Below are 46,384 nucleotides of genomic sequence, written 5' to 3'. Positions count from 1 at the left end.
AAAAGGCTATAAAACCTGTACAAATCTTCATTGGGATTATTAAGCAAGTGCAGGAATTCCTTTCGGATATCCACCGGCATTTCATGATATAGAACCCAGGTGCTATAAATGGCATAGCGCAACCACATACAGAGTGCAATAATAACAACCACACCGACAGATTGAGAAATTACCCTCACGCAAATCCACTTCCAAAGCGAAACTCTTTTGCTTTTATTATTCATTTATTCCAATACCTGTAGCCCATCGCTCTAACGGTCAGCAGTACATCCTCCACCCCTACCGAATTGAGTTTTTTGCGCAAGTTATAAATATGCGTATCGACAACCCGCTCAAATGCATCACTTTCCGGCAAACACATATTTAACAATGTTTGGCGGGAAAACGCTCTTTTTGGCGCACGCATTAGCACAGATAACAGTAAGAACTCAGTCGGTGTAAGATCCACTGCAATTTTAACGTTTTCGGCGTGGCAAACGTGAACCAGCATCGCCTCTTCATCAAGTTGTACCGGGCCACAAATAATAAGTTCGGATTTTATATTTAATGCAGTCGCTCTTCTCAGCACGGCATGAACCCGAGCAACGACCTCACCCGGGTTGTAGGGTTTCACGATGTAATCATCAACGCCGTGCCTCAACGAGGAGATCTTATCCTGAATCTCGCCGATTGCCGTCACCATGATGACCGGCACATCGCTCTTTCTACGCACACGTGCCAATATTTCATTGCCATTTATTCCCGGCAGCATGACGTCTAATAAAACCAAGTCAGGTTGCCAGGAAAAAACCATCTCTAGCCCTTTAACACCATCGCCGACTTTGGCAACGGCAAAGCACTCTCTTTTTAGATAAGCTTCCAGGACTTCTGCAGCATGCATATCGTCCTCGATGATTAAAATTCTTTTTTCTGCCATATATTAACCTGCTATTCAGTCACGCTAACCAAGTGAAAAATATAATAAGCTTAGCACTTTTTTATTTAAAGAATAAACAAAAAACGAAGATAGTACATATCAGGCGGTTAAAAATAAAGTCAGCACGACTTCATTCAAAATCAGCCCGACAAAGAAGGCAACACAATAACATTAAAATTCAAATAGTTACAAACGAAACATCATAAACCCCAAAATAAAAAGAACAGAAATTGACAACATCTTGACAAAGTTAAGCAATAATCGAGATTTCAATAGCGCCAACAGGTGAAGATATAGGGAGTCGATGCAATGGAAATGAGCAAAGTTGAACAATCAAGAATATTTATTAATAGCGTTATCAATCTGTTAGAAATGCATCTCAGGCAACCGGTAAACATCATCAACCTGATTGATAAAACTGGATATTCCAGATGGTATGTTCAACGTAAGTTCTGCGCTTTGGCCGGTATATCGATGAAGTCTTACATCAGATCAAGGAAAATGACAGAGGCGGCGAAAATGATTTTATCTACAGACAGGAAGATCATAGATATTGCACTTGAATATGGTTATCTGGAACAGCAGGCTTTCTGTCGCATCTTTAAAAACCACTATGGCGTTTCCCCTACGATGTTTCGCAAAATGAATAAGCCACGTGAGGATATTTGGATATCGGCGAAAACGGTGCTTGTAAAGTTCACAAACAATGGGAAATAAAACCGCGGGTGTAACGAAGTTACAACATGTTGTCAGCGATGAAGAGCAACAGGATATGATTCATCAGCGCATGTTTATAATAAAAGGCCAAACACCCCATTATTTTTATTTAAAAAATCTTTTTCCGAACTACAATCAACGACATTTTCTGTCGCCAGCCAAACACAATCTTATTCGCTTAGTCCCAACCCGTTAGAATTCTTTTGCTTTCTCGAATGTCTGGGATATTGAGATGGTGCCGATAATAGGAGTCGAACCTACGACCTTCGCATTACGAATGCGCTGCTCTACCAACTGAGCTATATCGGCATCGAGCCGGGCCTGCAGGGCAAGCCGGAAGTGCGTTGAACAAGGTAGACCCGTGCACGAAATGAGTCAATAGCCGCCGGGGCGTTTGGTTGTTTTGCAAGCAGCCACACTGCCGCGCGTTGTCCCTTCCAAAACAATCAGGGCGCAGCACGCTGCACCCTGAGGTCTTTACTACCGCAATCCGGCCTTAGCTGCGCACCAGATCGTCGCCGTAGCCGATCCACTTGTAGGTGGTCAGCGCGTCCAGGCCCATCGGGCCGCGGGCGTGCAGTTTCTGGGTGCTTACCGCCACTTCCGCGCCCAGGCCGAACTGGCCGCCGTCGGTGAAGCGGGTGCTGGCGTTGACGTACACCGCCGAGGAGTCCACCGCGCGCACGAAGTGCTCGGCGCTGCTCAGCGAGCGGGTGAGGATCGCGTCGGAGTGGTTGGTGCCGTGGGTGCGGATGTGGTCGATGGCCTGATTGATATCGTCCACCAGCAACACGTTCAGATCCAGCGACAGCCATTCATCGTCGTAATCTTCCGCGTTCACCGGCACCACCGTCGCCGGGCCGCCCTGCAGCAGCGGCAGCGCGTTTTCCGCCGCGTGCAGCGTCACGCCCGCCGCCGCCATTTTGGCGCTCAGCGCCGGCAGGAACTCGGCAGCGATGCTGCGGTTCACCAGCAGCGTCTCCAGCGAGTTACAGGCGCTCGGGCGCTGAATCTTGGCGTTCTCAATGACCGTCAGCGCCTTGTCGAAATCGACGTCGGCATCCACGTAGGTGTGGCACACGCCGATGCCGCCGGTGATCACCGGGATAGTCGATTGCTCGCGGCACAGCTTGTGCAGGCCGGCGCCGCCGCGCGGGATCAGCATGTCGACATAGCGATCCAGGCGCAGCAGTTCGTTCACCAGCGCGCGATCCGGGCTGTCGATCGCCTGCACCGCCGCCGCCGGCAGGCCGCACTGTTCCAGCGCCTGCTGGATCACTTTCACCGTCGCCTGGTTGGTGTTGTGCGTCTCTTTACCACCGCGCAGGATCACTGCGTTGCCGGTTTTCAGGCACAGGCTGGCGACGTCGATGGTGACGTTCGGCCGCGCCTCGTAAATCACGCCAATCACGCCGAGCGGCACCCGGCGGCGCTCCAGCTTCAGCCCGCTGTCCAGCAGGTTGCCGTCCAGCACGTGGCCGACCGGATCGTTCAGGCGGCACACCTGACGCACGTCGTTGGCGATCGCCGCCAGCCGCGCCGGGGTCAGCAGCAGGCGATCGAGCAGCGCTTCGCTCATGCCGGTGGCGCGCGCCTGCGCCATGTCTTGTTCGTTCGCCAGCAGGATCGCTTCGCTGTTGGCTTCCAGCCTGTCGGCCATCACCGACAGCACCTGATTCTTCTTCGCCGTGCTCAGCACCGCCAGCTGCCAGGAGGCCTGCTTGGCGGCCTTCCCCATCTGATCCAGCATGCTCACTCCTTAACTGACAATCATATCGTCGCGGTGCACTGCCACCGGACCGTATTCATAACCGAGGATTTCGCTGATTTCCTGCGAGTGGTGCCCGGCGATCATGCGCATCGCATCGCTGTTGTAGCGGCTGACGCCGTGCGCCAGATCGCGCCCCGCCAGGTTACGGATGCGGATCACTTCGCCGCGCGAGAAGTCGCCCTTCACTTCGCGAATGCCCTTCGGCAACAGCGAGCTGCCGCGCGCCATCATTGCTTCCACCGCGCCATCGTCGACGGTGATCTCACCGGCCGGCGGCGCGCCGAAGATCCAGCGTTTGCGGTTTTCCAGCGGGGTTTCCAGCGCGTGGAAACGGGTGCCCACCGGTTTGCCTTCGATCACGTCCGCCACCACGCCCGGCTTGCTGCCGGCGGCGATCACCACGTCGATGCCGGCGCGGCAGGCCACGTCGGCCGCCTGCAGCTTGGTGCCCATGCCGCCGGTGCCCAGGCCGGAGACGCTGTCGCCGGCGATGGCGCGCAGCGCGTCGTCGATGCCGTGCACTTCACGGATCAGTTCGGCCTGCGGGTTGTTGCGCGGATCGGCGGTATAGAGGCCCTGCTGATCGGTCAGCAGCAGCAGTTTATCGGCCCCGGCCAGAATGGCCGCCAGCGCCGACAGGTTATCGTTGTCGCCCACCTTGATTTCGGCGGTGGCGACGGCGTCGTTCTCATTGATTACCGGCACGATGCGGTTGTCCAGCAGCGCCGTCATGGTGTCGCGCGCGTTGAGGAAGCGCTCGCGGTCTTCCAGATCGGCGCGCGTCAGCAGCATCTGCCCGACGTGGATGCCGTAAATGGAGAACAGCTGTTCCCACAGCTGGATCAGCCGGCTCTGCCCCACCGCCGCCAGCAGTTGCTTGGAAGCGATAGTGGCGGGCAGCTCGGGGTAGCCCAGGTGTTCGCGCCCGGCGGCGATGGCGCCGGAGGTGACGATGACGATGCGGTGGCCCGCAGCGTGTTGCTGCGCGCACTGGCGCACCAATTCGACAATATGGGCGCGGTTCAGACGCAGCGATCCGCCGGTCAACACGCTGGTGCCCAATTTCACAACCAATGTCTGGCTGCCGTTCATAGTATTTCTGCCGTGTGTAATGATGAGAAAAAGAGTGCAAAGGTCTTTGTAACAGGAGAGACGCGTTATGCCAACAGGCACAACGCGAAATCAGCACAATACGTGGTCAAACGGGGTCAGGCGGAGAGTTTGATCAGTTTTTCTTTGAAATCATCGGCGGGTTCCAGCCCCAGTTCCATGGTCGCCAGCAGTTCGCCCAGGCGGCGATGGAAGTCGCGCAGGGTGTCTTCCAGCTTGGCGTTCACTTCATCATCCTTAATGTTTTGCGTCGTCCAGTTGCCTTCCTTGTCGAACAGGCCGAATTGGTACGAATAGGTGAAGCGCGCCTCTTCCGCCTGCAGCTCCATCCACCAGCCCCAGAACTCACGCTTCTCCGGAGCGGGCTTCACATTGACGCAGACGGCCAAACAATCAAAGAAAAACCGGTCGTTCTCACATTGCCCTTCACGCAGGTACGGCCCCAAGCTGGCAAAACGTTTCATTAGTCGGCTTTTAGGGTGACCACTCGGTAACGTCATTCTCTAACCTCCTCAATGTAGACCACTCTTTTTAACAAATTGTTAAAATTTAGCAACTAATTAACGCATTTTATCCTTCAGCCAACCGGACATCTGCAGCAACGCCCGATGGAAGCTGTCGTAAACCGGGGTGCGCGGGATGGCGACCAGCTTGCCGCTCACCGAAGAGGTGACGATCAGCTGCGACTCCTCTTTCGGGCTGAGCGTATCGCGCTCCCAGTAGCCGGAGATCATCGGCGTCGGGCAACGGCGCCCCAGCAACCCCTGCATTTTCAGCGAGTAGCTGTTCAACTCCACTTTCAGCACATTGTCTGAAGCATTGGCCATGCCCATGCGGCTGGCCAGCACGTCCATATACATGTCCGGCACGTTCAACTGGGTGCTGCTGTCACACAGCAGGCGATGCACTACCGGCCCCAGGCAGGCCACACCGCGCAGCCGCTGCGGCTCCAGGTAGGCCAATCGCACCGCCACGTTGGCGCCGAAGCGGAAGCCAAAGGCGCTCACCCGCTGATGGTCCACCCACGGCACCGAGGCCAGCTGGATCAGCACCTGTTGGTGCAGGTAGCTGGAGTCCTGCGTCAGCTTCCATTTGCAGGAGGAACCGATCGACGGCATGTCGAGCGTCAGCATGGCGATGCCTTGCGGCGCCAGGTAGTCGCGGAACAGGCGGTGGTAGTCGGTCTGCAGCGTGTCGAGGCTGCCGCACATCAGCACCGTCGGGAATGGCGCTTCGCCCTTCTCCGGCATGTGCAGGAAACCGGTGACGCTGCCGCCGCCTTCGATGCGAAACTCCAGCTCTTTCAGCTGATACGGCAGCAGCAGCGCCGCCTCTTCGTAAGCGCGATTGGCGAGCATCTCCGCCTGTTCGGCCAGCTCGTCGCCCTTCAGGTGCGGGTAACCGGCGATGCTGTACAGGCTCGCGGCTTTCAGCCAGTATTCGCCGCCGAGCAGCGGATCCTGCTGCTCCGTCGCCCGCTGCTGCCACTGCATGCCCTGATGGATCCATTCGTAGATCCAGTTGCCGTTGCGGTAGCCCACCACGGTATCCAGCCGCTGCGGATTGCTGCGCTCGGCGTCCGAGGCGGCGATGCGCGCCAGCACTTCGTGGATTTCGATCGGGCTGACGCCGCGCCAGGCCCACAGCAGCGGATTCAGTATGCGGTACCAGCTGCCGGTGGTGTCGCCTTCCAGCGCGGAATGCATGGCGGCGCTCACTTTGTTGCGCGCGCGCAGCACCAGCGTCGAGGTTTCAGGGTGTTTGAATTTAGGCTTGAAAAGAATTTCAGAAAGGTTGGCCTGTGCCATGGTAACAACAGCCTCCGTAAATCTGGCGATAGGCCGCAAAAGGCCTACTTAACTGGAGGTAGTGTACCTAACTCTGGCGGGATAAACCAAGATAACGCAAACGCCCGGCATAACCGGGCGTTTGGCTGGAACTGGCTGGGCTTAGCGGCCGCCGATAGGGGGAACGAAGCTGACGCCCATATCCCACGGCTGTTCGATCCAGGTGTCCTGCGGGATGTCGACCACATAGTCGTCCACCAGCGGGCGGCCCGCCGGTTTGGCGAAGATGGTGACGAAATGCGCTTTCGGGTACATGTCGCGGATCGCTTTCGCGGTGCCGCCGGTATCCACCAGATCGTCCACGACGATGAAGCCTTCACCGTCGCCTTCGGCGCGCTTGAGCACTTTCATTTCGCGTTGGTTGTCATGGTCATAGCTGGAAATGCAGACGGTATCCACATAGCGGATGCCGAGTTCGCGCGCCAGCAGGCCCGCCGGTACCAGACCGCCGCGGCTTACGGCAATGATGCCTGTCCATTTGTCGGCAGGCAGCAGGCGGTGCGCCAGCTTGCGTGCGTGTATTTGCAGCATATCCCAGGTAACAACGTATTTTTCGCTCATAGAATCGTGTCCCAGCCGGTGGTGAAGCGGCTTACTTTATAGTTCAGGGGAAAAAAGGTTGCGCGAGATTATAGAGACTGGCCGCGTTGAATTCCAGCTGTACCGAGGAAAACCTCGCGATTTCCGCCGCGCGGCTTTCCGGTGATTGATGCTGAAAAAACGAACGTTCCCGCAGCGAAGCTGTGTGATCAAGCGCTTAAACCGCACAATACGGGGCGCGCACCGCCGGAAATAAAGTGATATTCTCTGACGATCGTGCCACGACGCACAGATGCCCACTCACCTTAACCGCACGGCACGCCCGTCCTGTCGGAGCCTGCCGTCACAGGAGACTTATAGTGTCTGAATTGTCTCAGCTTTCGCCACAGCCGCTGTGGGATATTTTCGCCAAGATCTGTTCTATCCCACACCCTTCTTATCATGAAGAAGCGCTGGCGCAGCACATCCTCACCTGGGCCAAAGAAAAGAACCTGCACGCCGAGCGCGATCGGGTCGGCAATATCCTGCTGCGCAAGCCGGCCACCAAAGGCATGGAAAACCGCAAGCCTGTCGCGCTGCAGGCGCACCTGGACATGGTGCCGCAAAAGAATAACGACACCGTGCACGACTTCGCCAAGGATCCGATCCAGCCTTATATCGCCGGCGAGTGGGTGAAAGCGCGCGGCACCACGCTGGGTGCCGACAACGGCATCGGCATGGCCTCCGCCCTGGCGGTGCTGGCCGACGACAGCGTTGAGCACGGCCCGCTGGAAGTGCTGCTGACCATGACCGAAGAGGCCGGCATGGACGGCGCCTTCGGGCTGCAGCCGAACTGGCTGCAGGCGGACATCCTGATCAATACCGATTCCGAAGAGGAAGGTGAAATCTACATGGGTTGCGCCGGCGGTATCGACTTCATCACCACCCTGCCGCTGCAGCGCGAAGCGGTGCCGGCCGGTTACCAAACCCTGAAGCTGACGCTCAAGGGCTTGAAAGGCGGCCACTCCGGCGCCGAGATCCACGTCGGGCTGGGCAACGCCAACAAGCTGCTGGCGCGCTTCCTGTTCGCCCATGCGGCGGCGCTGAACCTGCGCGTGCTGGATCTGAACGGCGGCACCCTGCGCAACGCCATCCCGCGTGAAGCCTCCGCGGTGGTTGCGGTGCCGGCGGACAAGGCCGACGCGCTGAAAGCCCTGAGCCAGGAGTTCCTGGCGGTGCTGCAGAACGAACTCTCCGCCAAAGAGAAGAACATCACCGTGCTGCTGGAGCCGACCACCAGCGCTTCGCAGGCGCTGAGCGCCGACAGCCAGCAACGTTTCCTGGCGCTGCTGAACGGCACGCCGAACGGCGTGATCCGCATGAGCGACGCGGTAAAAGGCGTGGTGGAAACCTCGCTGAACGTCGGCGTGGTCACCACCAGCGAAAACGAAGCGGAAATCATCTGCCTGATCCGCTCCCTGATCGACAGCGGCAAAGACTACGTGGTCGAGATGCTGACCGCGCTGGGCCAGCTGGCCGGCGCCAAGGGGGCGCCGAAGGGCGGCTACCCGGGCTGGCAGCCGGACGCCGACTCGCCGGTGATGCACCTGGTGCGCGAGCTGTATCAGGAGCTGTTCGACAAGACGCCGAACATCATGGTGATCCACGCCGGTCTGGAATGCGGTCTGTTCAAAAAGCCGTATCCAAACATGGACATGGTATCGATCGGGCCAACCATCACCGGCCCGCACTCGCCGGATGAGCAGGTGCATATCGAAAGCGTCGGTCTGTACTGGAAGCTGCTGACCTCGCTGCTGAAAGCAATCCCTGAGCGCGCGTAAGCTGCGCGCTTAACGCAAAAAGCCGGCGACTTGCCGGCTTTTTTATTCCCAAGGCAGCGCCAGCTGCCGCTCCAGCTGCGGATCGAGCAGCGTCACATGCAGCCCCACCAGCCGCACGCCGCGCCCTTCGCGCCGCTCGCGCCACGCCTGCCGCGCCACCTCCAGCAAATCCTGCCGGTTCAGCACCGGGAACACGTGCTCCTGGGTGGTTTGCTGAAAATCCTGAAACTTCAGCTTCACGCCCTGCCGGGCGATGTGCAGATCCGGCTTCACCTTGCGCAGCCGCATCTCCAGCTCGGGATAGAGTTTGTCGATAATCAGCGTTTCGCAGTCTTCCCAGTCGTGAATGTCTTCCGCCAGCGTGCGCTCCACCCCCACCGATTTGCGCAGCCGCTCCGACGAGATTTCGCGCCGATCGATGCCCTGGCACCGCTCCCACAGCACCCGGCCGAACTTGCCGAAGCGCTTGAGGAGCTGCGCCAAATCGTATTGCTGCACGTCGGCGCAGGTGATAAGCCCCACCTCTTCCAGCCGCTTGGCGGTCACCTTGCCGACGCCGGGGATCTTGCTGAGCGGCAGCTGCTGCAAAAACGCCGGTACCTGCGCCGGCGTGATCACATATTGCCCGTTCGGCTTGTTAATCTCGGAGGCGATTTTGGCGAGAAACTTGATTGGCGCGATACCGGCCGAGGCGGTGAGGTTCAGTTCGTCGGCGATCGCCTGGCGGATCTCCTGGGCGATCAGCGTCGCCGAGCCATTGCATTGCGGGCTGTCGGTCACGTCGAGATAGGCTTCATCGAGCGACAGCGGCTCGATCAGCGGGGTGTAGCGGGCGAAGATTTCGCGGATGTGCAGCGAGGCCTCTTTGTAGGCCGCCATGCGCCCCGGCAACAGGGTGAGATGCGGGCACAGCTTGAGCGCCATCGCCGTGGACATGGCGCTGTGCACGCCGTAGCGCCGCGCCGGGTAGTTGGCGGTGCTGATCACCCCGCGCCGATCGGCGCTGCCGCCAATCGCCAGCGGGATATCGCGCAGGCTGGGATCGTCGCGCATTTCCACCGCCGCGAAGAAGCAGTCCATATCGACATGAATGATTTTACGCATCGCACCCTCCAGTGACACTGTATAAGTATACAGTCAGATACCGAAAGCTCAAGGCCGCAGGATTCGACGAAAGCACCGTTTCCGCCAGATATTTCCGCGTTGTTAAAAAAGCTTAATTTTTCAATAGTATGATTTCCGCCATCCCGTGCGGCTCACCACAACGATAACGACAAGGTACCCTACATGATCAGATTTTCTTATTTGCTGCTGGCTTCCGCGCTGTCGCTGAGCGCGCTGGCGGCCAGCGCTGTCGGTCACGCGCCGGCGATCGTCGCCCACCGCGGCGGCACCGCCGATGCACCGGAGAACACCCGCATCGCCATCGAAACCGCGCTGAAAAACGGCGCCGACGCCATCTGGATCACCCTGCAAGAATCCAAAGACGGCGTCATCGTGCTGTATCGCCCTTCAGATCTGAAAGCGTTGACCAACCGGCAGGGCCCGGTCTCCGCCTATACCACCGCGCAGCTGGCCGAGACCGACGCCGGCTGGGCCTTCGCCAGAGGGGATACGCACCCGTTCCGCGGCCAGGGCATCGACATTCCGCGGTTGGACGACGTGCTTAAAGCGTTTCCGCACGTCACCTTCTATCTGGACATCAAATCCCCAGACGCCGATCCGGCGCAGTTTGGCCAGGCGCTGCTGGCGACGCTGGAAAGCACCGACAGCCTGAACCGCATCCGCGTCTACTCCACCGACGCCAAATACCTGCAGGCGCTGCCGACGGCCATCCCGCGCTTCGAAAGCCGCGACGAGACCCGCACGCTGCTGGCCAATATCACCATGGCGCACCAGTGTGACGTCAAACCGGATAACCGGCAGCCGCGCTGGTACGGGCTGGAGCTGAAGCGCGAGGTGGAAGTGGTGAAGAAATATACCCTCGGCGAAGGGCGTTCGAAGGCGTTTCTGACCTGGGATAAAGAGTCGATGGACTGCTTCCGCTCGCAGGGCCCGGCGCATATCATCCTGTTCGGCGTCAACTCGCCGCAGGAGTATCAGCAGGCGCTGGCGCTGGGCGCCGACGGCGTGATGGTCAACTCACCGGCCGAGGCGAAAAGCTTCCACAAGGCGAAATAAATCATCGGCCACGGGCATAAGGCGGTTCGACAAACCCACCTTATGCCCCCCGGCTTTAAACATCCGTTAGTGAGCAGGAACCACCTGGATGGTGCCATTTTCATTGCGTACGCTAAACCCTGCCCCAAATAACCGGGCGGCAGGCTCAATACCTTTACTTCGTTTATCCGGCGACAACAGCGTTACCGAAACCCCGTAAGACCTCCCGCCCTCGAATTTATAGTTATCGTCAGAAATGCACGTAGCCGCAGTGACCGCAGGCATCTCGTTATCCGCGAAGTTCTTGCCGAAGATAGCGTTGGCGTTGCCGATTTCCTCGATAATGACGCCGGCCAACCGCTCGTCCCCTTCCGGTTGAACCCGCACGCAAACGTGGTTATCAACCACAGTGACGCTGGCCGCGTAGTTCTTTGGCCTCGGATCGTTCATGTGCATACAGCCGGCGAGCAGCAAAGTCAGCGTTCCAGCCAAAATAATGCGGTTCATCCTGTTACCTCTGCTTAAAAAACTGAGAAAGCGCATATTCGTATTTTCTGGCGATCGTTTTATCCGTTACACCCTGAAAATTCACGCCATTGTTAATCGCACCAGCCAGACTTTCATACGCCTTTCGGCAAGGCCCAAATAAAAAACCCGGCCAAAGCCGGGTTTTCGCTATAGCTACAGAATGCGGTGCTTGTCCAGCTGCTCGCGCCGCTGTGCCGCTTTGGCTTCGCGCTTTTTGCGCGCATCGCAAGGTTCCGGGCAGTCGCAGACTTTCTCCATCCCCAATGCGGTGATGCCGCCGCAGCTGCCCTGCAGGCTTTTGCGTTTGAACACGTAGCCCAGCGACATCCCGCCGACGATCAGCAGGAACAACACGAAGGTGGCGGCGAATACCGTCAGCATAGCAACCTCACGAACTCTTTTTCAGGTAGGGTTTGAACGCGTCCGAATAACGCTCCTCAAACCCGTCGGCGGTTTTCACGATCATGAACACCGGGATACCGAGCAGGTTGGCCAGCGCCAGGCCGCGCTCCGGCCCCATCACGTTCAGGCCGGTGGACAGGCCGTCGGCGGTCATACAGGTCGGGCTCAGCACGGTGATCGACACCAGGCGGTGGTTGATCGGCCGGCCGGTGATCGGATCGATGGTGTGCGAATAGCGCACCCCGTCCTGCTCGAAGTAGTTGCGATAGTCACCCGAGGTGGCGATCGACATCTCCCCCGGCTGGATCACCAACTGCGCCTGCTGCTGCGCACCGGCGGTCGGGCGCTCGATGGCGATGCGCCACGGCTTTTGCTCGCCGTTGCGCCCGCGAGTGCGGACTTCACCGCCGATATCCACCATGTAGTTTTGCACGTGTTGCGATTGCAGGTACTCCGCCACCACGTCCACGCCGTATCCTTTGGCGATCGACGACAGGTCGACATACAGCTCGGGGATGCTTTTCACCAGCGCGCTGCCCTGCACCGCCAGTTTATCGGCACCGGTCCAGGCGCGACGGTGCGCCAGCTCCGCCTCGCTCGGCACTTTATCCGGCCGCCCTTCCGGGCCGAAGCCCCACAGGTTGACCAGCGGCCCGACGGTCACGTCCAGCGCGCCATCGGTCACGCGGTTGATGCGCAGCGCTTCGCGCACCACCTCGGCGGTCGCCGGCGAAACCGGGAACGGCCGGTCGATGTCGCGGCTGGCGTTGAAGCGGCTCAGCTCGGAGTCCGGTCGATAGGTGGACATCTGGTCGTTCACCTGCTCCAGCCGTTTATCGATCTCCGCCTGCATCTCGCGCGCCGACGGCGTATCGTCGCCGGTCACATAACGGATCGAATACGAGGTGCCCATGGTTTTACCCGTCAGGTCCACCTGTTCCGGCCCGCAGCCGGTCAGCAGCAGGGTGGCGCTCAGCGCCACGCCCGTCAGCCAGTTCTTCATCGCCAATGCGCGCATTTAGCCACCAAAGTCATCCAGCATGATGTTTTCGTCTTCGACACCCAGATCTTTCAGCATCTTGATCACCGCAGCGTTCATCATCGGCGGCCCGCACATGTAAAACTCGCAGTCCTCCGGCGCCGGGTGATTCTTCAGGTAGTTCTCCAGCAGAACATTATGGATAAAGCCGGTGTAGCCGGTCCAGTTATCTTCCGGCTGCGGATCCGACAGCGCCACGTGCCAGGTGAAGTTGTCATTCTCCGCCTGCAGCTGGTTGAAGTCGTCTTCATAGAACATCTCGCGCAGCGAACGCGCGCCGTACCAGAAGGTGATCTTGCGCTTCGAGTTCAGGCGCTTGAGCTGATCGAAGATGTGCGAGCGCATCGGCGCCATGCCCGCGCCGCCGCCGATGAAGATCATTTCGGCGTCGGTGTCCTTGGCGAAGAACTCGCCGAACGGCCCGGAGATGGTCACCTTGTCACCGGCTTTCAGCGACCAGATATAGGAAGACATGATGCCCGGCGGCACGTCCGGGTTGTTCGGCGGCGGCGTGGCGATACGCACGTTGAGCATGATGATGCCCTTCTCTTCCGGATAGTTGGCCATCGAGTAGGCGCGCACCGTGGTGTCGTTCACCGTCGAGCGGTAGCGGAACAGGTTGAACTTGTCCCAGTCGCCGCGATACTCCTGCGGCACGTCGAAGTCGGCGTAGCTGATGTCGTGCGCCGGGGCTTCGATCTGGATGAAACCGCCCGCGCGGAACGGCACGTCTTCGCCATCGGGGATCTTCAGCTTCAGCTCTTTGATAAAGGTGGCTTTGTTATCGTTGGAGATAACCTCGCACTCCCATTTCTTCACGCCGAAGATCTCTTCCGGCAACTCGATCTTCAGGTTCTGCTTCACGTTCACCTGGCACGCCAGGCGGCAACCCTCTTTCGCTTCGCGCTTGTTGATGTGCGAGAGCTCGGTCGGCAGGATATCGCCACCGCCCTCTTTGATCACCACCCGGCACTGGCCGCAGGAACCGCCGCCACCGCAGGCCGAGGAGACGAAAATCCCCTGGCTGGAGAGCACGTTGAGCAGCTTGTCGCCCGCCGGCGCATGGAAGCTCTTATCCAAATCGCCGTTGATCTCCACCGCGATGTCGCCGGTGTTCACCAGCTTCGATTTGGCGAACAGGATCAGCAATACCAGCACCATCACGATGGTGGTGAACATTGCTACGCCTAAAATAATTTCCATAAATTCTTCCCGCCTTTACAACTGAACACCGGAGAAGGACATGAAGCCCAGCGCCATCAGTCCGGTGGTGATAAAGGTAATGCCCAGGCCGCGCAGTCCCGCCGGCACGTTGGCATACTTGAGTTTTTCGCGGATCCCCGCCATGGCGACGATCGCCAGCATCCAGCCGGTGCCGGAGCCGATGCCGTACACCACCGATTCGGCGAAGTTGTAGTCGCGCTGCACCATGAAGGACACGCCGCCGAAGATGGCGCAGTTCACGGTGATGAGCGGCAGGAAGATGCCGAGCGCGTTATACAGCGACGGGAAGAAGCGATCGAGGATCATCTCCAAAATCTGCACCAGCGCCGCGATCACGCCGATGAAGGTGATGAAGTTGAGGAAGCTCAGATCGACGCCTTCCACCAGCGCGCCGTCGCGCAGGATCAGGTTGTAGACCAGGTTGTTCACCGGCACCGAAATGCCGAGCACGATGGTCACCGCGATGCCCAGGCCAAAGGCGGTCGACACCTTCTTCGAGACCGCCAGGAAGGTACACATCCCGAGGAAGAACGCCAGCGCCATGTTCTCGACGAACACCGCGCGCACAAACAGGCTGATATAGTGTTCCATCGGCCTTTACTCCTTTTCGATCTGCGCCGGCTTCAGGGTGCGCAGCACCCAGATCAGCAGGCCGATGATGAAGAACGCGCTCGGCGCCAGCAGGAACAGGCCGTTCGGCTGATACCAGCCGCCGTTCTGCACCGTTTCCAGCACCGGGACGCCGAACAGCTTGCCGGAGCCAATCAGCTCGCGCAGGAAACCGACCAGCACCAGGATCACCCCGTAGCCCAGCCCGTTGCCGATACCGTCCATAAAGCTCTCGATCGGCGGCGACTTCATGGCGTAAGCCTCGGCGCGCCCCATCACGATACAGTTGGTGATGATAAGGCCGACGAACACCGACAGCTGCTTGGAGATCTCGAACGCGTAGGCGCGCAACAGCTGATCGACCACGATCACCAGCGAGGCGATGATCGCCATCTGCACGATGATGCGCACACTATTGGGAATATGGTGACGGATCAGCGAGATGAAGAAGCTGGAGAACGCCGTCACCAGCGTCACCGCAATGGTCATCACCACCGCCGTCTCCAGCTTGGTGGTCACTGCCAACGCAGAACAGACGCCCAGCACCTGCAGGGCGATCGGGTTATTGTCAAACAGCGGCCCCAGCAGAACCCGCTTTATCTCTTTGGAATCAGCCATTTTTCAGCGCTCCTTCACGAACTTTTTTCAGGAACGGGCCGAAGCCGTGCTCGCCCAACCAGAAATCAAACGTATGCTGCACGCCGTTGGAGGTCAGCGTGGCACCGGACAGGCCGTCCACCCCGTGCACATCCCCCTGACGCGCACCGCCTTTCACCACGCGGATCGCCGGCTGGCCGTTGTCGTCGAACAGCTGTTTGCCGACCCACTGCTGACGCCAGGACGGGTTCTCGACCTCCCCGCCCAGCCCCGGGGTTTCCCCCTGGTCGTAGTAGGTGATGCCCTTGACCGTGTTGCCGTCGTTATCCAGCGCCACGAAGGCGTACATCATCGACCACAGGCCGGTGCCGTATACCGGCAGCACAATCTTGTTCACCTGGCCGCTTTCATCGCGCACCAGGTAGATTTCCGCCTGGTTGCTGCGGCGCTTGATGCCGGCCGGATCGTCGCCCGCCGCCAGCGCCACGCTTTTGGCGTCGTCGCGCAGCGCGGCGCCCAGATCGAACGCCGCCGCCTTGCCGGCGACAAACTCGCCGCTGTTCAGATCCACCAGGCGCGGTTCGATGCGCTCGCTGTACAGGCGCTTGACCTGCTCGCTCTCCATTTTCGGCTGCAACAGGCCGGCTACGTCGAGAATATTGCGCTGCTTATCGAGCAGCTTTTGCTCCTGCTGTTTGGACTTCAGGCCGACGGCGGAGCCCGCCACCACCACTGAACACACCAGACACAGCAGCAGCACTACCAGCAGCGTTTTACCGATGCCGTCGTTTTTCGCTTCATTCGCCACGGGCTTTTCTCCGCTTGATGTTGGCCTGCACCACCAGATAATCGAACAGCGGTGCGAACAGGTTGGCGAACAGGATCGCCAGCATCATGCCTTCCGGATAGGCGGGGTTGACCACCCGGATAAGCACGCACATCACGCCGATTAGAATGCCGTACCACCATTTCCCCTTGTTGGTGAAGGAAGCGGAAACCGGGTCGGTCGCCATAAAGATCATGCCGAAGGCGAAACCGCCCAGCACCAGATGCCAGTACCACGGCATGGCGAACATCGGGTTGGTATCGGAACCGATGGCGTTGAACAACAGGGCGGAAGCCACCATGCCGAGCATTACGCCGGCGACGATGCGCCAGGAGGCCACGCGGCCGAACAGGATAATCGCCCCGCCGATCAGGATCATCAGCGTGGAGACTTCACCGATGGAGCCGGGAATGTTGCCGAGGAAGGCGTCCATCCAGCTGATGGACTGGCCGGTGGCCACGTTGCTCAGGCTGTGCGCCCCGCCTGCGCTCCACTGCGCCAGCGGCGTCGCGCCGGAGAAACCGTCCGCAGAGGTCCACACCAGATCGCCGGAGATCTGCGCCGGATAGGCGAAGAACAGGAAGGCACGGCCGGCCAACGCCGGGTTGAGGAAGTTGCGCCCGGTGCCGCCGAAGATCTCTTTGGCCACCACCACGCCGAAGGTGATGCCCAGCGCGGCCTGCCACAGCGGCAGGGTCGGCGGCACGATCAGCGCGAACAGGATAGAGGTGACGAAGAAGCCTTCGTTGACCTCATGCTTGCGGATAATGGCGAACAGCACTTCCCAGAAGCCGCCGACGACAAACACCACGGCGTAGATCGGCAGGAAGTAACAGGCGCCCAGCACCATCTTGCTGACCCAGCCGGCGTCGGCCGCCAGCGAGGCGCCGAGCCACTGCGCCAGGCGATAATGCCAGTCGCCCGCCAGCACCTGTTGCAGCTCGTCGCCGCTGTACAGATGGTGCAGCGCCGGGATTGCCTGCTGGCCGACGTTGTACATGCCCCAGAACATCGCCGGGAATACCGCCAGCCACACCAGGATCATCATACGTTTCAAATCGATGGCGTCGCGCACGTGCGAAGCGCCGCGCGTCACCGTGCCGGGGGTATAAAACACCGTGGTGGTCGCTTCATACAGCGGGTACCACTTTTCCAGTTTGCCGCCCGGCGTGAAGTGGTGCTCTATCTTCTCAAAATAATTCTTCAGGCCCATCGGTTATCCTTCCTGCTCAATCTTGGTCAGCACCTCGCGCAGCACCGGCGCGTACTCATACTTGCCGGGGCAAACGAAGGTGCACAGCGCCAGATCTTCCTCGTCCAGCTCCAGACAGCCCAGCGCCTGCGCGCTGTCGCTGTCGCCCGCCAGCAGATCGCGCAGCAGCAGCGTCGGCAAAATGTCCAGCGGCATCACCCGCTCGTAGTTGCCGATCGGCACCATGGCGCGCTCGCCGCCGTGGGGGCTGGTCGAGAAGGCGAACAGTTTGTTCTTCAGGAAGTGCCCCAGCGTGGTGCGGGTAATGGAGAACTTGTTCGGCGAAGGCGCGATCCAACCGAACAGCTCTTTGTCGCGCCCTTCTTCCAGCACCGACACCTGCGAGTGGAAACGGCCGAGCCAGGCATTCGGGCCGGCGGCGTGCATGCCGTTCAGCACCGAACCGGAGATCACCCGGTTCTCGCCGTCTTTCAGGCGGCCGGCGGTCAGCTCCTCGAGGCTGGCCCCCAGGCGAGTGCGCAGCAGCGCCGGCTGCGCCACCTGCGGCCCGGCCAGCGCCACGACCCGACGGGTATCGAGCTTACCGGTGGTGAACAGCGTGCCGATGGCGATGACGTCCTGGTAGCCGATGTGCCAAACGGTTTTCTTCAGGCTGACCGGTTCCAGGAAGTGAATGTGAGTGCCCACCAGCCCGGCGGGGTGCGGGCCGGCAAATTCGCTGTAGGCGATCTGCGGGCTGCTCTGCTGGCCAACGGAGGCACCGGCGGCGTGGCATACGTGTACCTTGCCCGTCGTCAGGCGCGCCAACACCAGCAGCCCGGCGTTGAACGCCGCCTGCTGTTCGGCGATGATCACCTGCGGATCGGCGGCCAACGGCTGGGTATCCATCGCGGTGACGAAAATGGCGCGCGCTTCGCTGCCGGGGCTCGGCGTTTTGCTGAACGGACGGGTGCGCAGCGCGGTCCACAGGCCGCTGGCGATCAGTTCACTCTCGACCTGTTCGCGCGGCAGCTGGGCCAACTCCCCCAGCGGGTAATGCGCAAACTCGAGCTGATCGTCACCGCCGTTTTCCAGCGCAATCACCACCGATTGCAATACGCGCCGTTCGCCGCGGTTAATCGCGGCGATGCGGCCGCTGGCGGGAGCCGTGAAGAAAACCCCGGGGTTTTTCTTATCTTCGAACAACGCCTGGCCTTTCTTAACGGTATCGCCTTCCTGCACCAGCATGGAGGGACGCATTCCGACATACTCTTCCCCAAGCAGGGCGACATGCTGAATGTTCGGGCCGTCTTGGATCGCCTGAACCGGAGCCCCGGCTATCGGCAGATCTAACCCTTTTCTGATCTTAATCATAGGATTTATACGATGTAGTTTGGTTTACACGTCTGCCCGGCCCCAGAGGCGGGTGCTGACGATGCCAGGATTGCCGGGCAGTGCGCATGGCGTCACGCCCAACATGAACTTTCTCGCAGTGAAAAATCGGGGTAACGCGCATTCCCTTGATTCCCCCTTTCCGTTGTTTGCTCGACAGTCGATGTGTTAACGGCCTGTAGCCAAATAACCATCAAAACGGCCGGGTTATATGCCATACCCCCTGCCGCTTCAATCGCCACAGCGCGTTAAATTGAAGAGGGAATATTAACATTGTTCGCAACATTGTTCTGCGTTCCGTCGTGACTTGGGTCAAGCAAACGCAATTAAATTTCGCCTGTTTTTCACTACTTATCGTTAAAATCTGCCGGTCATTTCACTTTTATCGAGCTTTGTCGTTTTTTTATACATATCACGTATTGCTAAAAATAAACGCGCTGGTAATCTGGCGGTGTTTTGCGGCAGTAAAAACAATAATCAGTGGCATGCCGACCAAGGTCATTGCGCCGGCAGATAAATATAAGCAGGAATAATAATGAGCAAAATCGCGCTGTTGTTTGCGATGCTTGTTTCTATGCCGATGATCACGGCCTGCAGCGCCAGCGAGCAGGTACCCGAAGCACCGGTAGTTAAACAGCAATTATTGGGTTCGCCGGTCTATATTCAGATCTTCAAAGAGGAACGCAAGCTGGAATTGTATGCCAAAATGGGCAATGAATTCCGCCTGGTCAACACGTTCCCGATCTGTAATTTCTCCGGCGGGCTGGGTCCTAAACGTCGTGAAGGCGATTTTAAAAGTCCGGAAGGCTTTTATAGCGTTGACGCGCACCATCTGAAACCCGACAGCAAGTATTATCGGGCGATCAATATCGGTTTCCCTAATGATTACGATAAATCGCAGGGCTATTCCGGCGCTTATCTGATGATCCACGGCGAATGTAAATCGATCGGCTGTTACGCGATGACCAACACCTATATGGATGAGATCTATCGCTATGTCGAAGCCGCCTTCGCCTATGGCCAAAGCCGCGTCGACATCAGCATCTACCCGTTCCGCATGACCGAGCAAAACCTCAAGCGCCATGCGTCATCCAGCTATATCGCCTTCTGGCGCCAGCTGAAGCCGGGCTACGATTACTTCGCGAAGAACCACCAGCCGCCGATGATGACCGTGGACAACGGCCAGTATGTGCTGGGTCAACCGTTGATGAGCAGCGGCCAGATGACGCAGTACGCGTCAGCCAGCCCGACGCCCAACACCAACCCCTTCGCTCAGAACAAGCCGCTCACCGAAGTGAAATAACGCGAACTCGCCTGGCTCAATCTTGTGCCAGGTTTCGTTAGCGGTCAGCGGTTGGGTGGCGATCACCGTGACCACATCGTTCGGTGTGGTCTGCTGCTGAAAATCGATTTCCACATCCTGATCGAGCAGCGTCGCCTTGCCGAACGGCGCACGGCGCGTGATCCAATACAGGTTGGTGGAGCAATAGGCCATCACGAAGCGCCCGTCCGACAACAGCATGTTGAATACCCCTTTCTTGCGCAGCTGGCTCGCCAACAGGCCGATGTAGCGGAAAACCGCCGGCCACTGGCTCGGGGTACGCGGGTATTTCAGCGCCAGCTGATGCAGCAGCCAGCAGAACGCGTATTCGCTGTCGGTCTGGCCGACCGGGCGAAACGTGCCGGTATCCAGCTGACGGTAGCCTTTCAATTGGCCGTTGTGCGCGTAGGTCCAGTTGCGGCCCCACAGTTCGCGGGTGAACGGGTGGGTGTTTTCCAGCGCCACTTCGCCGCGGTTGGCCTGGCGAATATGGGACACCACCGCACAGGACTTGATCGGGTAGTCCTGCACCAGGCGGGCGATCGGCGAGTTGAAGCTCGGCTGCGGATCCTTGAATGTGCGGCAGCCGTTCCCTTCATAGAAGGTAATGCCCCAGCCATCCTTATGCGGCCCGGTGCGGCCGCCGCGCTGTACCAGGCCGGTAAAGCTGAAGCAGATATCGGTCGGTACGTTTGCGCTCATCCCGAGCAGTTCACACATCGCCAGCACTCCTTAACCACACTGACACAGGCTGTGCGGGCGCGCCATGCGGCGCCCGCAGTCTTATTCATGGGGAGCCACAGCTCCCCGCAGGCTATCAAGCCTTAACCATCTCTTTTTCGATCAGCTGAATCAAGATGTGAATCGCTTTGATGTGGATTTCCTGAATGCGGTCGGCGTAGCCGAAGTGCGGCACGCGAATTTCCACATCGGCGGAACCCGCCATCTTGCCGCCGTCCTTGCCGGTCAGGGTGATCACTTTCATCCCCTTGGCGCGCGCCGCGTCGATGGCCTTGATGATGTTGCCGGAGTTGCCGGAGGTGGAAATGCCCAGCAGCACATCGCCTTCGCGGCCTACCGCTTCCACATAGCGAGAGAAGACGTACTCATAGCCGAAGTCGTTGCTGACGCAGGACAGGTGGCTCACGTCCGAGATGGCAATCGCCGGGTAGCCCGGGCGGTTTTCACGGTAGCGGCCGGTCAGCTCTTCGGCGAAGTGCATCGCGTCGCAATGGGAACCGCCGTTGCCGCAGGAAATCACTTTACCGCCGGCTTTGAAGGAATCCGCCAGCAGCACCGCCGCACGTTGGATGGCGTCGATGTTGGCGTCGTCATTGATAAATTTCGCCAGGGTATCAGCCGCTTCGTTCAGTTCACTGCGAATAAGGTCGTGGTACATGAGGAACCTCTTGTTATCGTCAAATCTTCCGCTCCGCAGTGTACCGGATCGCGGAAACAGCGAGAAGCATTCTCAGCCAAACAGCGCGCCGGTTAAGGAAGCGGAGAGGTTTTTGATGATTGGTGCTGTCAGTTTGTGACCTGAGTTGTAATTAAACTGTAAACGCATTGATAAAAATTCTGCCTTGTACTAAAACCTATTACATACACACAACAGGTCAGACCTCTTACTACTTCGGAGCTTCTTATGATGGTTCTTAGTATTGTCGTTTTACTGGCTCTCCTCGGCGTGGTGTTCTACCACCGAGTGAACCTTACCCTCAGCAGCCTGATCCTGGTGGCGTACACCGCCGCCATGGGCGCGATTGGCCTGTGGAGCTTCTGGCTGTTGCTGCCGCTGGCGATCGTGCTGCTGCCGCTGAACCTTTCCTCCCTGCGCCGTTCCCTGCTCTCCGCACCGGCGTTGCGCGCCTTCCGCAAGGTGATGCCGCCGATGTCCACCACCGAGAAGGAGGCGATCGACGCCGGCACCACCTGGTGGGAAGGCGATCTGTTCCGCGGCGCGCCGGACTGGAACAAGCTGCACAGCTACCCGAAACCGCGCCTGACGGAAGAAGAGCAGGCGTTTATCGACGGCCCGGTGGAAGAAGCCTGCCGCATGGCCAACGACTTCCAGATCACCCACGAACTGGCCGATCTACCGCCTGAACTCTGGGCATACCTGAAAGAACACCGTTTCTTCGCGATGATCATCAAGAAAGAGTACGGCGGTCTGGAATTCTCTCCTTATGCTCAGGCGATGGTGCTGCAAAAACTGGCCGGCGTTTCCGGCATCCTGGCGATCACCGTCGGCGTGCCGAACTCCCTCGGCCCGGGCGAACTGCTGCAGCACTACGGCACCGAAGAACAGAAAAACCACTACCTGCCGGGCCTGGCGCGCGGCGACGAGATCCCTTGCTTCGCGCTGACCAGCCCGGAAGCGGGCTCCGATGCCGGTGCCATTCCGGACGTCGGCACCGTGTGCATGGGCGACTGGCAGGGCAAGCAGGTGCTGGGCATGCGCCTGACCTGGAACAAGCGCTACATCACGCTGGCGCCGGTCGCCACCGTACTGGGCCTGGCGTTCAAACTGCATGACCCGAACCGCCTGCTGAGCGACAACGAATCCCCGGGCATCACCTGTGCGCTGATCCCGACCAGCACGCCGGGCGTGGAAATCGGCAACCGCCACTTCCCACTGAACGTGCCGTTCCAAAACGGCCCGACCCGCGGCACCGACGTATTCGTCCCGATCGATTACATCATCGGCGGCCCGAAAATGGCCGGCCAGGGCTGGCGCATGCTGGTTGAGTGTCTGGCGGTCGGTCGCGGCATCACCCTGCCGTCCAACTCTACCGGCAGCCTGAAATCCATCGCCCTGGCGACCGGTGCCTACGCGCACATTCGCCGTCAATTCAAGATCTCCATCGGCAAGATGGAAGGGATCGAAGAGCCGTTGGCGCGCATCGCCGGCAACACCTATGTGATGGACGCCGCCGCTTCGCTGATCACCTATGCGCTGGTGCAGGGCGAGAAGCCGGCCGTGCTGTCGGCCATCGTCAAATACCACTGTACGCACCGCGGCCAGCAGTCGATCGTTGACGCCATGGACATCGCCGGCGGTAAAGGCATCATGCTCGGCGAATCCAACTTCCTGGCTCGCGCCTATCAGGGCGCACCGATCGCCATCACGGTGGAAGGCGCGAACATCCTGACCCGCACCATGATGATCTTCGGTCAAGGCGCGATCCGCTGCCATCCTTATGTGCTGGATGAAATGGCGGCGGCGCAGAGCAACGATCTGAACGCCTTCGATAAATCGCTGTTCGGCCATCTGGGCCACGTCGGCAGCAACAAGGTACGCAGCTTCTGGCTGGGCCTGACCAACGGCCGCACCAGCGCCACGCCGACCAAGGACGCGACCCGTCGTTACTATCAGCAATTGAACCGCCTGAGCGCCAACCTGGCGTTGCTGTCGGACGTTTCCATGGGCGTGCTGGGCGGTAGCCTGAAGCGCCGCGAGCGCATCTCCGCTCGCCTGGGGGACATCCTCAGCCAGATGTATTTGGCTTCCGCCGTGCTGAAACGCTTTGACGACGAAGGCCGTCAGAAAGAAGATCTGCCGCTGGTGCATTGGGGCGTGCAAGACAGCCTGCATAAAGCCGAACAGGCGCTGGATGACCTGCTGCGCAACTTCCCGAACCGCTTTATCGCCGGCGCGATGCGCTTCGTGGTCTTCCCGCTCGGCCGTGTGCATACCGCACCGTCCGATCGTCTGGATCACCAGTTGGCCAAGATCCTGCAGGTGCCTTCCGCCACCCGCAGCCGTCTGGGGCGCGGCCAGTACCTGACGCCGAGCGAACATAACCCAATCGGCCTGCTGGAAGCGGCGCTGGCCGACGTGATGGCCGCCGAGCCGATTCACGAACGTCTGTGCAAGGCGGTCGGCAAAAACCTGCCGTTCACCCGTCTGGATCGTTTGGCGGAACGCGCGCTGGAAGAAGGCAAGATCAGCGCCGACGAAGCGAAAATTCTGGTGAAAGCCGAAGAGAGCCGTCTGCGTTCCATCAACGTGGACGACTTTGCGCCGGATGCGCTGGCGGCCGCCAAACCGGAAAAGCCGGCGGCGCAGTCTAAGCGCCAACAGCAGACCGAAGCGGCTTAACGCTAATTCCCACTCCACGCATCCAAGGGGCGATCATCATCGCCCCTTTTTCTTTATTCCATCACAAACTGCGCACCGCGCCGCAGGTTGGCGCAACGGCGGATTTCACGGGAAGGAAGTTCGAGTAGACTGCGCGGCGGGTGCTCTGGATCTTTCTGTCCGGAGCCTTGGCAAAGGAGAGAAAGAGAAAGGCCCCGAGTCGATATTATCAACCCGAGGCCACTCTGATGCCTAGCAACATCAGGTTAGCCTCTTACCCGCCGCAAGGCAAGGATAGGGAGGTCAAAAATGCAGCAAGAACGGGTCATGCTTAAGCTGGTGATCCTCTGTATGACGCTGATCGCGTTCATCTGGCTAACCCGCGGTTCGCTGTGCATTGCGCATCAGGCTGGGAGACTCGGAGGTTGCGGCCATTTTGGCTTACGAATCCGAACGGTAAGGCAACCCAACGGCGGGGTTCGCCCCGCCCGTTGGCCGATGGTGTCAGGCAGGATCCACGAGCACCCGTCTTTTCAACCTTGCTGGCGAATACGCGCCAACAGCGCGTCGATATGCGCGATCTGCGGCGCATTGACGATCAGCGTGCGCCCCAGTCCCAGCGCATGACGCTGGCAGTCGAGGCGCATGTCGGCGTCGGCGATGCTGTCCAGATCGGCGACGTGCGCCAGGCCGATGGTGCGCCGAATCAGTTCGGTACCACAGTACCCGACCGCATCGGCCCAGACCTGTTGCAGGAACTGCTCGGCGTAACCCGGCGTCGCCAGTGCCGCATCCCGGCTTTGCTGATGGCACAGCGCCAGGAAGCGATCGGCAAAGATCAGCCACAGCTCGCGCACATCCTGCAAGCGCTGCTCGCGCCCGGCGGCGGCGTCGCGCGGCCCGAACAGCCCCGGCAACCCGCAATAGTTGAGCAGCAGATTGCCCAATGCGGTGCCGATATCGAAACCGATCGGGCCGTAGAAACCGAATTCGGCGTCGATCGCTTTCAACCGTCCTTCCGCCACGAAGATCGAACCGCTGTGAATATCGCCGTGCAGCAGCGCCTCCGCCTTGCTGAGAAAGCGATGTTTCAGGCCAGCGACGGCCAGCTTCAGCGGCGTATCCTCACGCAGCGCCTGCACCTGCGGCAACAGCGCCGCCTCAAAGCGATTGCGCTCATGATCGATATAAGGATCGGTAAAGAACAGATCTTCGGTGATCTGGCACAGCTCGGGGTTGGTGAAACGGCTGACTTCCGCCTTCTTCTGCTGCGCCGACTGATAAAAATCGGAGGTGTGGAACAGCGTCTGCGCCAGGTATTCCGCCAGCTGCCCGGCCGCCAGCGGGTGATAGTTGCCCTGCACCAGCTCGCTGCGCCAGATGCGATGGTCGGAAAGGTCTTCCTGCACCATCACCGCCAATTCGGGATCGTGATGCAAGACTTTTACCGTATGCCGCGGACAGAAGCCGCCGTGTACCAGCAACGTTTCCGCTTCGATGCGCGCCCGATCCAGCGTCAACGGCCAGGATTCGCCCACACAACGCACATAGGGCAGCGCCTGTTTGACGATCACCCGGCTCACGCCTTCGCGATCGCGGATCTTGAACACCAGGTTCAGGTTGCCGTCACCGATCTCGTCGGCGCTGACCAGTGCCTGCGGTTCAGACACCCGACCGTATTGGCGGGCGTATTCAACGGCATCGGCAGCCGTAAACGTACGATAAAGCGACATTCCCCAACCCCTCTGTTCTCTCTTACTAACCCCAACGATTCTGTTTATTTAGACGTAAAAGCATTTGGACGTCTATACATCTGGAAGTCATGTTGGCAGAATAGCGCTTCAGATGCAATAACCACGCAACAAGGAATTAACCGCCGATGCAAGCGCTTAACACCACCAGTTTGACCCTGCAGGACAACCGCCTTTGGATCCTCGATCAGCAAGCCCTGCCGCAGGAAAAGCGGTGGCGCGCCTGCGACAGCGTGGAGGAATTGGTCGCACACATTCACAGCCTGCGGGTGCGCGGCGCGCCGCTGATTGGGCTGTCCGCCAGCCTGCTGTTGGCGCTGCTCGCGGAACGCGGTCTGCCGCGTGACGAGCTTGAACAGGCGCTGCACACGCTGCACGCCGCCCGCCCGACGGCGGTCAACCTGATGAACAATCTGGATCGCATGAAGCTGGCGCTGGCGGAGCCTGATTGGGTGCCGGCGATGGTGAACGAAGCGCTGCGGTTGGTGGAAGAAGATCGCCGGCTGTGCGATCGCATTGCCGATCACGGCGCTGGGCTGGTCAAGCCCGGCAGCCGCCTGCTGACCCACTGCAATACCGGCGGGTTGGCCACCGCCGGCGTCGGCACCGCCATCGGCGTGCTGCTGCACGCTCACCGGCAAGGCAAGGTGCAACAGGTGTGGGTCGATGAAACCCGGCCGCTGCTGCAGGGCGGCCGCCTGACCGCCTGGGAACTGGGCGAGTTGGGCATTCCCTATCGCCTGATCTGCGATGCGATGGCCGCCAGCCTGATGGCACAGGGCCTGGTCGATGCGGTATGGGTCGGCGCGGATCGCATCGCCGCCAACGGCGACGTCGCCAACAAGATCGGCACTTACAGCCTAGCGGTGCTGGCGCACTACCACGGCATCCCGTTCTACGTGGCCGCCCCGCATACCACCCACGATCCGCACTGCCCGGACGGCGCCGCCATTCCGATCGAGCAGCGCGCGGCGGCCGAAGTCACCGGCGTTTCAGGCAGCTTCGGCGCCTGCCAGTGGGCGCCGAACGAGGCACCGGTCTACAATCCGGCGTTCGACGTTACGCCGGCCAAGCTCATCAGCGGATGGGTATTCGACAGCGGCGTGATTACGCCGCAGCAGGTGGAGGCCGGGATTTTCCGGCGGGCGTTGGGCTAACGCCCGCATTCGCACTCAGTCCAGACGCGGGTAGCTATCGGCGATCTTGTCGCCGGTAAAATGCGCTACCCAGCCTTCTGGATTGTCGAACACCCGGATCGCGGTGAAATGAGGCGCCGATCCCATATCGAACCAGTGCCGGGTGTTGGCCGGCACCGAGATCAGATCGTTCTTTTCACACAGGATCTGGAAGATCTTGCCGTCCAGATGCAGGCAAAACAGCCCTGCGCCTTCGACGAAAAAGCGCACTTCATCTTCACCGTGCGTATGTTCGGACAGGAATTTTTCACGCAGCGCCTGGCGCTGCTCGTGGTCCGGCCGCATGCTGATCACGTCCCAGCTCTGGTAGCCCTTTCCCGCCACCAGCCGGTCTATCTCATGCTGGTAGGCGGCGATCACCGCCTCCGGCTGCGGGTTGTTTCCCAGCTCGCGATCCGCTTGCCAGCGCTCAAAGCGCACGCCGATCTGCGCCAACTGGCGCTGGATCTCCTGCGCATCGCGGCTCTGCCACAGCGGTTGCTGCGGCGCTGTATCGCTGAAAATGGTCAATCCACTCATGAGACGAACTCCCCTAAATCGATACGATCAAAACGGTTAACCTGCGGATGCCGGCTCTGGTCGTCCGCCTCATCGCGGATCAGCTGGCAGGTATGCCAGCCGGCGGCCTGCGCCGCATCCAGCTCCTGGTGGATGTCGGACAAAAACAGCAGCTCGTCGGGCGCGATGCCGATAGCCTGCGCAATGTTGCGGTACGACGCGGTTTCCCGCTTGGCGCCAACGTGCGTATCGAAATAGCCGCTGAACAGCGGCTGCAGATCGCCCGCGTCGCTGTGGCCGAACAGCAGCTTCTGCGCCTCCACCGAACCGGAGGAATAGACGTAGAGCTTCACTCCCTGCCGCTGCCAGGCGGCCAACTGCCCCGCGACTTCCGGGTAAAGATGCCCGCGGAAATCCCCTTCGCGGTAGCCGCTGCGCCAGATGATGCCCTGCAGCGCTTTGAGCGCGGTGGATTTGCGATCTTCATCCATAAAGCGGTACAGCACGGCGATCAGCGCGTCGAGATCCGCCTGTGGCTGGCCAATTTCAGCGCGCAGCGCCGCCAGCGGTGCGGCGACTTCGCTCTCAGTGGCATGGCGGCGCACAAAATCCGCCAGCCGTTCGCGGGCGTAAGGAAACAGTACCTGATGCACAAAGCGAATATCGCTGGTGGTGCCTTCAATGTCGGTCACGATAGCGCGGATCATTTCGCCTCCAGTAAGCGGCGTTGCAGTTCACACTGGAACAAGAATTCCAGCCCTTCGAGATGGCGGCGGGCTTCCGCCACCTGGCTCCCCCAGCAATACAGGCCGTGGCCGCGTACCAGAAAGCCGTATTGCAGCGGCGTGGCCTCGGCATAGGCCGCCACGCGCGCCGCCAGCCGGGGGATGTCCTGATCGTTATCGAAAATGGGGATCGCCACGCTGTCCAGGTGGCTGCGCTGGCCGGCCAGCGACTTCTGCATTTCGTACCCCTGCAGCACCAGCGCATCGCCGCGCTCCACCCGCGACAGTACGGTAGCGTTGACGGAATGGGTATGCAGCACCGCGCCGATGTGCGCAGACAGGCGGTAGAGCAGCGTATGCAGCCCAGTCTCCGCCGATGGCGTGCGGCCGCTCGGCACATGATTGTCGGCGATATCCACCCGCAGAAAATCGGTGGCGCTGAGGCTACCCTTGTCTTTGCCGGACTCGGTGACCAGGCACTGACGTTCGTCCAGGCGCAGCGACATGTTGCCGCCGGTCGCCGGGCACCAGCCTTTGTCGCCAATCCAGTGGCAGGCCGCCAGCAATGCGGTAAGTTGCGGATTCTCCGTCATTATTATCGTTTCCCGTTCGGTAAGGCGGCCGGCAGATGAGGCTTGGCGTGCCGCGTGGCGGGCTAAGCACTTTTTCGCATTTAGCCATCTAAGCGTCTTGATTGCCAAATACTAGCATCGTGTTATATTGACGGCAATATAAGCGCCTGGAGTATTCACCTGCTATGAGCACTTCCGCATTGGTTCCCGAAAGTAAACTGCCCTCACTGGGCACCACCATCTTTACCCAGATGAGCGCGCTGGCGCAGCAGCACCAGGCGATCAACCTGTCGCAGGGCTTCCCCGATTTCGACGGCCCGGACTACCTGAAAGAACGTCTGGCCTGGCACGTCGCCCAGGGCGCCAACCAGTATGCGCCAATGACCGGCGTGGCGCCGCTGCGCGAAGCCATCGCCGACAAAACCGCCGAGCTGTATGGCTGGCAACCGGACGCCACCGCCGAAGTGACCGTCACCTCCGGCGCCACCGAAGCGCTGTTCGCCGCCATCAGCGCGCTGGTGCGCCCCGGCGACGAAGTGGTCTGCTTCGATCCCAGCTATGACAGCTATGCGCCGGCGGTCACGTTGGCCGGCGGCATACTCAAACGCATCGCCCTGCAGCCGCCCGCGTTTGCCGTGGATTGGCCAGGGTTCGCCGCCGCGCTGTCGCCGCGCACCCGCCTGGTGATCGTCAACACGCCGCACAACCCGTCCGCCACCGCCTGGCAGGCGGAAGACATGCAGCAGCTGTGGCACGCTATCGCCGAACGCGAAATCTACGTGCTCAGCGACGAGGTTTACGAACACATCTGCTTCGCCAAAGGCGGGCACGCCAGCGTGCTGGCCCACCCGCAGCTGCGCCAACGCGCGATCGCGGTGTCCTCTTTCGGCAAAACCTTCCACATGACCGGCTGGAAAGTGGGCTATTGCGTGGCACCCGCCGCGCTGAGCGCCGAGGTGCGCAAGGTGCATCAATACCTGACCTTTTCGGTCAATACCCCGGCCCAGCTGGCGCTGGCGGATAGCCTGCGCGCCGAGCCGGAGCACTGGCGACAGCTGCCGGCGTTCTATCGCGCCAAACGCGACCGCTTTGTACAGGCGCTGACGAGCAGCCGACTGGAAATTTTACCCTGTGCGGGTACATACTTCTTGCTGGCGGACTACAGCGTCATCTCCGATCTGGACGATGTCGCATTCTGCCATTGGTTAACCGAGCACGTGGGCGTGGCGGCCATTCCGCTGTCGGTCTTCTGTGCCGATCCTTTCCCCCATAAATTGATCCGGCTGTGCTTCGCTAAACAGGACGCCACGCTGGATGCAGCTGCGGAGCGGTTATGTCGACTTTAAAAATTACCCTGTTGCAGCAACCGCTGGTCTGGCGCGACGGCCCCGCCAACCTGGCGGCTTTCGATGCGTTGCTGGCGCCGATCGTCGGCCGGGATCTCATCGTCTTACCGGAGATGTTCACCACCGGTTTCGCCATGGATGCCGGCGAGAGCGCCCTGCCCGAACAGCAGGTGATCGACTGGCTGCACGGTTGGGCAGTGAAAAGCCACGCGTTAATCGGCGGCAGCGTGGCGCTGAAAACTGACGAAGGTGCGGTTAACCGCTTCCTGCTGGTCGAGCCGGGCGGCCAGGTGCACGCCTATGACAAACGCCACCTGTTCCGCATGGCCGGCGAACATCTGCACTACCAGGCCGGCAACCGGCGTGAAATCTTCGAGTGGCGCGGCTGGCGCATCCTGCCGCAGATCTGCTACGACCTGCGTTTCCCGGTTTGGGCGCGCTATCAGCAGGATTACGATCTGGCGCTGTACGTCGCCAACTGGCCGGCGCCGCGCAGCAGCCATTGGCAAACGCTGCTGGCGGCGCGGGCGATTGAAAACCAGGTGTACGTGGCGGGCTGCAACCGGGTGGGCGACGATCCCAACGGCCTGAGCTACAGCGGGGATAGTTTAATCATCAGCCCTCAAGGCGAGATCCTGGCGAATGCGGAGCCCGGCGCGGCCACGCGGCTGGACGCCGAGCTGTCGCTGGAAACCCTGCAGAGTTACCGCAGCGCCTTCCCGGCCTGGCGCGACGCCGACAGCTTTCTGCGTTTAGATTGAATGCCCGGCTCCCCTGGCCTATAACGCAAGGAGAAGTGATATGGATATGACGACGCTCTTGCTCTATACCGTGGCCGTCGCGGCGGTCACCATCATACCGGGCCCAACCATGCTGTTGGCGCTCAATAACGGCGCCACCAAAGGCAAACGCGTCGCCGCCTTCGGCATTGCGGGCGCGGCGCTGTCCGACCTGCTGTTGATTGGCGCCGTCGGCTGCGGCCTGGGGGCTATATTGCAAGCTTCCGAACAGCTTTTCACGCTGGTCAAATGGGCCGGCGCAGCTTATTTGTTCTATCTCGCCTACCAACTGTGGCGCGCGCCGCTTGGTGCCCCGCAGGCGGCGCAGGACACCATGCCCGGCGCCCGCAACGGCCGCGCTGCGTTTATGCGCTCGCTGCTGGTCGCACTCTCCAATCCCAAGGGGCTGCTGTTCTTTTCCGCCTTTCTGCCACAGTTCATTCGGCCAGAGGGCGACGTGGCGCTGCAATACGTCATTCTCGCTCTGGTGACGGCCCTGATCGATATCGCCCTGATGAGCCTCTACGCGCTTGGCGGCCACCATGCCATGCGTATCTTGTCCGGCCGCGCTCTGCGCTGGCTGAACCGTACCTGCGCCGGGCTGCTGGCCGGATTGGCCGTCGCCCTGAGCCTCTATCGCCGCAACGCCTCGTCTTAGGGATGCCGTCCTGCCAGCAGGCTACTCCCAGCCGGCGATCATCAGGCAATAGGCCTGGATCGCCAGCGCCACGTCCGCCTGCCGCACCGCTTCGTCCGGATGATGGCTGACGCCGCCGGCGCAACGCACGAACAGCATGCCGACCGGCCATTGCGCCGCCACGGCGATGGCGTCGTGCCCGGCGCCGCTCGGCAACGCCAGACTACGGCCCTGCACTTGTGCAACAGCCGCCTGCCAGCGGCGCTGCAGGTCCACGTCGCAGGCGGTGGCATCGATGCAATAAAACGCCTCGCTGGCGAAGCGCATTCCACGCCGCGCGCAGATCGCCTGCGCCTGCGCCAGCAACGCCGTCAATAGCGCCGCCAGCGGCGCATCCTGCGGGCCGCGCACATCGAGCGTCAATTTCACCTCACCGGGGATCACATTGACCGCGCCCGGCAGACTCTCGATGCAGCCGACGGTGGCCACCAGTGGCGAATCGGCGGCGCAGGTCAGCGTTTCGACCGCCGTGATCCATTCTGCTGCGGCCGCCAGCGCATCTTTGCGCTGCCCCATCGGCACCGTGCCAGCGTGGCCCGCCTCGCCGCTGAAAGTGCAGTTAAGCCGGCGCGCGCCATTGATCGCCGTCACCACGCCCAGCGCCAAATCGGCCGCCTCCAGACATGGGCCCTGTTCGATATGTAATTCGAGATAGGCGCGAATTTCGTTTGGTGCGCGATGCGCCTGCGCGATCGCCGCCGGATCCAGCCCAAAGTCGCGCATCGCCTGCGCTATGCTCACGCCGTCGGCGTCGGTGCGCGCCAGCCACTCTGCGGGCCACTGGCCGGTCAGGCCGCGGCTGCCGAGCAGCGTGACGCCAAAGCGCGCGCCCTCCTCGTCGGCAAAGCCGATCACCTCCAGCGCCAGCGGTAATCGATGCCCCTGGCGGTGATAGTGCGCCACCGTTTCCAGCGCCGTGAGCACGCCGAGCATGCCGTCATAGCGCCCGGCATTACGCACCGTGTCCAGATGCGAACCGAGCAGCAGCGCGGGGGCACCGGGCGTGTGCCCTTCATAACGGCCGCAGATATTGCCGACGCTGTCCTGCCAAACCTGCATGCCGCTCTCACGCATCCACACCCCGACCCGGTGATTGGCGCGCCGATGTTCGGCGGAGAGATAAAGACGCGTCAGCCGATCGGGCTCTGCGCTGATCGCCGCCAGCTCGTCACAGCGCGCCATCACCCGTGCGGCGGCCTGCTGTGCCTCCAACGGCGTCATTCACGCTTGCCTGCGTCATAAACGTTCCAGGCGGCCTGCAACGCCTCGCCCTGCTTGCTGGCGAAACCGAAGCGGTTCAGCACCGCCTCCAGCGCCGCCAGGGTTTGCAGCACGCAATCTTTGCGCGCGTTGTAGCCCATGGTGCCAATGCGCCAGATCTTGCCCTGCAGCGGGCCGAACGAGGTGCCGATTTCAATGCCAAAGTCGTTCAGCATCATCTGCCGCACCTGTTCACCCTGTACCTGCGGCGGGATCACCACGCCAAGCACGTTGTTCATGCGGTGCTCGAGATCGCCGAACACCGCCAACCCCATGCCCCGGATGCCCGCCAGCATCGCCGCGCCGTGCAGCCGGTGGCGGGCGATGGCGTGATCCAGCCCTTCTTCGAGGATCACCCGCGCGCACTCTCGCGCCGCGAACAGCATGCTGGTGGCTTCGGTATGGTGATTGAGGCGCTCCGGCCCCCAATAATCCATGATCATGCCGATGTCGAAATAGTTGGAGTAGATCATCTCATCGTCGCCGTCGGCGTGCTCGGCGGTGCGGATCCCCTCCTCCACGCATTTACGGCGGCGCACAATCTCTTCAAACTGCGGGCTGAGAGTGACCGGCGAGCTGCCGGAGGGGCCGCCCAGGCACTTCTGCAGCCCAGCGGAGACCGCATCCAGCCCCCAGGCATCGGTCTCCAGCGGGTTACCGCCGAAGGAAGCCGTCGCATCGGTATAGAACAGCACGCCATGGCGGCGACAGATATCGCCCAGCTCATGCAGCGGCTGCAGCATGGTGGTGGAGGTGTCGCCCTGCACCGTCAGCAGCAGGCGCGGGCGCACTCGCTTAATCGCGTCTTCGATACGATCGGCGCTGAACACCTCGCCCCACGGTACCTCGATCGTGTGTACCTCGGCACGGCAGCGGCGGGCAATCTCGCACAGCAGATGCCCGAAACGGCCGAAGACCGGCACCAGCACCTTATCGCCCGGCCGAACGGCGGAAACCAGCAGCGCCTCGATACCGGCGCGCGAGGTGCCGTCCACCAGCATCGTCCAGCGGTTTTCGGTGCGGAACAGCGCGCGGTACAGCGCCATGACCTGATTCATGTAACCGGTCATCGCCGGATCGTACTGGCCGATCAGCTGACTCGACATGGCACGCAGCACGCGCGGATCGGCGTTGATCGGCCCCGGCCCCATCAGCAGGCGCGCCGGCGGGTTAATCTGATCGAATTGCGAGATATCCAACATGTTCATTCCCTGTCAGCTTAGTAAGTTATTGAGTTATGCCGTCAGCGTCGACATGACGTTTGTTTGCTGCCCAACAGCCTACTCCCGATAGGGATTCAGTTGAAACAAAAGATTCTTATGATCAATTAATGAAACCAAAGTAACACAATGAGGTGACCGATCCGCCTTAAACGGCGGAAGGTGAAGGAAGGGAAATGACCTGCCGCGCTTAACGCAGCTCCAGTTCGTCCAGCGCCTGGAACAGTTCGGCGACGTGATGAATGCGCTGCCGCCCCTGCGCCAGCCGCTCATGCAGCAACGCATTGCTGAGCAGGCTGGCCAGGCTCATGGCGGCAGCATAGCTGTCAAAGGCCGACACGCTGTCGAGCGGCACGGTCAAATGCCAGTTGGCCAACGGGAACAACGCCTGCGCCTGCGGTTCACAGATCAACAGCGTCGGCACCCCGCGGCTTTGCAACAGCGCCAGCACTGCCTTTATCTGGCGCGGCCGGCGACGGAACGCCACCACCACCGCCACGTCCTGCGGCGTCAGCCCCGCCAGATCTTCCGCCAGCGTCTGCCCCGGCTGCGGCGCCAGCAGCACCTGTTCACGCACCTGCATCAGCTGCTGACGCAGGTGCATCGCCACCGGATAGCTGTTGCGCAGCCCCAGCAGCAGTACGCCTCGCGCCTGCGCCAGTGCGGCGATCGCCGCGCTGAACTGCACCGCATCGATCTGCTTTACCCAGCGGGTGAGATTGGCCATTTCCTGCTTACAGTGCCGCGCCAACAGCGTATCGCCCTGTACCGCCTCGCGGCTGTCGGTCAGCGGCATGCCACTTTGGCGCAGGGTGCGCAGCTCATCCCGCATGGCGCGGTAGTTGGGGTAGCCCAGCCGTTTGAACAAGCGGCTGACCGTGGCTTTGGAAACGCCGCTCAGGCGCGCCAGTTCGGCACTGTTGTAACCGATCAAATCGTCATAGTGATCGAAGATGAAGTCGGCTACCCGCTGCTCCTGCGGCGTCAGCTGTGGGTAGTCGCGGCGCAGGCGTTCGTCGAACCGTTGCATTATCGTTCTCGCTGTAACCTTCGTTTCAGCGGAACATAACACGGTCGAACTACCCGCTGGCAAGCGATTATTCGTGGGCGGGGAATGGCAGCGGCATGCCCTTCTCCCGCGTCAATGCCGGAAAAGGGCCGCGCGTTCAGCACCAATAGGCCATGAAGTTGACGGTAGCGCGATCCAGATCGCGTTCGCCGATCAGATAACGCCGCAGCGTTTTCACCGTGGAAGACTCGGCCGCCACCCAGGCATAAAAAGCGTTACCGCCGGCCGCCCGCTCCCACAACACCTCATCACTCAGGCTGCTTTCCGCCAGGGACTGCGCCTGCGCACACGCCGACGCGGGGATATCGACCCGCTGGCGCACCGCCTCCACCAGCAGCGTGCCATGCGCCAGTTGGTGGCCCACGTCACGCGGCAGCCAGTAAACCTCGGCGAACGGGAAACGGGCCAAATCCAGGCAATCCCCCGCCACCGGCACCTCGAAAAATGCCTGTACCCGCGGCGGATTGGCCTGCTGCGCCAGCTGCTCCAGAATACCCATCGCCGCCGGCACCGCCGTTTCATCGGCGATCAACAGCGCCTGCTGCAACTGCGCCGGCGGCGCCCATTCGTAGCCGCCGCTGTCGCCGTCGAAGTCAGCGTTGGGGGCGACCGTCTGAAGGGCGTCACCCGGCTCGGCGTGGGTCGCCCAAGCGGAGGCCGGGCCGTTCACGCCATGCAGCACGAATTCGACGTCCATCTGATTCTGCTCACGGCGCAGCGCACGCAGCGTATAGGTGCGCATCACCGGACGCTGTTCTTTGGGGATCGCCATGTAATCGCCGTACCAGTCCGGGCCGTTGACCAACTGCGGGATCTTGCCGTCCACTGCCGGGAACAACAGTTTGATGCGCTGATCCGGCGCTTCCAGCTTCATCCGATGAATATCCGCACCTTCAAACACGCAGCGCACCAGCGAAGGTGAAATCAGCGTTTTGCTTTTCAAGGTGATATCAAAAATTCTGTAGCTGGCGGACATGTTCTCGATTCTCCGGCAACGGCTGTCGCTTATACGTATGGCCGATCGGCTACCGTTTGACGGCGTGGAGTGCGCGATCGTGCAGCGGGTAAAATGTTAATAAAACTAATTAATTACGTTAATGTATCGCAAAAAATCATATCATGATTTTATTGATAACAAGAAACGTTATTGATAAAAGAATCATTCTCAAAAATAACGTAATAACAATATCACCTGGGAAATAACGATGAAACGCAAACACCTTTGGGTATTGAACCCTTGTCTGCTGGCAATGCTTGCGCCGGCGGCTTGGGCAGAGGATCAGAAAGCCGGCAACGAAGAGCAGTTGGTGGTCTCCGCCAGCCGTTCGCACCGTAGCACGGCGGAAATGGCGCAGACGACCTGGATCATTGAAAGCCAGGAGATCGAACAGCAGGTTCAGGGTGGTAAAGAGATCAAGGACATGTTGGCGCAGCTGATCCCCGGCATGGACGTCAGCGGCCAGGGCCGCACCAACTATGGCATGAATATGCGCGGCCGTTCGATGATGGTGATGATCGACGGCGTACGCCTGAATTCATCGCGCAGCGACAGCCGCCAATTGGATTCGATCGATCCGTTCAATATCGATCATATTGAGGTGATTTCCGGCGCGACCTCGCTGTACGGCGGCGGCAGCACCGGCGGCCTGATCAACATCGTCACCAAAAAAGGGCAGCAGGAACAGCAGGTCGAGTTGCAGATCGGCGGTAAAACCGGCTTTGGCAGCCATAACGATCACGACGAGAACGTGGCGGCGGCGGTCAGCGGCGGCAACGACAACGCCTCGGGGCGCCTGTCCGTTTCTTACCAGCGCTACGGCGGCTGGTATGACGGCAAAGGCAACGAGGTGCTGATCGACAATACCCAAACCGGCCTGCAGTATTCCGATCGCCTCGACGTCATGGGCACCGGCACCCTCAACATCGACGATCATCAACAGCTGCAGCTGACCACTCAATACTATAAAAGCCAATCCGACGGCGATCACGGCCTGTTCCTGGGAGAGAACTTTGCGGCGGTGACCGGTAACGCCAAGGCTTACAACAGCGGCAACTTAAATTCCGACCGTATCCCCGGCACCGAACGCCATCTGATCAACCTGCAGTATTCCAACACCGATTTCCTCGGCCAGGATTTGGTGGCGCAGGTCTACTACCGCGACGAAACCCTGACCTTCTACCCGTTCCCGACGCTGGCGGACAAAGCGCCGAACTATTACGTCAGCAGCATTGGCGCTTCGCAGCAAAAAACCGATTTCTACGGCGGCAAGCTGACGTTAAACAGCAAGCCTGTCGATGCGCTGACGCTGACTTACGGCATCGACGCCGAACATGAGAGCTTCAACGCCAACCAGCAGTTCTTCAACCTGGCGAAGGCGCAACAGTCCGGCGGCATGACGCTGGAGAACGCCTACAACACCGGCCGCTATCCGAGCTATACCACCAGCAACCTGGCGTCGTTCCTGCAGGCCAGCTACGACATCAACCCGATCTTCACCCTGAGCGGCGGCGTGCGTTACCAGTACACCGAAAACAAGATTGACGACTTCGTCGGCTATAACCAGCAACAGGCGATCGCCACCGGCGCCGCGACTTCTGCCGACGCGATACCGGGAGGGAAAACCGACTACAACAACGCGCTGTTCAACGCCGGCCTGTTGGCGCACCTGACCGATCGCCAGCAAACCTGGTTCAATTTCTCTCAGGGCTTCGAGATCCCGGACCCGGGCAAGTATTACGGCAACGGCACCTACGCGTTGAACGGCGGCCATTACCAATTGCTGAAGAGCGTCAACGTCGGTGATTCCAAGCTGGAAGGCATCAAGGTCAATGCCTACGAGCTGGGTTGGCGCTATACCGGCGATAACCTGCGCACGCAAATCGCCGCCTACTATTCGCTGTCCGACAAGAGCATCGCCATCAACAAAACCGACATGACCATCAACGTCAATGCGGATAAGCGCCGCATCTACGGGGTGGAAGGCGCGGTGGATTATTTCTTTGAAGACAGCGACTGGAGCGCCGGCACCAACTTCAACATTATTCGATCCGAAACCAAGGTCAACGGCGAATGGAAGAAGCTGGTAGTCGATACCGCCAGCCCATCGAAAATCACCGCCTATGTCGGCTGGGCGCCGGGCGACTGGAATCTGCGCTTACAGTCGCAGCAAACCTTCGACGTGTCGGACGACGGCGATTACACCAAGGTCAATTCCACCCAGGGCCGCAAGATCGATGGCTACAACACCCTCGACTTCCTCGGCAGCTATGCCCTGCCGGTAGGGAAAATCAGCTTCAGCGTGGAAAACCTGCTGGACAAGGAGTACACCACCGTTTGGGGCCAGCGTGCGCCGATCCTGTACAGCCCGACCTACGGCTCGCCTGAGCTGTACAGTTATAAAGGCCGCGGACGCACCTTCGGCTTGAACTACTCGGTGTTGTTCTGAGGATTAAGGGGCCGGTCTGCCGGCCCCGTTTATTGGGCCGCTCCGTTTTGCAGAGAGCAGAAACGACGAAGCCCTGAGTTATCGCTAACTCAGGGCTTCTGAATAGTGGCGGAACGGACGGGGCTCGAACCCGCGACCCCCTGCGTGACAGGCAGGGATTCTAACCAACTGAACTACCGCTCCGCGCCATTCCCTCTTGCGGGGGAACGAGGCGCATATTACGGACGCCTCTCGGTTCCGTCAACGCCTTTTTCTCACCAAATGAACCGTTTGCACAGTTTTTCAACGAAGGTTCATCCGGTGCGTTTTTTTCGTGCAGCAATGCCGTTACTCGGCCGGCGCACCGCGCCACAGGCAGCTGCCGCCCTTTTTCGCCACCAGATCCAGACGCGCCTCATGCGCCTTCACTTCTTCGTCGCTGGCGTAGACCACTTTCATCGCCGTCGCCGGGCGAACGATGCGCTGAATTTCTTGTGCGGCGTCGTTTTGCTGGGTATCACCTTCCATCTGGAACGCTATCGAGGTCTGACCGCCGGTCATCGCCAGATAGACTTCCGCCAGGATCTCGGCATCGAGCAATGCGCCGTGCAGCGTACGCTTACTGTTGTCTATCTCATAGCGGCTGCACAAGGCATCGAGGTTGTTGCGCTTGCCCGGGAACAGGCGGCGCGCCATCAACAGGCTGTCGGTGATGGTGCAGAAGGTCTCGGTCTTCGGGATGCCCTGCTGCAACATGCGGAATTCGTGATCCATAAAGCCGATATCGAACGCCGCGTTATGGATCACCAACTCGCCGCCGCGGATAAAGTCGAGGAATTCGTCGGCAACCTGATCGAAGGTCGGCTTGTCGGCCAGGAAATCGTCGCTGATGCCGTGTACGCCGTAAGCCTCCGGATCCACCAGCCGATCCGGCTTGATGTAAACGTGGAAATTGCGCCCGGTCAGGCGGCGGTTAATCACCTCCACCGCACCAATTTCGATGATGCGGTGCCCTTCGTAGTGCACCCCAAGCTTGTTCATACCGGTGGTTTCGGTATCGAGGACAATCTGTCTGGTGGTTGTAGAGATCATATTGCAGTGCTCACAGCGCTCGTTTATGTCAGACTTGGCTTTTATAAAACTGATAGGAAGAGTCTACCAGAGATGCTCAAACAGGTAGAAATTTTCACCGATGGCTCCTGCCTTGGCAATCCCGGCCCCGGGGGTTACGGTGCGATATTACGCTATAAGCAGACGGAAAAAACCTTCAGCGAGGGTTTTCGTCTGACCACCAATAACCGCATGGAAATGATGGCGGCGATCGTGGCGCTGGAAGCGCTGACCGTACCCTGCGCCGTGACGCTCAGCACCGACAGCCAGTATGTGCGCCAGGGCATCACCAGCTGGATCCATAACTGGAAGAAGCGCGGCTGGAAAACCGCCGACAAAAAGCCGGTCAAGAATGTCGATCTGTGGCAGCGGTTGGATCTGGCCATTCAGCGCCACGAGGTAAAATGGGAATGGGTCAAGGGCCACGCCGGCCACCCGGAGAACGAACGTTGTGACGTGCTGGCGCGCGAAGCGGCCGGCAAACCGACGCAGGAAGACGTCGGTTACCAACCGGAAGCCTAAGGCAGTTTGCGGTAGCTCTTGGTCGCGCCCACCGCGCGGCTGAGAGACGGTTTTCTCGCCCCCAGTTTCATCGGCGTAGGCGTCAGCGGCAAGGTGCGTTTGCGCGCGACAATCACGCTCATGCAGCCCAGCGCCGGCAAATGGGTGCATAAAAATTTTCCGCCCTGGCGATGCCACGGTAGCACGTGAAAACGCGCCTGGTGCAGCACCTCATAATTCAGCAGGCTGAGCCAATCCAGCAGCCGCATCTGGGTAAACATGCGGCTGACATAGGGCTGACGGCGACGCAATCCGGGCACCAGCTTGCCCAATCCCAACAGGCTGAACGGATTGAAGCTGCTGATAACCAACCAGCCGTCGTCGATCAATACCCTGTCCACCTCGCGCAACATGCGGTGCGGATCGTCCGCGTAGGACAGCGTATGCGCCAACAGGCAGGCATCCACCGACTTGGCGGCAAACGGCAGTTGATAAGCATCGGCGATCACCTGCAGCCCTTCGCCCTCCAGCCCTACGTTGACCTGATGGGAAATCGCGCATTTGTCCGTGGCCAGCTCGGCGCTGAGCATGCCCATCTTCAGCAGATGGAAACCGAACAGCTTCGGCCACCAGGGTTGCAACTGCCGCTCGAGCGCTTCACGATAGTACTCCCCCCACGGCAGCTCCGCCCAGGACTGCGGGCCGGTGAGCTTTTGTAGAGTATGGGCTGGTTTCATGATTTATTATCTTCTTTCAAGCCGTTGCCAACGAGAGGTACACCATGAATCTTATCAGCATTCCCGCCTTCCAGGACAATTACATTTGGTTATTGGATGACCGGCAGGGACGCTGCATTATCGTCGATCCGGGTGAGGCGCAGCCGGTGCTCGAAGCGCTGCAGCGCCTGCAGCTGGTGCCGGCGGCGATCCTGCTGACCCACCACCATCACGATCACGTCGGTGGCGTGGCGCAGATCGTGGCTCAGTATCCCGGCCTGGCCGTCTATGGGCCGCAAGAAACCGCAGACAAAGGCGCCAATCACATCGTCCGCGACGGCGACACCTTTAACATCGATGGGCGCCAGTACAGGACGTTCGCCGTCCCCGGCCATACGTTAGGCCATGTGGCATTCTATAGTGCCCCTTATCTGTTCTGCGGCGACACAATGTTCTCTGCCGGCTGCGGCAGGCTGTTTGAAGGCACCGCCAAACAAATGTACGACTCATTTCAACAACTCGCGCAACTTCCCGATAACACCTTAATTTGCTGCGCGCATGAATATACTCTTTCAAATCTTAAGTTTGCGCGGGCTATTTTGCCGGAAGATCGAGAGATTGAAACATATCAACAACATGTTGAAGCGTTAAGGTCAAAAGGCCAAGCCAGCGTACCGACCACATTGCAATTAGAGCGCAAAATTAACCTGTTTTTACGTTGCCATGACGCTGATTTACAAAAGAAATTAGGCTTTAATTCACCACCGGAAAGCCTTCATTCAGTTTTTTCCGAATTACGCCTGCGGAAAGATAACTTCTAAGCTTTTAGTTGTGTTATTTGGCGAAGCAAAGTATTATTGCTCGTCTTTTAAGCAACTACATTGACACACACATGAAGGCTAAAGCGATATTTCTCGCCTCAGTCTTGCTAGTGGGTTGCCAGTCGTCCAGGCAGGACGCACCGGCGCCAGAACAGCATGCACAGAGTTTGTCTTCGGCTGGTCAAGATGGTGAAGCAGGAGAGTACACAGCAAATGGCCGAGCGAGCTCGGCGCGGTGGTTGGATAACAACAGTCCCGCCGCGCAACAGGACCTGTGGAACTTCATTAGCGACGAGCTGAAGATGGAGGTTCCGGAAAATTCCCGGATCCGTGATCAGAAAAGAAAGTACTTAAAAAGTAAGAGCTATCTCCACGATGTAACATTACGGGCAGAGCCGTACATGTACTGGATAGTCGGGCAGATTAAGAAACGTAATATGCCGATGGAACTGGTACTGCTACCCATAGTGGAGAGCGCTTTTGACCCACACGCCACGTCAAGTGCCAACGCCGCAGGGCTATGGCAAATCGTGCCGCAAACGGGTCGCAATTATGGTTTGAAAAACAATCAGTGGTATGACGGTCGACGCGATGTCGTCGCCTCGACAACCGCTGCGCTTAACATGATGCAACGCTTGAACCGCATGTTTAACGGCGACTGGTTACTGACCGTAGCCGCCTATAACAGTGGTGAAGGTCGCGTTATGCAAGCGGTGAAGGCAAACAAACGCCAGGGTAAGCCAACCAATTTCTGGGCACTGTCGCTTCCGCGTGAAACGTCAATCTATGTCCCGAAAATGCTGGCGCTGAGCGACATCATCAAGAACAGCAAGAAGTACGGCGTGAAACTCCCGAAAACGGATGAAACCCGTGCGCTGGCGCGTATCGATGTCGGACAGCAGATCCAGCTGACTCAGGCGGCTGAGATGGCAGGGCTTTCGGTCACCAAGATGAAAGCGTATAACCCAGGCTACAAAAAAGGCGTTACGGCACCCAATGGGCCCCATTACATCATGGTTCCCAAAGGCCATGCCGATCAGCTGAAAGACTCGCTGGCCGATGGCCAGATCGCCGTGACTCAGCCAACGACGCAGTTGGCGAAGAACAGCGGTTTGTCCGGTGGCAGTTCGTATAAAGTACGCTCCGGCGACACTTTATCGGGCATTGCCAAGCGGCTGAACGTTAAGACCAGCGATTTGCAGAGTTGGAACAACTTGCGCGCCAAGAGCGCCCTAAAAGTTGGGCAAACCCTGCAAGTGGCCAGCAATACTGGCAGTAACAGCAGTATCACCTATCAGGTTCGTAAAGGTGATTCGCTCGCCAGTATTGCACGTCGTCACGGCGTCGATATTAACGACGTGATGCGTTGGAATTCAACGCTCGCCAAAGGCAGTCTGCAACCCGGTCTGAAGTTGACCCTGTTTGTCGGCAACAAGCTAACGCCGGATACCTAAGTTTCCGGCACAAAAAAAGCACCCCTCGGGGTGCTTTTTTATTACCTGTGCTTCACCAGACGGGGGAGTCTTTTTCCGGGTGGAACTCCACCAACAACGGATTGTGATCCGACGCGCTGGTCACCAGCACCGACGCCTCCACGACCCCCAGGTTACGGTAAAACACGAAGTCCAGCGGACGGCCAAAGGCCTTGCGGCGGTGATCGTCGGTGAAGCTCACCTCGCGCAGCGCCATTTCGCCGGCAAAGTCATACAGCGCATTGATACGTTTACGGCTCCAGGCGTTGAAGTCCCCCGCCATGATCACCGGCCCCCGGTGGCTGGCGATCTGCTCGCCAATCGGCCCCAGCTGCTTACTGTATACATCGACTCCCAGGCTAAAATTCACCGCATGGATATTCACCACCATCAACAGCTCGCCATTGTACAGCGGGTAAACGGTGATCAAGGCCGACTTGGACAGCCGCAGCAACGGCTCACGTTCACGCAGCGGGCAGCAGTAAACCGGATGAGCGGCTGCCAGCGTCATCACGCCGGAAGGATGTTGCGGCAACACAAAGGCCGGCACCTGATCGGCCGCCAGATAGTTGGCGGTAGCGTAGCTCACCAGCTCCGGCGTGGTTTGCGCCTCTTGCAACAACACCAGCTGCGCATCTTTGCCATGATTTTTCAGCACCGAAAGCCAGTCGGCTCGTTGCTGTTTGAAAATATTCCATACCATGACACGCAGAGCGCCGGTCGTCGGCAGCGCAGCCCCTGGCGGCAACGGCTGATTAACGGCGCCAGGAAAAATTCGTTCGACTGGTTGGCCTGCAACATACCTCATTGCATAAGTTCGTTTCGGCACGCGATTCGCCTATTACCCATTAGCATGAAACTGGCGATGAAGACTTCGCCAACGGTGAATTGATTATACGCCTGCCCCGCACAGAGGGCATGGCTTTTACAGGCATAACCTTTTCAGTTATAGGGGCCGTCCGCGGTGATTTCAATATTCTGAGGGTATAGCTGTGTAAAGGTGACGCATCAGAGGTGAAAAATGCGAAAAGGCCAGCAAAATGCGCACGGGATATAGGAATGTACAGGTTCGCGCTCAAGTGGGTGACGGCGATGCCCCGACGTGATTAAATGACGAAATCGCTCAAAATTTCAAACGATGTTTGCCTGTGGAGCAAGAATGAAAGCGAATTCGGACGAGCTTATCACCTTCGTCACCGTAGTGGAGAGCGGCAGCTTCAGCCGAGCGGCAGAGCGCCTGCAGCAGGCCAACTCCGTGGTTAGCCGTACGGTAAAAAAACTGGAGAGCAAACTGGGCGTGACCCTGCTCAACCGCACGACACGCCAAATCAGCCTGACCCAGGAAGGCGAAAACTACTTTCGGCAGGTGCAAAAGGTGTTGAGCGATATGGCCGCAGCGGAAAATGCGTTGCTGGAAAGCCGCCAACGCCCGCAGGGGCTGCTGCGCGTCGATGCCGCAACGCCGGTCGTCTTGCATCTGTTGACGCCGCTGGTCGCCGAGTTTCGTGAACGCTATCCGGAAATGTCACTATCATTGGTTTCTTCGGAAAACTTCATCAATTTGATCGAACGGAAAGTGGATATCGCAATCCGCGTCGGCGAGCTGACGGACTCTACGCTGAAAGCGCGCAAGCTGATGGCCAGCTATCGGCGCATCCTGGCCTCCCCCGCCTACCTGGCGCAGTATGGCGCGCCAAAGACGGTGGCCGATCTGGTACACCATTGCTGCATCGGCTTTAACGACCTGCCTAACCTAAACCGGTGGCCGCTGGCCTGTGCCGATGGCCGCCAACTGGAGATCGTTCCAGGGCTGACCACCAACAGCGGCGAAACCCAGCGCCACCTGTGCCTGCACGGCAACGGCATCGCCTGCCTGTCGGACTTTATGAGTGATGAAGACGTCAAACGCGGGGATCTGGTCCCCCTGTTGGTGGAGGACACGCTGCCACTCGAAATGCCGATCAACGCGGTGTACTACAGCGATAGCGCCGTCAGTAACCGCCTGCGCAGCTTTATCGATTTTATCAGCGAGCGGTTAAAGTGATAAAAAAGGCGCTCTCTAGAGCGCCTGAGGTCATCATATCTGAAGATTAGTCCCAATCGGGTGCCAGACCTTCCGGGCTGACCAACCGGCCGTTGCTTTCCAGCGCGGCAATCTGTGCCATATCTTCATCACTCAGCTGTAGTAGCTGCTGCGCTAGCAGGTTGCTTTCCAGGTTTTCACGCTTGGTCGAGGAAGGGATCACCGCGTAGCCGAGCTTCAGCGCCCAGGCCAGGACCACCTGTGCCGGCGTCGCATTGTGCCGCGCCGCGATACGCTTTATCGTCTCCTCCTGCAACGCTTTGCCATACGCCAGCGTCATATAAGAGGTGATGGCAATGCCATGCTGCCGTGCGAACGCCACCACTTTTTCATTCTGCAAGAACGGCGACAGTTCGATCTGGTTGGTTGCGATCTGATCGGCACCGACTGCGTCAATCGCCTGCTGCATCAGATCGACCGTGAAATTGGATACCCCTATCTGACGGGTTAGCCCCAATCGCTTGGCTTCCAGCAATTCAGCCATAAACTCGGCGACCGGCACCTCATCGTTTGGCGATGGCCAGTGAATCAATGTCAGATCGACATACGAGGTCTGCAGTTTGACCAAGCTGTCTCGCAGGCTGGGAATTAATACCCCCTTGGCCAGATTCGCGATCCAGATTTTGGTCGTGATGAACAGCTCGTCACGCGGCACACCGCTGGCGGCGATAGCCTGGCCGACGGCCGCTTCGTTTTCATAGATCTGTGCGGTATCGATAGCCCGATAGCCCAGTTCCAGCGCCGTGCTTACCGAGTCGATAACGACCTGATCCTGAAGGCGGAAAGTACCTAAACCAAATGCAGGAATGCTCACAATGTTTACTCTCTCATTAGTGGATAAATAGCGATGCGAAGAGTATGGCAATATTTTTAGTGAGCAAAAATGCCAGGTTTGGTATAAAACTTTTGCCTAGCAGGCAACAATATTGAGAAAAAGCGGCAGGAGCGGTGGCAAATTCGACGATATTTCGTGAATTTTGCATATGAAAAAGCCCTGAGTCAGAGACTCAGGGCTTATCAATTAAGTGGCGGAACGGACGGGGCTCGAACC

At 59.6% G+C, this 46,384-nt stretch carries 44 protein-coding genes, 2 tRNA genes and 2 pseudogenes; 15 read left to right on the top strand and 33 right to left on the bottom strand.

Translation table 11 applies throughout. The features are described from left to right. Both HMPREF3138_RS26880 and HMPREF3138_RS00440 read right to left on the bottom strand, forming a co-directional pair. Positions 1 to 224 (bottom strand): annotated as a pseudogene (locus tag HMPREF3138_RS26880) (two-component sensor histidine kinase); the annotation flags it as partial. Then, on the bottom strand, positions 221 to 916 hold the full coding sequence (locus HMPREF3138_RS00440; protein ID WP_038871292.1) for a response regulator: 696 nt from the start codon (positions 914 to 916) through the stop codon (positions 221 to 223). The pseudogene HMPREF3138_RS26880 and the gene HMPREF3138_RS00440, both read right to left, overlap by 4 nt. Before the next feature lie 309 nt (positions 917 to 1,225). On the opposite strand from HMPREF3138_RS00440, the gene HMPREF3138_RS00435 reads away from it, so the two are divergent. Then, positions 1,226 to 1,633 (top strand): helix-turn-helix domain-containing protein, encoded by a 408-nt coding sequence (locus tag HMPREF3138_RS00435; protein ID WP_049193239.1) that lies wholly within the window; start codon positions 1,226 to 1,228, stop codon positions 1,631 to 1,633. Between the two features lie 233 nt (positions 1,634 to 1,866). Here HMPREF3138_RS00435 and HMPREF3138_RS00430 read toward each other — a convergent pair. The 6 genes from HMPREF3138_RS00430 to gpt all read right to left on the bottom strand — a co-directional run bounded on the left by HMPREF3138_RS00430 (position 1,867) and on the right by gpt (position 6,922). Beyond that, a tRNA-Thr gene (locus HMPREF3138_RS00430) sits at positions 1,867 to 1,942 on the bottom strand. 187 nt (positions 1,943 to 2,129) lie between these two features. Further along, complete coding sequence (gene proA / locus HMPREF3138_RS00425) at positions 2,130 to 3,383, bottom strand: glutamate-5-semialdehyde dehydrogenase (protein WP_038871298.1); 1,254 nt, start codon at positions 3,381 to 3,383, stop codon at positions 2,130 to 2,132. A gap of 9 nt (positions 3,384 to 3,392) precedes the next feature. After that, positions 3,393 to 4,496 carry a glutamate 5-kinase gene (proB, locus tag HMPREF3138_RS00420; protein ID WP_015376738.1) on the bottom strand — a complete coding sequence of 368 codons (1,104 nt, stop codon included), beginning with the start codon at positions 4,494 to 4,496 and terminating at the stop codon, positions 3,393 to 3,395. A gap of 116 nt (positions 4,497 to 4,612) precedes the next feature. Further along, a complete protein-coding gene (gene crl, locus HMPREF3138_RS00415; RefSeq protein WP_033651027.1) occupies positions 4,613 to 5,014 on the bottom strand; it encodes a sigma factor-binding protein Crl in 402 nt (133 codons plus the stop codon). A gap of 60 nt (positions 5,015 to 5,074) precedes the next feature. Beyond that, the gene (frsA, locus tag HMPREF3138_RS00410) at positions 5,075 to 6,322 is read right to left on the bottom strand and encodes an esterase FrsA (RefSeq protein WP_038871305.1); all 1,248 of its coding nucleotides are present in this window, start codon (positions 6,320 to 6,322) and stop codon (positions 5,075 to 5,077) included. 141 nt (positions 6,323 to 6,463) lie between these two features. Further along, a complete protein-coding gene (gene gpt / locus HMPREF3138_RS00405) occupies positions 6,464 to 6,922 on the bottom strand; it encodes a xanthine phosphoribosyltransferase (RefSeq protein WP_019454300.1) in 459 nt (152 codons plus the stop codon). Between the two features lie 338 nt (positions 6,923 to 7,260). On the opposite strand from gpt, the gene pepD reads away from it, so the two are divergent. Then, on the top strand, positions 7,261 to 8,721 hold the full coding sequence (gene pepD / locus HMPREF3138_RS00400; protein WP_070558733.1) for a beta-Ala-His dipeptidase: 1,461 nt from the start codon (positions 7,261 to 7,263) through the stop codon (positions 8,719 to 8,721). 42 nt (positions 8,722 to 8,763) lie between these two features. Here the strand turns inward: pepD and dinB are convergent, their stop codons facing one another. Next, positions 8,764 to 9,825, bottom strand: a complete 1,062-nt coding sequence (gene dinB / locus HMPREF3138_RS00395; protein ID WP_038871314.1) for a DNA polymerase IV — start codon at positions 9,823 to 9,825, stop codon at positions 8,764 to 8,766. A 183-nt stretch (positions 9,826 to 10,008) separates the two neighbouring features. Between dinB and HMPREF3138_RS00390 the strand changes: the two genes are divergently transcribed. Beyond that, positions 10,009 to 10,902 carry a glycerophosphodiester phosphodiesterase family protein gene (locus HMPREF3138_RS00390; RefSeq protein WP_038871317.1) on the top strand — a complete coding sequence of 298 codons (894 nt, stop codon included), beginning with the start codon at positions 10,009 to 10,011 and terminating at the stop codon, positions 10,900 to 10,902. Positions 10,903 to 10,968: 66 nt separating this feature from the next. Here the strand turns inward: HMPREF3138_RS00390 and HMPREF3138_RS00385 are convergent, their stop codons facing one another. The 9 genes from HMPREF3138_RS00385 to HMPREF3138_RS00345 form a co-directional block, all read right to left on the bottom strand. After that, positions 10,969 to 11,388 (bottom strand): putative T6SS immunity periplasmic lipoprotein, encoded by a 420-nt coding sequence (locus HMPREF3138_RS00385; protein WP_038871320.1) that lies wholly within the window; start codon positions 11,386 to 11,388, stop codon positions 10,969 to 10,971. Positions 11,389 to 11,562: 174 nt separating this feature from the next. Beyond that, positions 11,563 to 11,790: a (Na+)-NQR maturation NqrM gene (nqrM, locus tag HMPREF3138_RS00380; RefSeq protein WP_004930244.1), complete on the bottom strand. Its 228-nt coding sequence runs from the start codon at positions 11,788 to 11,790 to the stop codon at positions 11,563 to 11,565. 7 nt (positions 11,791 to 11,797) lie between these two features. Beyond that, complete coding sequence (locus HMPREF3138_RS00375) at positions 11,798 to 12,829, bottom strand: FAD:protein FMN transferase (protein ID WP_038871326.1); 1,032 nt, start codon at positions 12,827 to 12,829, stop codon at positions 11,798 to 11,800. Then, positions 12,830 to 14,053, bottom strand: a complete 1,224-nt coding sequence (gene nqrF, locus HMPREF3138_RS00370; RefSeq protein ID WP_038871329.1) for an NADH:ubiquinone reductase (Na(+)-transporting) subunit F — start codon at positions 14,051 to 14,053, stop codon at positions 12,830 to 12,832. 15 nt (positions 14,054 to 14,068) lie between these two features. Further along, complete coding sequence (nqrE, locus tag HMPREF3138_RS00365; RefSeq protein WP_015376732.1) at positions 14,069 to 14,665, bottom strand: NADH:ubiquinone reductase (Na(+)-transporting) subunit E; 597 nt, start codon at positions 14,663 to 14,665, stop codon at positions 14,069 to 14,071. Between the two features lie 6 nt (positions 14,666 to 14,671). After that, positions 14,672 to 15,301 carry an NADH:ubiquinone reductase (Na(+)-transporting) subunit D gene (locus HMPREF3138_RS00360; RefSeq protein ID WP_004930232.1) on the bottom strand — a complete coding sequence of 210 codons (630 nt, stop codon included), beginning with the start codon at positions 15,299 to 15,301 and terminating at the stop codon, positions 14,672 to 14,674. Next, on the bottom strand, positions 15,294 to 16,088 hold the full coding sequence (locus tag HMPREF3138_RS00355) for a Na(+)-translocating NADH-quinone reductase subunit C (protein WP_015376731.1): 795 nt from the start codon (positions 16,086 to 16,088) through the stop codon (positions 15,294 to 15,296). The genes HMPREF3138_RS00360 and HMPREF3138_RS00355 overlap by 8 nt, the downstream gene beginning before the upstream one ends. After that, positions 16,078 to 17,319: an NADH:ubiquinone reductase (Na(+)-transporting) subunit B gene (locus HMPREF3138_RS00350; RefSeq protein WP_033649926.1), complete on the bottom strand. Its 1,242-nt coding sequence runs from the start codon at positions 17,317 to 17,319 to the stop codon at positions 16,078 to 16,080. The genes HMPREF3138_RS00355 and HMPREF3138_RS00350 overlap by 11 nt, the downstream gene beginning before the upstream one ends. 3 nt (positions 17,320 to 17,322) lie before the next feature. Beyond that, positions 17,323 to 18,672: a Na(+)-translocating NADH-quinone reductase subunit A gene (locus HMPREF3138_RS00345; protein ID WP_070558731.1), complete on the bottom strand. Its 1,350-nt coding sequence runs from the start codon at positions 18,670 to 18,672 to the stop codon at positions 17,323 to 17,325. A gap of 553 nt (positions 18,673 to 19,225) precedes the next feature. Here HMPREF3138_RS00345 and dpaA point away from each other — a divergent pair. Then, positions 19,226 to 19,993, top strand: a complete 768-nt coding sequence (gene dpaA / locus HMPREF3138_RS00340; protein WP_038871336.1) for a peptidoglycan meso-diaminopimelic acid protein amidase — start codon at positions 19,226 to 19,228, stop codon at positions 19,991 to 19,993. On the opposite strand, the gene HMPREF3138_RS00335 is transcribed toward dpaA, so the two are convergent. Together HMPREF3138_RS00335 and lpcA are read right to left on the bottom strand one after the other, a co-directional pair. Then, on the bottom strand, positions 19,928 to 20,731 hold the full coding sequence (locus HMPREF3138_RS00335; protein ID WP_004930222.1) for a class II glutamine amidotransferase: 804 nt from the start codon (positions 20,729 to 20,731) through the stop codon (positions 19,928 to 19,930). The genes dpaA and HMPREF3138_RS00335 overlap by 66 nt on opposite strands. 97 nt (positions 20,732 to 20,828) lie before the next feature. Beyond that, positions 20,829 to 21,410 (bottom strand): D-sedoheptulose 7-phosphate isomerase, encoded by a 582-nt coding sequence (gene lpcA, locus HMPREF3138_RS00330; protein ID WP_004930220.1) that lies wholly within the window; start codon positions 21,408 to 21,410, stop codon positions 20,829 to 20,831. 246 nt (positions 21,411 to 21,656) lie between these two features. On the opposite strand from lpcA, the gene fadE reads away from it, so the two are divergent. Both fadE and HMPREF3138_RS24940 read left to right on the top strand, forming a co-directional pair. Then, entirely contained in the window at positions 21,657 to 24,113 is a 2,457-nt protein-coding gene (gene fadE / locus HMPREF3138_RS00325; RefSeq protein ID WP_070558729.1) for an acyl-CoA dehydrogenase FadE, read from the top strand. A gap of 288 nt (positions 24,114 to 24,401) precedes the next feature. Next, positions 24,402 to 24,552, top strand: a pseudogene (locus tag HMPREF3138_RS24940) (Hok/Gef family protein). Positions 24,553 to 24,625: 73 nt separating this feature from the next. On the opposite strand, the gene mtnK reads toward HMPREF3138_RS24940, so the two are convergent. Beyond that, positions 24,626 to 25,825, bottom strand: coding sequence for an S-methyl-5-thioribose kinase (gene mtnK, locus HMPREF3138_RS00320; RefSeq protein ID WP_038871343.1), 1,200 nt, complete (start codon positions 25,823 to 25,825; stop codon positions 24,626 to 24,628). 146 nt (positions 25,826 to 25,971) lie between these two features. Between mtnK and mtnA the strand changes: the two genes are divergently transcribed. Further along, entirely contained in the window at positions 25,972 to 27,000 is a 1,029-nt protein-coding gene (gene mtnA / locus HMPREF3138_RS00315; RefSeq protein WP_038871346.1) for an S-methyl-5-thioribose-1-phosphate isomerase, read from the top strand. 15 nt (positions 27,001 to 27,015) lie between these two features. Here mtnA and HMPREF3138_RS00310 read toward each other — a convergent pair whose 3' ends face one another. The 3 genes from HMPREF3138_RS00310 to HMPREF3138_RS00300 are packed head-to-tail and all read right to left on the bottom strand — an operon-like array spanning position 27,016 to position 28,855. After that, the gene (locus HMPREF3138_RS00310; protein WP_070558727.1) at positions 27,016 to 27,558 is read right to left on the bottom strand and encodes a 1,2-dihydroxy-3-keto-5-methylthiopentene dioxygenase; all 543 of its coding nucleotides are present in this window, start codon (positions 27,556 to 27,558) and stop codon (positions 27,016 to 27,018) included. Further along, positions 27,555 to 28,244 (bottom strand): acireductone synthase, encoded by a 690-nt coding sequence (gene mtnC / locus HMPREF3138_RS00305; RefSeq protein WP_038871352.1) that lies wholly within the window; start codon positions 28,242 to 28,244, stop codon positions 27,555 to 27,557. Before mtnC ends, HMPREF3138_RS00310 begins: the two co-directional genes overlap by 4 nt. Then, on the bottom strand, positions 28,241 to 28,855 hold the full coding sequence (locus HMPREF3138_RS00300) for a methylthioribulose 1-phosphate dehydratase (RefSeq protein WP_038871354.1): 615 nt from the start codon (positions 28,853 to 28,855) through the stop codon (positions 28,241 to 28,243). The genes mtnC and HMPREF3138_RS00300 overlap by 4 nt, the downstream gene beginning before the upstream one ends. Before the next feature lie 164 nt (positions 28,856 to 29,019). Here HMPREF3138_RS00300 and HMPREF3138_RS00295 point away from each other — a divergent pair, with 164 nt between their 5' ends. From HMPREF3138_RS00295 to HMPREF3138_RS00285, 3 genes are read left to right on the top strand one after another with little or no spacing between them, the layout of a single operon-like run. Then, positions 29,020 to 30,180 (top strand): pyridoxal phosphate-dependent aminotransferase, encoded by a 1,161-nt coding sequence (locus tag HMPREF3138_RS00295; RefSeq protein WP_038871357.1) that lies wholly within the window; start codon positions 29,020 to 29,022, stop codon positions 30,178 to 30,180. Further along, entirely contained in the window at positions 30,168 to 30,941 is a 774-nt protein-coding gene (locus HMPREF3138_RS00290; protein WP_038871361.1) for an amidohydrolase, read from the top strand. The genes HMPREF3138_RS00295 and HMPREF3138_RS00290 overlap by 13 nt, the downstream gene beginning before the upstream one ends. Positions 30,942 to 30,981: 40 nt before the next feature. Beyond that, positions 30,982 to 31,617 (top strand): LysE family translocator, encoded by a 636-nt coding sequence (locus HMPREF3138_RS00285; protein ID WP_038871364.1) that lies wholly within the window; start codon positions 30,982 to 30,984, stop codon positions 31,615 to 31,617. A 21-nt stretch (positions 31,618 to 31,638) separates the two neighbouring features. Here the strand turns inward: HMPREF3138_RS00285 and hpxK are convergent, their stop codons facing one another. From hpxK to HMPREF3138_RS00265, 4 genes are all read right to left on the bottom strand, one after another. Further along, complete coding sequence (gene hpxK, locus HMPREF3138_RS00280) at positions 31,639 to 32,877, bottom strand: allantoate amidohydrolase (protein WP_038871367.1); 1,239 nt, start codon at positions 32,875 to 32,877, stop codon at positions 31,639 to 31,641. Beyond that, positions 32,874 to 34,118 carry a pyridoxal-phosphate-dependent aminotransferase family protein gene (locus HMPREF3138_RS00275; protein ID WP_038871370.1) on the bottom strand — a complete coding sequence of 415 codons (1,245 nt, stop codon included), beginning with the start codon at positions 34,116 to 34,118 and terminating at the stop codon, positions 32,874 to 32,876. Before HMPREF3138_RS00275 ends, hpxK begins: the two co-directional genes overlap by 4 nt. A 208-nt stretch (positions 34,119 to 34,326) precedes the next feature. After that, entirely contained in the window at positions 34,327 to 35,166 is an 840-nt protein-coding gene (locus HMPREF3138_RS00270; RefSeq protein ID WP_038871373.1) for a MurR/RpiR family transcriptional regulator, read from the bottom strand. 136 nt (positions 35,167 to 35,302) lie between these two features. Further along, positions 35,303 to 36,181, bottom strand: a complete 879-nt coding sequence (locus HMPREF3138_RS00265; RefSeq protein WP_038871376.1) for a siderophore-interacting protein — start codon at positions 36,179 to 36,181, stop codon at positions 35,303 to 35,305. A 229-nt stretch (positions 36,182 to 36,410) separates the two neighbouring features. Here HMPREF3138_RS00265 and HMPREF3138_RS00260 point away from each other — a divergent pair, with 229 nt between their 5' ends. Continuing rightward, positions 36,411 to 38,651 carry a TonB-dependent siderophore receptor gene (locus tag HMPREF3138_RS00260; protein WP_038871379.1) on the top strand — a complete coding sequence of 747 codons (2,241 nt, stop codon included), beginning with the start codon at positions 36,411 to 36,413 and terminating at the stop codon, positions 38,649 to 38,651. Positions 38,652 to 38,757: 106 nt separating this feature from the next. On the opposite strand, the gene HMPREF3138_RS00255 is transcribed toward HMPREF3138_RS00260, so the two are convergent. Together HMPREF3138_RS00255 and dnaQ are read right to left on the bottom strand one after the other, a co-directional pair. Next, positions 38,758 to 38,834 (bottom strand) — tRNA-Asp (locus HMPREF3138_RS00255). Positions 38,835 to 38,978: 144 nt separating this feature from the next. Continuing rightward, complete coding sequence (gene dnaQ / locus HMPREF3138_RS00250; RefSeq protein WP_038871384.1) at positions 38,979 to 39,722, bottom strand: DNA polymerase III subunit epsilon; 744 nt, start codon at positions 39,720 to 39,722, stop codon at positions 38,979 to 38,981. A gap of 72 nt (positions 39,723 to 39,794) precedes the next feature. On the opposite strand from dnaQ, the gene rnhA reads away from it, so the two are divergent. Continuing rightward, positions 39,795 to 40,262: a ribonuclease HI gene (gene rnhA / locus HMPREF3138_RS00245; RefSeq protein WP_033649910.1), complete on the top strand. Its 468-nt coding sequence runs from the start codon at positions 39,795 to 39,797 to the stop codon at positions 40,260 to 40,262. Here rnhA and HMPREF3138_RS00240 read toward each other — a convergent pair. After that, on the bottom strand, positions 40,259 to 40,978 hold the full coding sequence (locus HMPREF3138_RS00240) for a class I SAM-dependent methyltransferase (RefSeq protein ID WP_038871387.1): 720 nt from the start codon (positions 40,976 to 40,978) through the stop codon (positions 40,259 to 40,261). The genes rnhA and HMPREF3138_RS00240 overlap by 4 nt on opposite strands. Positions 40,979 to 41,022: 44 nt before the next feature. On the opposite strand from HMPREF3138_RS00240, the gene gloB reads away from it, so the two are divergent. Continuing rightward, positions 41,023 to 41,778 carry a hydroxyacylglutathione hydrolase gene (gene gloB / locus HMPREF3138_RS24935; RefSeq protein WP_038871390.1) on the top strand — a complete coding sequence of 252 codons (756 nt, stop codon included), beginning with the start codon at positions 41,023 to 41,025 and terminating at the stop codon, positions 41,776 to 41,778. Between the two features lie 71 nt (positions 41,779 to 41,849). After that, positions 41,850 to 43,232 carry a murein transglycosylase D gene (gene mltD / locus HMPREF3138_RS00230; protein WP_049288128.1) on the top strand — a complete coding sequence of 461 codons (1,383 nt, stop codon included), beginning with the start codon at positions 41,850 to 41,852 and terminating at the stop codon, positions 43,230 to 43,232. Between the two features lie 52 nt (positions 43,233 to 43,284). Here mltD and HMPREF3138_RS00225 read toward each other — a convergent pair whose 3' ends face one another. After that, positions 43,285 to 44,079 (bottom strand): endonuclease/exonuclease/phosphatase family protein, encoded by a 795-nt coding sequence (locus tag HMPREF3138_RS00225; protein ID WP_025160092.1) that lies wholly within the window; start codon positions 44,077 to 44,079, stop codon positions 43,285 to 43,287. A 330-nt stretch (positions 44,080 to 44,409) separates the two neighbouring features. Between HMPREF3138_RS00225 and yafC the strand changes: the two genes are divergently transcribed. After that, positions 44,410 to 45,294 carry a DNA-binding transcriptional regulator YafC gene (yafC, locus tag HMPREF3138_RS00220; RefSeq protein WP_038871393.1) on the top strand — a complete coding sequence of 295 codons (885 nt, stop codon included), beginning with the start codon at positions 44,410 to 44,412 and terminating at the stop codon, positions 45,292 to 45,294. 46 nt (positions 45,295 to 45,340) lie between these two features. On the opposite strand, the gene dkgB is transcribed toward yafC, so the two are convergent. Continuing rightward, complete coding sequence (gene dkgB / locus HMPREF3138_RS00215; RefSeq protein WP_038871396.1) at positions 45,341 to 46,147, bottom strand: 2,5-didehydrogluconate reductase DkgB; 807 nt, start codon at positions 46,145 to 46,147, stop codon at positions 45,341 to 45,343. Positions 46,148 to 46,384 lie beyond the last annotated feature (237 nt).

The sequence above is a fragment of the Serratia sp. HMSC15F11 genome, from assembly GCF_001808215.1.
In the GTDB taxonomy this organism is placed as follows: Bacteria; Pseudomonadota; Gammaproteobacteria; order Enterobacterales; family Enterobacteriaceae; genus Serratia; species Serratia nevei.
The sequence above is the reverse complement of the archived record's forward strand: the minus strand, read 5'-3'. Positions and strand labels throughout refer to the sequence as shown.

Bases quoted from the DNA above. Each gene is read 5' to 3' on its own strand.
- mltD (WP_049288128.1), top strand. From the start codon at position 41,850: ATGAAGGCTAAAGCGATATTTCTCGCCTCAGTCTTGCTAGTGGGTTGC.
- HMPREF3138_RS00350 (WP_033649926.1), bottom strand. From the start codon at position 17,319: ATGGGCCTGAAGAATTATTTTGAGAAGATAGAGCACCACTTCACGCCG.
- hpxK (WP_038871367.1), bottom strand. From the start codon at position 32,877: ATGACGCCGTTGGAGGCACAGCAGGCCGCCGCACGGGTGATGGCGCGC.
- HMPREF3138_RS00360 (WP_004930232.1), bottom strand. From the start codon at position 15,301: ATGGCTGATTCCAAAGAGATAAAGCGGGTTCTGCTGGGGCCGCTGTTT.
- lpcA (WP_004930220.1), bottom strand. From the start codon at position 21,410: ATGTACCACGACCTTATTCGCAGTGAACTGAACGAAGCGGCTGATACC.
- fadE (WP_070558729.1), top strand. From the start codon at position 21,657: ATGATGGTTCTTAGTATTGTCGTTTTACTGGCTCTCCTCGGCGTGGTG.
- HMPREF3138_RS00310 (WP_070558727.1), bottom strand. From the start codon at position 27,558: ATGAGTGGATTGACCATTTTCAGCGATACAGCGCCGCAGCAACCGCTG.
- mtnK (WP_038871343.1), bottom strand. From the start codon at position 25,825: ATGTCGCTTTATCGTACGTTTACGGCTGCCGATGCCGTTGAATACGCC.
- dpaA (WP_038871336.1), top strand. From the start codon at position 19,226: ATGAGCAAAATCGCGCTGTTGTTTGCGATGCTTGTTTCTATGCCGATG.
- HMPREF3138_RS00260 (WP_038871379.1), top strand. From the start codon at position 36,411: ATGAAACGCAAACACCTTTGGGTATTGAACCCTTGTCTGCTGGCAATG.
- HMPREF3138_RS00345 (WP_070558731.1), bottom strand. From the start codon at position 18,672: ATGATTAAGATCAGAAAAGGGTTAGATCTGCCGATAGCCGGGGCTCCG.
- gpt (WP_019454300.1), bottom strand. From the start codon at position 6,922: ATGAGCGAAAAATACGTTGTTACCTGGGATATGCTGCAAATACACGCA.
- HMPREF3138_RS00435 (WP_049193239.1), top strand. From the start codon at position 1,226: ATGGAAATGAGCAAAGTTGAACAATCAAGAATATTTATTAATAGCGTT.
- dinB (WP_038871314.1), bottom strand. From the start codon at position 9,825: ATGCGTAAAATCATTCATGTCGATATGGACTGCTTCTTCGCGGCGGTG.
- proB (WP_015376738.1), bottom strand. From the start codon at position 4,496: ATGAACGGCAGCCAGACATTGGTTGTGAAATTGGGCACCAGCGTGTTG.
- HMPREF3138_RS00385 (WP_038871320.1), bottom strand. From the start codon at position 11,388: ATGAACCGCATTATTTTGGCTGGAACGCTGACTTTGCTGCTCGCCGGC.
- nqrM (WP_004930244.1), bottom strand. From the start codon at position 11,790: ATGCTGACGGTATTCGCCGCCACCTTCGTGTTGTTCCTGCTGATCGTC.
- HMPREF3138_RS00290 (WP_038871361.1), top strand. From the start codon at position 30,168: ATGTCGACTTTAAAAATTACCCTGTTGCAGCAACCGCTGGTCTGGCGC.
- HMPREF3138_RS00265 (WP_038871376.1), bottom strand. From the start codon at position 36,181: ATGTCCGCCAGCTACAGAATTTTTGATATCACCTTGAAAAGCAAAACG.
- mtnA (WP_038871346.1), top strand. From the start codon at position 25,972: ATGCAAGCGCTTAACACCACCAGTTTGACCCTGCAGGACAACCGCCTT.
- HMPREF3138_RS00240 (WP_038871387.1), bottom strand. From the start codon at position 40,978: ATGAAACCAGCCCATACTCTACAAAAGCTCACCGGCCCGCAGTCCTGG.
- HMPREF3138_RS00390 (WP_038871317.1), top strand. From the start codon at position 10,009: ATGATCAGATTTTCTTATTTGCTGCTGGCTTCCGCGCTGTCGCTGAGC.
- nqrF (WP_038871329.1), bottom strand. From the start codon at position 14,053: ATGGAAATTATTTTAGGCGTAGCAATGTTCACCACCATCGTGATGGTG.
- HMPREF3138_RS00300 (WP_038871354.1), bottom strand. From the start codon at position 28,855: ATGACGGAGAATCCGCAACTTACCGCATTGCTGGCGGCCTGCCACTGG.
- HMPREF3138_RS00270 (WP_038871373.1), bottom strand. From the start codon at position 35,166: ATGCAACGGTTCGACGAACGCCTGCGCCGCGACTACCCACAGCTGACG.
- crl (WP_033651027.1), bottom strand. From the start codon at position 5,014: ATGACGTTACCGAGTGGTCACCCTAAAAGCCGACTAATGAAACGTTTT.
- HMPREF3138_RS00285 (WP_038871364.1), top strand. From the start codon at position 30,982: ATGGATATGACGACGCTCTTGCTCTATACCGTGGCCGTCGCGGCGGTC.
- HMPREF3138_RS00295 (WP_038871357.1), top strand. From the start codon at position 29,020: ATGAGCACTTCCGCATTGGTTCCCGAAAGTAAACTGCCCTCACTGGGC.
- HMPREF3138_RS00375 (WP_038871326.1), bottom strand. From the start codon at position 12,829: ATGCGCGCATTGGCGATGAAGAACTGGCTGACGGGCGTGGCGCTGAGC.
- HMPREF3138_RS00275 (WP_038871370.1), bottom strand. From the start codon at position 34,118: ATGTTGGATATCTCGCAATTCGATCAGATTAACCCGCCGGCGCGCCTG.
- proA (WP_038871298.1), bottom strand. From the start codon at position 3,383: ATGCTGGATCAGATGGGGAAGGCCGCCAAGCAGGCCTCCTGGCAGCTG.
- gloB (WP_038871390.1), top strand. From the start codon at position 41,023: ATGAATCTTATCAGCATTCCCGCCTTCCAGGACAATTACATTTGGTTA.
- frsA (WP_038871305.1), bottom strand. From the start codon at position 6,322: ATGGCACAGGCCAACCTTTCTGAAATTCTTTTCAAGCCTAAATTCAAA.
- dnaQ (WP_038871384.1), bottom strand. From the start codon at position 39,722: ATGATCTCTACAACCACCAGACAGATTGTCCTCGATACCGAAACCACC.
- HMPREF3138_RS00440 (WP_038871292.1), bottom strand. From the start codon at position 916: ATGGCAGAAAAAAGAATTTTAATCATCGAGGACGATATGCATGCTGCA.
- nqrE (WP_015376732.1), bottom strand. From the start codon at position 14,665: ATGGAACACTATATCAGCCTGTTTGTGCGCGCGGTGTTCGTCGAGAAC.
- HMPREF3138_RS00335 (WP_004930222.1), bottom strand. From the start codon at position 20,731: ATGTGTGAACTGCTCGGGATGAGCGCAAACGTACCGACCGATATCTGC.
- yafC (WP_038871393.1), top strand. From the start codon at position 44,410: ATGAAAGCGAATTCGGACGAGCTTATCACCTTCGTCACCGTAGTGGAG.
- rnhA (WP_033649910.1), top strand. From the start codon at position 39,795: ATGCTCAAACAGGTAGAAATTTTCACCGATGGCTCCTGCCTTGGCAAT.
- mtnC (WP_038871352.1), bottom strand. From the start codon at position 28,244: ATGATCCGCGCTATCGTGACCGACATTGAAGGCACCACCAGCGATATT.